Origin of the sequence: Synechococcus sp. UW69, from assembly GCF_900474185.1 — a bacterium.
Taxonomy (GTDB): domain Bacteria; phylum Cyanobacteriota; class Cyanobacteriia; order PCC-6307; family Cyanobiaceae; genus Parasynechococcus.
In genome coordinates, this window is record NZ_UCNW01000009.1 from 567,781 (window position 1) to 621,024 (window position 53,244).

Sequence of the window (53,244 nt, forward strand, 5' to 3'; positions counted from 1 at the left end):
CTCTCTGGGGCAAGCGATCGGGACCGCTGATTTGGTGATTCCGGATGGGGCTGGAGTGGTCTGGGCTCTTGCGCGTCAGCGGATCCGTGTCGTCAAAACAGCAGGGATCGAGCTTGCCTGGACCTTGCTGAATTACGCAGCAGCCCATCAATGGCGAGTTGCTTTGGTGGGTGCTTCACCTGAAGTGATGGAGACGCTGCGGGCGGACTTGCCCCAGCGGATTAGCGGGCTCAATCTTGCCCTCACTGTGGATGGCTATCAATCACCGCAGGCCTGGCCCGGCATTGAGGCTCAGCTCAAGACATTGAAGCCGGATCTCGTTTTGGTGGCCCTGGGCGTGCCACGTCAGGAAACCTGGTCTGAGCGGGTTGCGTCCGGTCAGCCAGGGCTTTGGATGGGTGTTGGCGGCAGTTTTGATATCTGGGCCGGCACCAAAAAACGTGCCCCCGGATGGATGTGCCGGATGCAGCTGGAGTGGTTGTATCGACTCATCCAGGAACCCTCCCGTTGGCGACGCATGCTTTCGCTGCCGGCCTTCGTTATGGATGTGATTCGGATGGGTTGAGGTTTCAGCGGAAGCCCACAGAGGCTTGCCAGACAAAGGCAAGCAGCAGGAAGAAGACCGGGATCAACGGGAGGATGTCGATCAGCGGAGAGAAGGCCTGATAGGCCTCGGGCAGCTGTGCCAGCAGGTCGAGGGTAAAGGCGGCCATCCCTTGCATCAAAAAGGCGTTGGGCTGGACGCTACCACGTGTGATGGGCTGGTGAGTCCGGCTCCCAGGGAGCGAAATCCTCTGAAAAACAGCCGTCGCGAATGGCTTGTGCCATGGCGGACGTGAAACGCACCAATTGCGTGATGTTGTGAATGCTCAGCAAGGTGAGGCCCAGAAGTTCCTCGCTGCGAATCAGATGATGCAGATAGGCCCGGGTGTGTCCAGTGCAGGCCACGCAGGAACAGCTCGGATCCAGGGGAGTGTGGTCGTGGCGGAAGCGGGCATTGCGCAGATTCCAGCGTTCGCCACCCACCAGTGCTGTTCCATGGCGACCCAGTCGGGTGGGCAAGACACAGTCGAAGAGGTCGATGCCGTTGGCCACGGCGATGGCCATCTCGCGCAGGGTGCCGATGCCCATCAGATATCGCGGTTTGTTCGTTGGGAGTAAAGGCGTGACATCCCGCACGATTCGGTGCATCTCCTCCGCGGGCTCACCGACGCTGACGCCACCGACGGCGATTCCCGGTAGATCAAAGGAGGCGACGGCACGGGCACTCTCCCGCCGTAGATGCGGGAAACAGCCGCCCTGAACGATGCCGAACAGGGCCTGGTCCACGCGTGTGTGGGCTGTGACGCAGCGCTCGAGCCAGGCATGGGTGCGGCGACAGGCATCGATGACGTCGTTCTCCGTCGCCGGATAGGGCGGGCACTGGTCGAAGGCCATGGCCACATCCGCCCCGAGGGCCATCTGAATGCGGGTGGCATGTTCCGGTGTCATGTCGATGGTGCGTCCATCGCGGGGGTTCCGGAACACCACGCCGCGGTCATCGATTTTGTTGAGGTCCCCCAGGCTGAACACCTGAAAGCCCCCGGAGTCGGTGAGCATCGGCCCGTCCCAGCCCATGAAACGGTGCAGGCCACCTGCAGCCGCCACGATCTCTTCGCCGGGCTGCAAATGCAGGTGGTAGGTGTTGGAGAGCACCATCTGGGCACCCGTGTGGCTCAGTTGCTCGGTGCTGATGCCCTTAACGGTCGCCAGGGTGCCCACCGGCATGAAGCGTGGTGTTTGAACCGGCCCATGAGGGGTCGTAAACGTGCCGCACCGGGCCGCTGTGTTGGCGCAATGCGCGTTGATCTCAAAGCCGAACAAGGCCGATCTGCCCCTGCAATGAACCTACGGTGAGGGCTGATTGCACCCGTCACGCCATTCCCCGGAGCGCTCCGTCCTGGCTATCTGATCTGGCGGGAGCCTGGATCTTCTACACGGTGCTGCCCGCATGGCCCTGGCCGCAGCCCTCGTTTCAGCGCATTGCTCGCTTTGCTCCCTGGATGGGGCTGATGATCGGAGCGCTGCAGGGGCTGCTCTGGAGTTGTCTTTCGGGGTTGGGTTGGCCTCCTGCAGCCTGTGCCCCCTGCGTGGTGGCTCTCGGAATCCAACTCAGTGGTGGGTTGCACCACGACGGCTTGATCGACACGGCGGATGGCCTCGGGGCGCCTGTGGAACGGAGGCTGGAGGCTATGGAAGACAGCCGGGTGGGTGCCAGTGGCGTGCTGGCTCTCGTGATGGTGCTGCTGCTGCAAGTCGCGGCGCTGATCCAACTGGGGCCCCAGGCCCCAATGGTGCTCTGTCTGGCTGCGTTCTGGGCACGGGTGTCACCGCTATGGGCCATGGTGCGGTTCGACTATCTGCGTGTCGATGGAACCGCTGCTTTTCATCGCGACAACGCCAGGCCGCTCTGGGATGCACTGCCCACGTTGCTGGCTGTGGCGCTGCTAGCTGCGCTTGTGGCGCCCCTCCCTCTTCTCTTTGGGGGTGTTGTGGCGATCCTTGTTGCCCAGGGCCTCGGGCGACGTCTGGGGGGGCATACCGGCGACAGCTATGGAGCGGTTCTCGTTCTGACCGAGATGATCACTCTGCTCGGCCTGGCGTTGTTTCTGCTGGCCAATTGAGGATGAACGCATTGCCCTCAGCGGGCAGATCCGGAGCGATCGTGGTTGGCTCCACGCAGAGGCTGAGGTTGCGGCCCTGCCGTTCCGCTAAGGACCGTGCGAGGGCGAGCCCCAGGCCGGTGCCGGAACGGTCTTGGCCCGTTGATCCCCGCGCTCCCCTCTCGAAAATCATCTCCCTCTCCTCGATGGGGATTGGCGGTCCGTCGTCCCAGACGCAGAGCCCGTCGGGCAACAGACACAGGCCCACGCTGCAACCCGCTGGGCTGTAGCGGAACGCATTTTCCAGGAGGTTGGCGACGATTTCTGCGATGGTGCCGTCTTGGGACGGCTGATCAATCCACTGGGGCCACTCTTGCGGCCCCTCCCAGGGGCGTCCCTGCAGGCTTGCTGTCGCTTCCGCTCGCTCCAGCAGAGGCATCAGCAGGCTCCGCATCGTTGCCTCGCCTTCAGCGGGCCCGGGGGGTAAGAGGGTCGGGCCCAGGGTCTCCTGCTGTGGCAGGCGCTGTTGTCCAAGGTCATCCAGAACGTCGATGTACTGGCCCAGTTGCCTTTGCTCCGAAAGCATGCCCTCCACGAGTGGACGGTGGGAGCTGTCAGCTTCGAGGCGCCGCATTAGCAGCTGGGCGTAGGTGCGCAGGGCCGCCAACGGATTGCGCAATTGGTGAACGAGGGTGCGCAGTTGATCGTTTTGTTGGCTCAGTTCCTGGCGGAGTTGCAGGCATTCCAGGTCTCGTCCAAGAGCGTGGCTGATGGCAGCAGCACTGCGCCGCATTCGCTGGTCCAAGCTCAGATTCCAGCTCCGTTGAGGATCCAGATCGGCTCGCAGTGCTCCCAGGATCAATCCGGCATCCTGTAGGGGGTACCAACGCCGGCTCTGATGCGGCAGGCGCAGGTAGGGGTCGGCGTCGGCGGCGGGAAGGGACCGTTCATTGGCGGACCATTGCCGGATGAGCAGCAAGGGCGGGCCTTGTTGATTGGGTGGTGTACTGACGTAAAGCCCCAGATGCTGAATGCCTTCTTTGGCGGTTAGATCGGCCAGCTGTTGGTCTGTGAATTCAAAAAATCGATCGGTGAGTTGCATCAGATCCGGTCGATCCATTCACGTGCTTGAGCAAGCCTGCGGGAGGGGGGCTTGAAAAATCTGGGAAAAGTCTTAAGATCCTCTTATCGACCGAGGCGCTGTTCTTTGTGAACAGACGCCCACCATCTCTCACAACGGTTGCATTTGTTGTGCGACCAAAGCTACAGCAGAGGTTGAAGTGTCCTCAGCTGATTCCCGCTTGGGTGTTGGTGTTCTGCCGGCAGTTGTGGTGCGCCCGCAATTGCCTCGACGCGGTCCCTTGCGTCTGGCGTTTTTGCGCCGACGGCTATTGACGATTCCGTGGTGATGGTCATTTCGCCGAAACGGATTTCGTCTGTTCTGACGATTCACCCCGTTCTTCCTTTCGTACCGGAGCCCTTCCATGTCCAAGAAGCGCAAGCGCATCAGTCGTCGTCGTCTGGCAGGTCAGCGGGTCTTGGCGCATGTGCCAACCCATCACCTTGAAACCGGTGAGTACAAGCCCGTCACTGCCGCGCGTCGGTACATCGCTGAGGCCGGTTTGGTATCTCCAGCGCTGCTGAACGTGCGCCGGAATGAGCACACCACCGATCGCTTCTTCTGGGGTGAGAAGGGCTTGTTTAGTGCGCAATACGCCGAAGAGAATCATTTCCTCTTCCCGTCGTTGCGCACCATCGTTGATTCCATTGGCGAAGACAAGCTCTTTGAAGGCCTTGAGCTTGGCGCTGATGACTGGGAGGAAATGGAGGAGTACGAGTACGCCTTCGTTTGATCAGGCGCTCTTCAGAACACGCTCGATAAACAGCACGATTGGCTGCACCATCTCATCAGGGATGGTGTGGCCGTTTTTGAATGGCAGGGTCTGGCATCGATCTGATTGCAATTGCGAGCCGATTGCTTGCATGGCTTGGAAAGGCACCACGGGATCTTCAGAACCATGCATCAGTAAAACGGGGGGATGCTGCTCGGGTGGAGCCCAGTTGGGATGCGGGTAGCCGCTGCAGCTGATGACCCCTGCCACAGGCAGGGAGCAGCTGCAGTCCAGAGCCATGGCTCCCCCCTGGGAAAAGCCGAACACCACCGTTTGTTCCAGGCCAAGGCCTGACTTGCTCAGGTCTTGCAATTGAGCCTTCAGGCGGTCAACGGCCGTGGGCACGGCGCTCCACTGGGCGGGGAACAAGCCGTACCACTGACGTCCCCCCGGTTGGTCTGGGTGGAGTTCAGGGGCCTCCAGGCACACCACATCAAGCTCCTTGGAGGTTTCACAGGCCAGGCGATCGCCCAGAGGTTTCAGATCATCTCCATTGGCTCCCCAGCCGTGGAGGAGCACCAGCCGGCCATCCATCGGGCATCAACATCACTGCTGCGTAGGTTGGCTCACGACCCAGTCACGACCCTTCGATGGCTCCTGTCGCTCTGTTGAGTGTTTCCGATAAGTCCGGGCTGGTGCCTCTGGCGGAGGCCCTGCATCGGACCCATGGCTATCAGTTGCTCTCCAGTGGAGGCACAGCCAAGGTGCTGGAGCAGGCGGGCCTTCCGGTCACCCGTGTGGCGGATCACACCGGGGCTCCAGAAATTCTTGGCGGTCGTGTGAAAACACTGCACCCAAGGGTGCACGGCGGAATACTGGCCAAGCGGGGTGATGCAGCCCATACGGCTGATCTGGAACAGCAGAACATCGCCCCCATCGATGTGGTGGTGGTCAACCTTTACCCCTTCCGAGAAACGGTCGCCCGGCCGGATGTCAGTTGGAACCAGGCCATCGAGAACATCGATATCGGTGGCCCCGCCATGGTGCGGGCGGCTGCCAAGAACCATGCCGATGTGGCCGTCCTCACAAGCCCTGATCAATACGATCGTTTGTTGACCGCCATGGCGGAGTCCGGCGGGAGTGTGCCTTCGGATCTGCGTCGCCAATTGGCCCTTGAAGCGTTCCAGCACACAGCGTCTTACGACACTGCAATCAGCCGCTGGATGGTCGAGCAAAGCTCAGTGGAAGACAGCCCCTGGCTGGAAGCTGCCCCTCTGCGCCAGACCCTGCGGTATGGGGAAAATCCCCACCAAAAAGCGCACTGGTTCAGTCATCCCAAGCAGGGTTGGGGCGGTGCGATTCAGCTGCAGGGCAAGGAGCTGAGCACAAATAACCTTCTGGATCTGGAGGCTGCTCTCGCCACCGTGCGTGAGTTTGGCTATGGGGCCGATGGTGACGCACCGGCTTTGCAACCGGCGGCCGTCGTCGTCAAGCACACCAATCCTTGTGGTGTGGCGATCGGGTCAACGTTGCCTGCCGCATTGACCCGGGCTCTGGATGCTGACCGGGTTAGTGCTTTCGGCGGCATCATTGCCATGAATGGTGTTGTGGAAGCCACGGCGGCCCGTGAAATCACCAGTCTTTTCCTGGAATGTGTGGTGGCACCAGGATTTACGGCCGAAGCGCGGGAGGTGCTTTCGGCCAAGGCGAATCTGCGGCTTTTGGAGCTGTCTCCTCAGGCCATCGACGCAGCTGGTCCCGATCATGTGAGAAGCATTCTTGGCGGGCTCCTGGTTCAGGATTTGGATGACCAGGCGATCACGCCGGCAGATTGGACTGTGCCAAGCCAGCGTCCGCCTACACCCCAAGAAAAGCTGGATTTGGAATTTGCGTGGCGCTTGGTGCGTCACGTTCGCTCCAACGCCATCGTGGTAGCTCGGGATGGCCAGAGTCTCGGAGTGGGTGCTGGCCAGATGAATCGGGTGGGATCGGCCCGGATTGCCCTGGAGGCTGCGGGTGATCAGGCCCAGGGGGCGGTGCTGGCCAGTGATGGTTTCTTCCCCTTTGACGACACGGTGCGTCTGGCCGCCAGCCATGGCATCACCGCCGTGATCCATCCCGGCGGGAGCATGCGCGATGGCGATTCGATCAAGGCTTGTGATGAGCTCGGTCTGGCGATGCAGCTCACGGGCCGCCGTCATTTCCTTCATTAACCCTGGTGGTGGGGGGCGTCGGCCCCCTAGCCTCGCGAGACTGACGCTCCGCGCCGATGCTCGCCACCCTTCCCTTCAGCCTCAATTTCGCTCACCCACTGATGGAGTGGAGCTTGCTTGCCGTGGGTGGTTGGGCCCTTTACTTGGGGATCAAGGCCAAAAAAACGCGCACTGGTACCCCAGAGCAGCGTAAAAGTCTCGCGCCGAAAAAGTTTGCCCAGCGCCATTACCTGTGGGGGAGCATCCTGCTGGCCGCGATGACCCTCAGCACGCTGGGTGGGATGACCGTGACGTATCTGAATAACGGCAAGTTGTTCGTCGGGCCGCATCTGCTGGTTGGTCTGGCCATGACCGGCATGATTGCCGTCGCTGCATCGCTTTCACCCTTGATGCAACGTGGCAATTTGATTGCCCGCAAGGCCCATGTGGGCTTGAACATGGGCATGCTGACGCTGTTCCTCTGGCAAGCCTTTAGCGGAATGGAGATCGTTAACAAGATCTGGACCAACCGCTGAAGCCCGCTCAGAAGGCTGCTCGCTGACGTGGTGGGCAGCTCACCCGTGGGTGGCATGGAAGTCCACCTGAATGAATCAGGCTGGAGTGCACTCGATACTTCGACTATGTATCTGGGATCAAGGCTAAAAATGTCGCGCTGAAAAAGTTTCCCCAGCGCCATATCGTCGCGGACAGCATCCTGCTGGTCGAGTTGGCCTTGACAGGGATTCTTGCCATTGTTGTATCACTCCCACAGCTCATGAAGTGGGGCAATGTGATTGCGCATAAGCTTCATATTTTCCTGAACACGCTGCTGCTGTTTCTCTGATAAGCGGCTTCCGGCTTGTTCTTAAACGTAATTGTTGAAGGTAATTGCGCTGCGATCTTTCGATTAACGATGAAAGTCTTCTCTTTTGAGTGGTGTTTTACGGTCGTTATTTTTGATGTAAAAGAATGCAGTTGCCGCAACAACTGCCAGCGGGATTGCCGTAAAAAGAAGCAGCGCGATTGCGGTGTAATCTTGATGCATATGTAAAAAATTTTTTATACCTTACTTCCCTGTTCCGAGAGTGATGTGCCAAACTTGACTTTTGGATTGTTCAAAAAGATCTTCCGCTCTGTCTCTAATTGATTGTGAGTTAATTGGATAAACTATTGCCGATAGCATTGCTGGCTTAGGCGAATATAGTTATTTAATTAGCTTTCTGCAGATCATGCATGAAAGGTTTTGCATGAATTTTTGATCAGCAGTAATTTCGTGGTGCTGATTGATGATGGCTTTAGTCGTGGCATGAACCACAACTTCTGGCATTAAATTGCGATCATTTTTGAATTTCCTCGTTTGTTTGATTGGTTCTAAATCCTTGCTGAAAAGCTTCTAAATCTTGTCGTGCTTGAAGCCAAATGATAAGACGCTCACTGCTTTGGTATTCCATCCAATTAGCTTCTGAGGCAACAACCTTCGTGTGAAGAGCACGTTCAGTTTTGGTTTCAAAGCGGATAACACCTTGACTCAGAGGTGCATGGACAAAATAATCCCAATTAGGCTCAACCATCATCAATAATATATCCTCATCAACTTAGCTTTTGTTCCGATTGAATCCATCCATAATTGACCATACGCTGTAAGCTAATTTATTAAATTACGTTAAATCTGAGTGCTGCAAAATGATTGAATTGCTCGAAGCATAATACTTGCATCAACGCCTTCTTGCCTCATTTGTTTCGATCATAGTGGCACCTTGAGATGTAAAAAGTAAATCAAGCATCTTGGCTTTTGGCTTAAAATTCAGCTTGTTCCCCATTCAGTAATCCTTCTCGACTTTTTGGCATAGGCGTAAGAGTCAAGGGGGCTAATTTAGGGAACTTTTAATGATGTTTATCATTGTAAGTGAAGCGAATGGATTCGATGAAAGGCTTGCTAAAACCAGGATTTTTCTTGGCTATATATGTTTTAATGTGTTTTGGTGTTCTGGTTTTAGCTATTCACGAGTCAACCGCTCAGCCGATCGGATTGCTGGTCGTTGCCATGGTGATGACGCCAATAATTGTTTCGATATGCGGTGGATTACCCGTTGATTTTATGAAATCTAAAGCTAAATAGAGTATAGGGAATTTTAACTCATTGGTGCGCTAATAAATCATCATTTTACCTTGGCTGAATATGCTAATGCGTTCAACTTTTTCTCAAGATTATCGTGAGGTGACCTCTTGAATAATTGCTTTTGACCAGGCTTGCAGGCGATCATCGGTTTTTTCTGATTCATTGTCTTCGTCGATGGGGAGTCCACAGAACATCCCGTCGATAACACTTTTTGACTCATCAAAAATATATTGCTCAATCGATACATGGCCAATCATTCGACCTCCTGCGGATTCAAAGGATCTGTATAGTTCTTCCATGGCATCGCAGAAGTATTTGCTGAAAGCCGCAGAATCGCCTAAGCCTACAATGCCAATGGGTTTATTTTTAAGTTTTAAGTGAGGAATATTGTCAATGTGGTCGTCCCAAGTTGTGCCAGATCTTTTGACATCAGAGCCGGTATTCCAGGTGGGTGTGCAGCAAATTAATGCCTCAGATTCCTCTAATTCTTTTGTAAAATCAATTCTATCAAGATCTTTTAATTCTGAACCTGGTAGCAATATATTCAACCTTTCTGCGATGTCTTCTGTGTGGCCAGTTGCTGATGCGTAAACGATAGTGAAACGCATGAGCCATTACTTATGATTTATTATCATAAGTGCTTTTAGGTCCAGCCAAAGTACTTTTTTGACGCGATGATGTTGTGCAATCTACGAATGAATCTGCTTTTCAGTCGATGTCCTGCTTAAGAAGCCAATACGTGTTCGTTACTGGGATATCAGTGATCTATTTAAAGCAACTGGTCAGGCGGTGCCAAGTCCGTTGAACAGCTCTTTATGAACAACAAATGTATGGTAGAGAGCTGTGCCTGATTCGGGTTCGAGTCGTTCTCCGTCAGCGTTGAAGCCGATGCTGCACACCAGATTGCCTCTCCAGCTGATCTGATCCGGGCTCTGACTGGCAGACCAGTCCATCATTTTCTGAGCCTGTTCTGGTAGCTGGGCAGCAATTTTTTCACAGGCTTTGTTCAGCTTGTAAAGAGCTGGAGGCTTGGCAGGCAGTGCAAGGGATTTCCTCAATGAAAGCTCATCGAAGATGCCGATGTAGCGGATGTGTTCAATGATCTCAAGCTCGCATGGATCCAGGCCAGCATCGTTGAGTGCAAGCTCGAAAAACTCAACATCCAGGAGGGGACGCTTGATCATGCAGGTTTGATGCCCAAGGTTGAAACCGCCTCGGAAGTGACGAGTTCAATAATATACAAATGCTATAGCTCTCTAGAGGCCCGTGTCCATCCTGTCAAATGGCAGAGCCAATACCAAAGTGGAGCCAGGTTGATCATGCATGCTCGGTTTGCTGATTTAGTTAAAACTATTGCTTTCTATGTTCACATCACAAAAAATTGTCTCATTGTGCTGGCTTTGTATCCATGTTGTCTGAGTGATTCCCGTTTAGATGCATCTTCCCGTCGCTGTCTTGGGCGTTGCTCGGGCGCTGGATCAGTTGCTGATTTTATCTAAAAAATCTGGCTTGCGGCGCATTTTTTCCTGGATGTCGCCAAGCATTGAGCTGTAATTTGTGTGCACAACAACCTCCATGGTCTTAACCACCTTGTGGATTTTCCAGAGGCCGATTTGTATCTCAGAGCGTGCATAAGTCACCTGCCATGAGTCTGGATTGGGGCGACCGACTTGCTTCACCGTGATCTGGGTCCAGAAGGAGCTGCGGCGATGGGCGGCTTCGTAGCAGTGGCTCACGCTGCCATCGGCCTTCTTTGTCTTTTCGAAGCCGATGCTCTGCAGTTGCTCGCTCCAGTTGGACATTCTCAGGACGTGAATGGACGAATTTAAACCGTTGCCTGATGCTGGCAGATTCTCTTGTTTCCCTGATCAGGATTGTGCAATGGGGCCTGGGTAAATTATTCCTAATCTCAAAAATTTGTTGCCAAGATGAGTAGTTATTTGTGCCGTATAGCCGATCAAATCGAACGGATGCATTGGTTGAAGATTGCTACTGGCATCGATCTTCCGTTGCCATGGAGTGTTGTTCTTTCAAGTTCGCAAGAGCGAGAACGGGTGGAGATCCATGATTTCATGGCCAACTTGAAGAATTATTTGATGCTTGATTCGTCGCCGGTCGATCAATGATGGAAAGCTCGGGGAGCTGCTGATCGGAGCTGACGATTGGAGGCAGTGATTCGGCTGGAGGTGCCGCTCATCAGGTGGACCTCAAAACCTTTCAGCGCTTCGATCTCCATGCTGCGTCTGTGATCACGTGTGTCACGGCTCAAAATAGTCTTGTTGTCACGCATGTTGAACCCTTCAGTTGTTCTTCGGTTGGTCAGCAGAATGAGGCTGTTTTTTCGGATCTCGTTATCCCTGTCTTGAAATTTGGGATGTTGCACTCATCGGCGATTGTGGATGCTGGTGAAGGTCCTGGCATCTAGCGATCGCAGCTTGCAATGACGCCACCCACTCCCACAAGTGGACGGGATGCACTCTCGGTACTGCAGTCATGGCTGCTCTCGTCCTCGGCCTACCACTCGCAGATGCCGTGATCCAGGCCAAGGTCTATGTAAGGCAAGCATTGCTCCAAGCGGTTGCCTGTGGGCAGGGACTTGGATGTGTGGGGTGCAGGAGCGAACTTGTGAGCAAGTGAGCTAGGCCCAAGTCCTGCTGCTTTAGAAGGCTGCTCGTTGACGGGGTGGGCAGCTCAGACCATGGCTGGCATGGAAATCTTCTTGGACCTTCCATGTCAGCCGACGCGAAATCTGTCGAACGATCTGTTTCAGCAGATGGTCACCGCTGCTCTGGACCAACTGATCCGGCAACATCGAAATCACTTTGGGTAGCCGGATCCAGACCTTGAGATCAAGGTCCCACTGCACTGAGGTCTGCTCCTGTTCAGGGATCAGTCGCATCCCAGCGCGGAAGTCGACGTCATAGTGATTTCGCAGTGCGAGGGTCTGCGGCACCGTGCGCAGTGTTTCGATCCGGTACATCCCTTCCTGTTGCGGCAGCAGTCTCAGAGCAATCGTTGGCTCCACTTCGAAGCCGAAGTTTCCGAACCGCCCCAGGGTCAGGCTGTAGGACTGCAGGTCGATGGCCTCGATCTGCATTGGACTGGCGCAACGCTCAAACCAGCTTTGGTGGTCATCCAGGTAGCGCGCCAAGACTGCTTGGGGAGCCAGCATCTGCATCGAATCCTCGAAGTGGCTGCTGTAGCAGCGCACCTGGGGGTCGGCACCATGAAGCTGATTGTCGGTTTCAGTGGGCGACAAGACAGTCACGGATAGGGAGCTGCCGACGATGGGCGGATTAAAGATGAACCAATGTAAAGCTCCTTGCGATTCAGTTTTCGCTCAATTGCATCAGTTTTTCGATCACCTCTTCCACAGCCCGGTCTGGGGTTGAGGCACCGGAGGTGATTCCCACCTTGACGGGTCCTTCAGGAAGGAAATCGCCTTCACGACAGAGCTCGGCGGAAAGGGGTTTGTGCTCAATTGAATTGCTGCCGACGTCAATGCGCTCGGGCGTGTCGATGTGGAAGGAGCGGATGCCGCGGCTGATGGCGATTTCCTGCAGGTGGGTGGTATTCGACGAGTTGAAGCCACCGATTACCACCATCAGGTCCAACGGTTCATCCACCAGGGAGAACATGGCGTCCTGACGCTCCTGGGTTGCGTCGCAGATGGTGTTGAAGGCCAGGAAGTGATCGTTGAGCTGGGTGGGGCCGTATTTGCTCAACATCGTTCGCTCGAACAGGCGTCCGATTTCCTCCGTTTCGCTCTTGAGCATTGTGGTCTGGTTGGCCACACCCAGGCGTTCGAGGTCTCTGTCGGGATCGAAACCAGGGGAGCACGCTTTGGCAAAGCGTTCGATGAAGGCATCGCGGTTTCCGTTGCCGAGGATGTAATTGGCGACGTACTGGGCTTCTTCCAGATCCAGCACCACCAGATAGGTACCGGCAAATGAGCTCGTGGCGAGTGTCTCCTCGTGCTTCACCTTGCCGTGAATGATCGAGGTGAAGGTGTGCTTTTTGTGTTTCTCCACGGTGTTCCACACCTTGGAGACCCAGGGACAGGTGGTATCAACGATGTGACAGCCCCGCTCATTCAGCAACTGCATTTCCTGAACGGTGGCGCCAAAGGCCGGAAGGATCACCACATCACCGGAGGTGACACCGGAGAAATCCTTCACCCCTTGTTCAACGGGAATGAATTGGACATTCATCTCTCTCAGATGATCGTTCACAGAGGGGTTGTGAATGATCTCGTTCGTGATCCAGAGACGCTCGCTTGGGTAGTGCCTGCGGGTCTCGTAGGCCATTGCCACGGCACGTTCGACGCCCCAGCAGAAACCGAATGCTTCGGCCAGTCGAACGTCGAGCCGACCGTGTTCAAGCCGATAGCCGTTGTCCCGAATCGTGCCGATCAGACCGCTCTGGTAGGCCTGTTCGAGGCTTTCTGCCACTTCCTCGGCACGCCCGAAGCCTCGCCGGTTGTAACGCTCGGAATGATGGAGGGAGCGCTTGAAGGCGTGGGTGTCCATGGGGTGCGCCGGTGTGGGGTAACTCTATGTGGCCTGAAGCTGCGATTCAGGCAGCAAAAAAGCCCGGCCGATCGGCCGGGCTTGAGATCAATAACTGTGCCTGAAAGGAATCAGTTGTTGATGGTGGAGAAACCGGCGTAGGCCTCCATGCCGTGTTCGCCGATGTCCAGGCCTTCGGTCTCCTCCTGTTCGGTGACGCGGATACCACCGAAGAGGGCGCCGATGATCTGCCAAGCGATGTAGCAGGTGACAACAGTCCAGATGGCGTAGGCAGCGGTACCCAGAGCCTGGATGCCGAGCTGCTCAACACCACCGCCAACAAGCAGGCCGAGAGGTGAGCCGTCGCCCTGGATGTCATAGCCCCAGAGGCCAATCACGAGCGTGCCCCACACACCGCACACACCGTGCACGGAGAAGGCTCCCACGGGATCGTCAATGCCTGCGGCATCGAGTGCAGCGACGGAGAAGACGACGATGATGCCTCCCACCAGACCTGCTACCCATGAGCCTGCCAGGGTCAGGTTGCCGCAACCAGCGGTCACGCTCACCAGGCCGGCCAAGATGCCGTTGATGATCATGGTCAGGTCAGGCTTTTTAGAGGTGATCGTGGAGATCACCGTGGCACCGATGGCACCGCCGGCAGCGCCGAGGGTGGTCGTGACGGCCACATAGGGAACCCACTGGTCCATGGCCAGCTGGGAACCGGGGTTGAAGCCATACCAGCCGATCCAGAGGATCAGAGCGCCGAGGGTGGCGATGGACATGTTGTGGCCAGGGATGGCCTGCACCTTTCCATCGACGTATTTGCCGATGCGGGGTCCAAGTAGCAGGGCGCCGACCAGGCCGGCCCAGGCACCAACGGAGTGCACAATCGAGGAGCCAGCGAAGTCAATGAATTCGACATTGCCCACGCTGTTGAGCCAGCCACCGTTCCACTCCCAGCTGCCAGCAACCGGATAAATGAAGGCAGTGAGGACGAGCGCGAAGATCACGAACTCACCAAACTTGATGCGCTCCGCCACAAGGCCGGAAACGATCGTTGCAGCTGTTCCGGCGAAGGCTGCCTGGAACAGGAAATCAACGGTGGGGACCAGGCCGGCATCGCTGATGGTCTCAGCGGTGACGGTCGGATCGAAGAAGAATCCTGCGAAGTACAGCCAGCCGTCGATCGCGGCATCGCCATACATAAAGGAGTAGCCCACGAACCAGTAGGCGGTCACCGCGAGGGCGAACACGAACAGGTTCTTGGCAAGGATATTGACGGCATTCTTTTGCCGACACATGCCTGCTTCAACCATGGCGAAGCCGGCGTTCATGAAGATCACCAGGATGGTGGCGACCAGAAGCCAGAGGTTGTTGGCCAGAAAAGCTGCGGAGAGTTCAGGTAGCTCTTCGGCTTTGGCAGACAGCGTGAAGATGCCCAGACCCATAAGCGCCAAGGGCGCACAGGCGAGCCAGGTCATGGCGCGGTTGGAGCTGAAGCCACGGATGCTCTTGAGAAGCAGCATCGGGCCTTCCAGGAGGCTTGCCTCTTGGAGTGTTTTGCGCCGCCGTTCTGGAGGCGCGTGGAATGCAGTTGTCATGAACGAGGGTGCAGAGCTGCGAGACACGTCTGGAATGTTCCCAGACGAACCAAACCAAGCTGCCTGGGGGAAGCCCCCTTCCATGTTCGATCTGCTACCAAAAATCAAACTGGTCTAACTGGTCGCACTCCCTGCCAATGCACCGCGTCGGCGGCAAAGCTGAAACAGCACGGCACAACTTCCACGCCGCTGGCGGTGGATTGGCGAAACAGTTCTCCGTAGCGCGGATCAGCACTGTCGCCGGGAGCAAAGTCGTTCACATCTGGCCGGCTGAGGCAGGGCACGAGCACCGCGCGAGCTTCCGGAAGCACACCCATGAGCTCGATCAGATGCTTTTGGCCCCGCTCGGTCACCGTGTCAGGGAATAGTGCGGTTCTGCCGTCGGTCCAGGTTGTGTTCTTCACCTCTAAGTAGATCAGTCGTTGATCGGGGTTCTGTTCTGCCGGGGTCAGCAGGAGGTCAATCCGGCTGCGCTTGTTTGTTCCGTAGGCCACCTCTCCGCGGATTCCCGCAATCGCACCGAGTTGAGTGTCCAGACACCCCGCTTCGATCGTGGCCCGAATCAAGCGGTTGGGGAGGGCGGTATTAATGCCGACCCAGCAGGGTTTTCCCTCTGCACCTGGAACTTCGGCTTGTTCCCAGGTCCAGGCCAGCTTGCGTTTTGGAGAGGGTGCGTGGCGGAGACGCACCCGTTGGCCAGGGATCAAGACCCCCGTCATTGGACCGGTGTTGGCGCAATGGGCCGTGACGGTCTCACCACTGCTCAGTTCCACATCGGCGAGAAAGCGTTTGTAGCGCTTCAGCAGCACGCCCTCCGTCAGGGGTTCAAAACGCAGCAGGGCATCGCCCGGAGAGGGAAGGCCAGTCATGGCAGCAGCCGAGATCTGCCCATGGTCTCGTGCGATGCATTCACAATGCGCCCAGTGCTGGGGGCGGAATGGCGCGTTCACTCAAGGGGATCGCATTGGTGGTGACCCTTGGCACCCTGCTGAGCAAGGTGGGTGGCCTCATCCGGCAGCTGGTGATCGCAGCGGCCTTTGGGGTTGGTGCTGCCTATGACGCCTACAACTACGCCTATGTGCTGCCTGGATTTCTTCTGATCCTCCTCGGGGGGATCAACGGCCCTTTTCACAGCGCCATGGTGAGTGTTCTCAGCCGGCGCCCCCGGGCTGAAGGGGCTCACATCCTTGCTGCTCTCAACACCAGCGTCAGCGCTCTGCTTTTGCTGGTCACGATCGTTCTGGTGCTGGCGGCGGATCCCCTGATCACCCTGGTGGGGCCGGGTCTGGCACCCGATCTTCACGCCATCGCCAGGGTTCAGCTGCAGGTCATGGCACCGATGGCGCTGTTGGCCGGACTGATTGGGCTCGGCTTCGGTTCCCTCAACGCCGCAGATGAATTCTGGATTCCGGCGATCTCACCGCTGATGTCCAGCGGGGCCTTGATCTTGGGTGTGGGACTTCTGTGGTGGCAGCTCGGTGCTGACATTGCCTTGCCGTCCGCCGCCATGACCGGGGGTGTGGTGTTGGCATTCGCCACGTTGCTGGGGGCTTTATTGCAGTGGTTGATCCAGCTGCCGGCTTTGATCCAGCAGGGGTTGGCTCGGTTCCAATTGGTCTGGGACTGGCGGCATCCCGGCGTGCGAGAGGTCTGGCGTGTGATGGGGCCCGCGACGCTGTCGTCCGGAATGCTTCAGATCAATGTGTTCACGGATCTGTTTTTCGCCTCTGGAATCGTCGGTGCGGCTGCGGGTCTGGGGTACGCCAATTTGCTGGTGCAAACGCCGCTGGGCCTGATCTCGAATGCACTCCTGGTGCCCTTGCTGCCCACCTTCGCCAGGCTCACGGCGCCGGCCGATCGACCGCAGCTGATCGAACGGATCCGGCAGGGGCTCATGCTTTCCACTGCATCGATGATCCCTCTCGGCGGTCTGTTCATCGCCTTGGGTGGTCCCATCGTCGCCCTGGTCTACGAGCGTGGAGCCTTCGATGCGACAGCGGCTCAGCTGGTGACGGGTTTGCTGATGGCCTACGGCCTTGGCATGCCGGCCTACCTCGGTCGGGATGTGCTGGTGCGTGTCTTTTATGCCCTCGGCGATGGGACGACGCCCTTTCGGCTCTCGCTGGCGGGGATCGGTCTGAACGTGGTTTTTGATTGGCTGTTGGTGGGTGGCCCGACCCCTTGGGGGAATCAGTCGCCGTTCAATTTCGGAGCGCCCGGGTTAGTGCTTGCCACGGTCGCCATCAACCTGCTCACCTGTCTTGCCTTGTTGTTTGCTTTGCAGCAACGAATCTCAGGCCTCCCATTGCGGCGCTGGGGGCTTGATCTTTTGCGGCTGGCCATCGCTGGTGTGCTGGCCGCAGGCGCCGCCGGGATTCTGTTGGCCGTGGTGAGCTGGCCTTCAGGAGTCGTGGGCCTGCTCCTGAAGGTGTCTGCACCTGGCCTGCTGGGTCTGCTGTTGTTTGCCTTGATCGGTGCTCAATTCAAGGTGGCGGAGGTGCGGGAGATCACGCAGCTTTTGGTGGGTCGATTCAGGTCTCGCTGAGACGAATATCACGCTCTTCACGCACCTGGATGGGAAGTTCCAACTGTTCGCGACCCACGAGCTGTGGTCCTTGAACAGAAACGATCCGGGCTTCGATCCCGAACTCTTTGAAGGCGGTTTCCAGTTCCTGAATCAGGGCCTTTTCGACCTGGGCCTCTGCATCGACCACCCGTCCAATCAGCCGTTCACCCAGTCGGCCGATGCGCTGGCGAACGACGTCTCTCGAGTTGGTGACTTCAATGATCAGCACACCAACCGCGGCGGATGGACTGCAACCTTATCCGCAGTAAGGCTCAAGGATCTCTTCGAGATCACGGAGCTGGCTGGGGGGAATGAGTTTGGCGAGGGGGAGCTGACTAGCGCCTCCTGCCAGCGGAACCTTCACGGCGTCAAGCGCCTGCCGAGCAGCAACTTCAGCTCCTTGATTGACACGAGCACTGCATTCGATTGCGAGGGCGGAGGCCAGCTCGGCATCGCCGAGGTAAAGATGCCAGCCGCTGATTTGAACGTAAAGGCGATCAGCTAAAGCGCTTTGAAGGTCCTGCAGATCGCTGGCGGAAAGGGACATCAGCCCAGGAGGAGCGAGGGGGATGCCTCCATGCTGGCTTTATTCCTCTGGCTTTGGTCGCTGAAGAATTACCCATATCAACTGGCCCAGCCACAAGGTTGCCCAGAGTCCGGTGACCCAGGTCAAGCTTCCCGGAGGAAAGGGATGGCGCATCTCCTGCAGGAACCAACTGCCGCTGTTCACCGCGGCGAAGATGCCTCCGTGAAGGCATAGGTTCACGATGCGCTCGAAATGCCGATAAGTCGGATCCTCAGGGTTAGCGGGGCCATACCAGCGGATCGGCATTGCTCGGGCACAGAAACACCTGAATCCTGGCGCGGCCGGGGCCCGGTTGACGAGCGGACCCTCGATGGGGTCTGATGGTTCCACGCCAGCGCTTGTAGCTCAGCGGATTAGAGCATCTGACTACGGATCAGAGGGTCGGGAGTTCGAATCTCTCCAGGCGCGTTTCAACTGCCCCCATGGGCAGTTTTTTTTTGGTTGATCGCTCAGCCTGATCGCTGTGGTTTCTTACGATTGGTCGAAGCTTTACTGACATTTCATGGGCCAGGCTTCTGGACGCGCCATCGACGCTGATCTGGCTCAATCGGATCCGGATATTGCTGCGTTCATCAACCAGGAACAGCAGCGTCAGGAAACCCACCTTGAGCTGATCGCATCAGAGAACTTCGCGTCCCGCGCGGTGATGCAGGCTCAGGGTTCTGTTCTGACCAACAAGTACGCCGAGGGTCTGCCCAGCAAGCGGTATTACGGCGGTTGTGAGCACGTTGATGCCATTGAGGAGTTGGCCATCGAGCGGGCCAAGCAGTTGTTCGGGGCTGCATGGGCCAATGTGCAGCCCCACAGCGGTGCCCAAGCCAACTTCGCCGTTTTTCTGGCCCTGCTGCAGCCCGGGGACACGATCATGGGGCTCGACCTGTCCCATGGCGGTCATCTGACCCATGGCTCTCCGGTCAACGTCAGTGGCAAGTGGTTCAACGTCGTTCAATACGGCGTCGATAAGGAGACCCAACGCCTGGATATGGAGGCGATTCGGCAGCTTGCTCTGGAGCACAAGCCCAAGCTGATTGTTTGTGGCTATTCCGCCTATCCGCGAACGATTGACTTCGCTGCGTTCCGTGCCATCGCGGATGAAGTGGGTGCCTATCTGCTGGCCGATATGGCCCACATCGCCGGCCTCGTGGCTGCTGGCGTCCACCCCAGTCCGGTGCCTCACTGCGATGTGGTGACCACCACCACCCACAAAACCCTTCGCGGCCCCCGTGGTGGTTTGATTTTGTGCCGCGATGCTGATTTCGCCAAAAAATTCGACAAGGCCGTTTTCCCCGGCAGTCAGGGCGGCCCTTTAGAGCACGTGATCGCGGCCAAGGCTGTGGCTTTTGGTGAAGCGTTGCAGCCTTCGTTCAAGGCTTACAGCCAGCAGGTGGTCGCCAATGCGGCGGCCCTCGCCGAACAGCTGATTGCCCGCGGCGTCGATGTCGTCAGTGGTGGCACCGATAATCATGTGGTGCTGCTTGATCTGCGGTGCATTTCGATGACAGGAAAAGTGGCTGATCTGCTGGTGAGTGATGTGCACATCACGGCCAACAAGAACACGGTTCCCTTTGACCCCGAATCACCCTTCGTCACCAGTGGCCTGCGGCTGGGAACTGCTGCACTGACCACGCGCGGTTTTGATGTTCAAGCCTTCCGCGAGGTCGCTGATGTGATTGCCGACCGTCTTCTGAATCCCGAGGATGACGCGATTCGGCAGCGTTGCCTGGACCGTGTGGCTGCTCTCTGTGAGCGCTTCCCCCTCTACGCCGACAGCAAGCAGCCTGTTCTGGCGTGAGGTTCGGCCCTTCCACTCGAAGCAGCTTGGGTGGGTTTTGCTGTGCGGGTTGCAAGCTCTTTAGGATTGGGATTACTCCTTCTGACCGGGGGACCGTCTCTTTCCCGGAGCTTTTGTGAATCTCTTGGCCAGCCCTATTGCGGTTGCCTCGGTCAGTTTTCTTCTGGCCGCGGTGATCACCACGGTGCTGGTACCCCGGGTGCGACGGCTGGGTCTTCGCTTCGGGTGGACCGATCAGCCCGATGAGCGCAAGCAGCACATCACCCCCATGGTGAGACTTGGGGGGGTTGCCATGGTGCTGGGTTTTTGTCTGGCCTTGGCGGCGGTTTGGTCGATGGGGGGCTTCGGACTGCTGGCTCCGGCAAGGGATCAACTGATTTGGAGCACCCTGGCCGGTTCACTCTGCTTTTTTCTGATCGGCTTGGCGGATGACCTCTTCGCCCTTTCCCCGTGGCCTCGGCTGGCTGGGCAGGTCGCCGTGGCTTGTGCGGTTTGGAGCCAGGGCGTTCGGATTGGAGCAATCGATCTCCCCTGGCTCACCGCTTCCGCAGGTCCGATTGCCTTGCCGGACGGCCTCAGCCTTTTGGCAACCGTTGTTTGGCTGGTAGGGATTACCAATGCCATCAACTGGTTGGATGGCCTTGATGGCCTCGCCGCTGGGGTTGCTGGCATTGCCGCTGTCGGACTGGTGTCCGTCAGCTTTTCGCTTCATCAGGTGGCCGCTGGATTCCTGGCCGCTGCACTGGCTGGCTGCTGCCTTGGTTTCTTGCGACATAACTTCAACCCAGCCCGGATTTTCATGGGCGATGGGGGTTCCTACTTCCTCGGGTTCACCCTCGCTGCCGTCAGCATCGTGGGACCCGCCAAGGGGCTCACAACCGTCAGCTTGCTGCTGCCGCTCCTGATTCTCTCGCTGCCGCTGGCCGACATGTCGGCCGTGATCATGGGCCGGCTGCGGGAAGGCCGCTCTCCCTTCTATCCCGACCGCCGTCACCTCCATCACCGTTTGCTTCGCGCCGGGTTCAGTCATCGGCGCACGGTTCTGTTGATCTACGTCTTCACCCAGTGGCTCGCAGCCCTTGCCCTGGTAGTTGCCAACGCTGAGATGCGCTTCCTCTGGCTGGCTCTTGCTACAGCCATCCTGGTGGCCACGGTCGTGATTAGTCGGCGTCAGCTGCAACACGAGCGGGCCCTGATGAGCACCACGCCGCGTGCCACACCCGTAGACCCTGCTGCCCTTGGCAAGCCGCGTGGCTGAATCGGGCGTTGAAGTTCTGTGTGTGGGCACGGAGTTGCTGTTGGGCGACATCCTTAATGGCAATGCCCGATGGATCGCTGAACAGTTGGCTGCTTTGGGGTTGCCGCATTACCGCCAAACGGTCGTCGGCGACAACAAAGACCGCTTGGTCGCCGCCGTGCGTGAGGCGTCGCAGCGTTGCAGGGTTCTGGTGACGACAGGCGGTTTGGGCCCCACGCCGGATGACCTCACCACAGATGCCCTGGCTGCTGCCTTCGAGACTCCTCTGGAGGAACGTCCAGAGCTCTGGCTGGAGATCCAGCGGAAGTTATCAGCGGGAGGCCGGCCGGTGGCTCCCAGCAATCGCAGCCAGGCTTTTCTCCCCCGCGGGGCTGAGGTTCTTCCCAATCCAAAGGGCTCGGCTCCCGGGATGATCTGGTCGCCGCGACCGGATTTCACCATCCTCACCTTTCCGGGGGTGCCCTCGGAGATGCAGGCAATGTGGACGGAGACGGCCGTCCCGTGGCTCCAAGCGCATGGTGGTGCCACCGGGATATTTGTTAGCCGTCAACTTCGCTTCAGCGGTATTGGTGAATCCGATCTGGCCGAGCGCGTTGCTGATCTGTTGGCCTCCACCAATCCAACGGTGGCGCCCTACGCCTCCCTCGGAGACGTGAAATTACGGCTCACAGCCTGTGCCTCGAGTGCCGATGCTGCAGCTCAGATGCTGGTGCCGCTTGAAGCGGAGCTGCGGCGCCGCACAGGGGACCACTGCTACGGCGTGGATGAGGACAGCCTGGCGTCGGTGGTGATCAGCCTGCTCAAGCAACAGGATCAGTCTCTGGCGGTGGCTGAATCCTGCACCGGAGGCGCACTGGCGGCGGCTCTCACGGCTGTTGCAGGCTCCTCATCGGTTTTTCAGGGTGGCGTTATCGCTTACAGCAATGCGGTGAAACAGGGCCTGCTTGGGGTGTCGACGGATCTGCTGATGACCCACGGTGCTGTCTCGCAGCCAGTGGTCGAAGCGATGGCCCGGGGAGCCAGAGAGCGCCTGAATTGTGACTGGGCGATTGCGGTGAGTGGAATTGCCGGGCCTGGAGGTGGAAGCGCCGAGAAGCCTGTGGGCTTGGTGCACCTTGCCTTGGCCGGCCCCCATGGTTGTGAGGCTTGGGTGCACCGCTTCGGTGAGCGCCGTGGCCGGGCGGCTATTCAGAGGTTGAGCGTGATCCGCGGCTTAGACCGTCTTCGTCTGCGCTTGCTCGCTCAGGTTTAGGGTCGACGGTTCCTGCGGCTGAACAGTTGAGTTCCGGCACCCTCTACGACAAGGTGTGGGATCTGCATCGGGTGGCGGAGCTTCCCGGCGGATCCACCCAATTGTTTGTCGGTCTTCATCTCATCCATGAGGTCACCAGTCCCCAGGCGTTCTCGGCTCTGAAGGACAAGGGACTGACGGTGCGTTGTCCCGAGCGCACGGTGGCCACGGTGGATCACATTGTGCCGACTACCTCCCAGCAACGTCCGTTCGCCGACCCGTTGGCGGAGGAGATGCTCAGCACCTTGGAGCGGAACTGTCAGGAGTACGGCATTCCTCTCAACAACATCGGCAGCGGAAGGCAGGGCATCGTTCATGTGATTGCCCCGGAGCTCGGTCTGACCCAGCCGGGGATGACGGTGGCTTGCGGTGACTCCCACACCTCCACCCATGGCGCCTTCGGGGCGATCGCCTTCGGAATCGGGACCAGTCAGGTCCGCGATGTGCTTGCCAGCCAGAGCCTGGCCATGAACAAGCTCAAGGTGCGCCGAATTCAGGTGAATGGCCACCTGTCGGAGGGGGTGTCTGCCAAGGATCTGATCCTTCATGTGATTCGCCGCCTTGGTGTGAAAGGCGGCGTTGGTTACGCCTATGAGTTCGCAGGGCCTGCGATCGAGGCGCTGTCCATGGAAGAGCGGATGACCCTCTGCAACATGGCGATCGAGGGTGGAGCCCGTTGCGGTTACGTCAATCCTGACCAGATCACCTTTGACTATCTGAAAGGTCGTCCCCATGCCCCGGAGGGTGATGCCTGGACCCGCGCTGTCTCCTGGTGGAGCTCCCTGTCCACCGACCCCGATGCAACGGTCGACGATGAGGTGGTCTTCGATGCGGCTGCGATTCCACCCACGGTGACCTGGGGCATCACTCCCGGCCAGGGATTGGGGATCGATGAAACGGTTCCCAGCCTCGATCAGCTGGATTCAGGGGAGCGTCCGATCGCGGAGGAGGCCTACCGCTATATGGATCTCCAGCCAGGAACGGCCATTGCTGGAGTCCCTGTGGATGTCTGTTTCATCGGCAGCTGCACCAATGGTCGTCTCAGCGATCTCCGTGCCGCTGCCGATGTGGCCCGTGGGCGCCAGGTGGCTGAGGGCATCAAGGCGTTTGTGGTTCCCGGCTCGGAGCAGGTGGCAAAAGCCGCTGAAGCGGAAGGGCTGGATGCGGTGTTCCGTGCCGCAGGCTTCGAGTGGCGGGAACCTGGTTGTTCGATGTGTCTGGCCATGAATCCTGACCGGTTGGAGGGACGCCAAATCAGCGCCAGCTCCAGCAATCGAAATTTCAAGGGTCGGCAGGGATCGGCCAGTGGGCGGACTTTGTTGATGAGTCCAGCGATGGTGGCCGCTGCTGCCGTGAATGGTCGTGTGACTGATGTCCGTACTTTGATTTCTCCGTCAGCATCGTGATGGCTCTCTTCCCGACTGGTCCTGTTCAGCATGTGAGTGGAACGGCCATTGCCGTGCCAGGCGAAGACATCGATACGGATCGGATTATTCCGGCACGGTTTCTTAAATGCGTCAGTTTCGAGGCGCTGGGCGACCAGGTGTTTGCTGATGACCGTCTGGAACTCTCCGGCGAGCATCCCTTTGATCAGGTCCGTTATCAGGGTGCCTCGATCCTGGTGGTGAATGGCAATTTCGGCTGCGGTTCCAGCCGTGAGCATGCACCCCAGGCGTTGATGCGCTGGGGAATCCGTGCAGTGGTCGGTGTCAGTTTTGCTGAGATTTTCTATGGCAACTGCCTCGCTCTGGGCATTCCCTGTGCAACGGCTGCGCCGGATGAGATCAAGGCGATTCAGGCGCAGGTGTCTCGTGAACCAGGTGGCTCGTGGCAGCTGGACCTTGCTGGTTTGCAATTGACGTCGGCGGAGTCCAGCTGGCCTGTGTCGATCGATGCCGGCCCATTGGACATGCTGCGCAGCGGTCGCTGGGATGCCACGTCCCAGCTTCTGGACCATGGCCCTCAGGTCGCAGCGTTGATGCAATCACTGCCGTACATCAACCAATTCGCCGCCAATTGACGGTCAAGCGCGACTCCTGTGTCTATGAAAGAGACAGGAGGTTGCGTGTTGATGGCTCATTCGTTGTCGCGGTTGTTGTTGCCGTTGTTGGTTCTTGTCGGTGTCGGTCCCGCAGGTGCCATGCCGCTTCAGGTCCAGCCCCACGATCCCTTGGATCGCAGTTGTCCTGGTTGTGACCTGCGCCATGCGGATTTCCGTCAGGCTCACCTCATCGGCGCTGATTTTCGGGGCAGCGATTTGCGCGGAGCCGATCTCAGGGAGGCGAATCTTGAAGGTGCTGATCTGACGGGGGCCCTGCTGCAAGGAGCTGACCTGCGGGGAGCCAATCTCAGCAATGCAGAGCTGTCTGGTGTGGATCTGCGCAATGCCGATCTGCGGGACGCTCAGGTGATCAATGCCTATGCGCCGAACGTTCGGACCACCGGCATGCGTTACGCCGGTGCTTCACTTCTCGGAAGTGATCTGATCATCGGCGGCGGTGACTGATCAGAAGGGTCGATCCGAGTTGTTCGTCTCCATCCAGTTCGTCGGGGTGTAAGGCACAAATGGCACTCCTGTGCCTTTAAAGCCAAAGTCGTTGAGACGGAATCGGACGCCACCAATACCTTCGTACGGATTGAAGTAGATCCCGACGTCGTAACTGCGACGTTGCCAGCGCAGTTCGACGTTCGAGTTGACCGTTTTGCCGTAGTACTGCGAACCGGGGTCGACGTTGTAACTGACGCCTGTACTCAGCACGACCGGCCCCACGATCTGCTGGGTGAGCCCGATCCCAAGGGTGGCGAGATCGACGTTCCGATCAAAGGCGAAGGGGCTGTTGCCGTTTTTCAGGGAGCCGCTGCCCACGATCGAGATCTGTGTGAAATCGAGGAAAGGCTTGCTGAAGGTGCCCAGGGTGATGGTGGGGCCTCCGCTGAGGCTAAGGGTCTCTTGGTGACGGCCATCGCCATAGACAGCCACCGAAGTGTTGACGTTGGTGTTCAGACTCAACCCGGGAACAATTGGAACGGGGGAATAGCGATAGGCCGCCGTTGGAATCAGCTCTGCTGTGTTCCCTTTCAACAGGGGAATCTGGCTGGTGATTGAGGCATACAAGCTGCCACGCCCAGTACGTAAGGGGCGGTTGCTGTTGAAGCGATCGGCGTCGTAGTCACCGATGGCACCTCGAATCAGATAGTTGTGGTCTATGTCCCCTGTCGACCAGCTGCCCCGGGTCTGGGCGTAGACGCCATAGGCCGCATTGATGTCGGTCTCACCCAGGGAGCCATTCCAGGTGCGATAGCGGTAAGCCCCGAACAGTTTGGTTTCCAGCACGCCCAAGCTGCCCAGGTCGATATCTCTGCCGAAGCTTCCCCAGAAGCGACTTGCGCTGAGGATGTCATCGGGATCAAAGCTGCTCATGTCGGCGTCGGCGCTCAGCCTGTAATCCCCGTACCGGCCGCGAAGTTTGGCGTCCAAGCCAAACAAATCACCGGCACTGTTGAAATCGCCGTCCATGGCGCGCTGGAGCATGAACTGCGGCTGAAGGGATAGCTCCGTGCTGGTACCGATGGTTAGAGGCTTGAGGTTGCGTCCCACAAAAAGGCCACCGCGGTCTTTGTTGTCGATGCCAACAACCAGACGGTTCTCAACTTCCTCCTCCTTCTGGATGAGCTGTCGACGTGTCACAGGGATGGGCAGTCGCTCTTCGACGATCAGGCGGTTGCGACGCGCCGAGATCAGCACATCACCATTGGCTTGTTCCCTGGCAATCACATCCTCTGCATCGATCCTGGTTTGAGCAGGGGTGAACGGATCGTTGCTGAATCCCATGCGGTCGGCTTGCCAGCCATCCGCCGTGATCAAGACCTTCGAAGCCTGGATTCTCCAGCGGCTGATCGTGCCATTGAGGAGATTTGTGCTTCCCAGACTCTTGAGTTGAGGAACTTTGACCACACCGAAGCGGTTTTCATCCCTGATTGAGGAATTCAGGCGTTGAACGGGGATGCCGCTGCGTCGTTCGATGCTGAAGCTGCCCTGGAAGTCGATGTCCGAGACGCGCTGGTCGATCTTGGCAATTGCCTCCGTCCGCATGGCTTGCTGCTGGGCCGGGGGAATCGCTTCCTGTTCGGTTTTGCCATCACTGGAGACATGGCGCTGGGGGTCACCGCCGTCACCGAGGGCAATGGAGTCGAGGCGGTCAGAGAGGGAGGAAGGCTTGACGCGATGGTCGCGATCCGGATCTGCACACTCCGGCAGGGGAGGCATCATGGCGCTCTCCGGCTGGGGTGTGTCCCGTCCCCAGCGGTAGCGCAGGCCGAGCAAGTAGGCATTGCTGCCTTCGCTGACCCCTCCATAGGCACCGAACGCACCGGAGCGGTGGTGAATTCGGCCGACGAGTGACAGGTCGGAGGAGACAGCGGCCTCGACCTCGAAGCCGAGATAGTTCAGCAGTTGGGTGTAGTTCTCGCGGAACGTTTTCTCGTAAAGGCTGACGTCAGCGTTGTAACTGATGCCTTCCACGAAGCTGAGGCTCAGCCACGGCTGAACCCAGACGCGTGCTCCGATCCCCAGGACCCCTTCGCCGAAGCCTTGTGGGGGTAGATCGGAATAGGGGTTGCTCTGGTTGAATTCGCCCCCCTGTTGCTGCTTGGCCATGTGGCTGAACAGGTCAGCCTCAAGTTCGATGGCCAGTGGCCCAGCGCGCATGATTCGCCTTTGCACGCCCAAGCCCAGCACGGCTTCCGGTCGCATCCGACCGTTAAACATGAAGGTGTCGCCGAAGGCGGCGTCAATCATTTGGCCTCCCCAGGCTGTGACCGCCCAGGGTTGTGGATGCCAGTCGGGTACCGGAGGGAGGAGAGGAGGACAGGCCACCGGAGGCATGTCCTCGTTGCTCTCTGGGGTGTCTTCTATGGAAGAAATCTTTGACGGCGACTCAGATGGTGTCTCAGGCCGTTTCTCAGTCGCTGGGGATGTTGTGCGAGAGGTTGTAAACGGATTGGTGAGGGGCTCCTCTAGGTCGATGACCCCATAGACATCATTGAGTTGACCTTCGTTTTGGACGAGGTTGTAGCGGAAGCTTGACGCTTGAAAATATTGCTTGCCGCGTCTTAAACGCACGGCACCGCGGGCATAGAGCGTGCGGAAGCCAGCATCGAATTCAATCCGATCGGCGCGCAGTTCAGCGTTTCCGAGCTGAATGCTGACGTTGCCTTCGGCGATTGTGGCCTTGGTGTTGCGATCGCTGTACTGACGATCTGCCTTGATTTTCAGATGCGCAGGTGCTGGTGCCACAGCGGAAATCTGTTCAGCCGATGAGGCTGAAACTGGCAATGCCGAGACCGATCCCGTAATCAGGGTTCCAGTCAGTGCGAAGAGAAGGCGATGAGCCCCCAAGGCAATCCTGCTGCGGGCCACGATCCTGCCAGCTCAGCCCCAGGATCCAGCCTTGTTCAGACCAGTGCGTTGCGCGGTCTGTTCGAGAGGGTCACTCAATCTTCGAGGTCTTTACGGCTGGGAGTGCGGCTTGGATCGCTCGCAAGGAACCCGAACACGAAAATGCCGATGAAAAAGAAGACGACCGAATAGACGGAGATCTTGAGGGCGAGCATGGAGACCGACCGGCGTCTGTGACAAGGGCATCATCTTATGGGGCATAACAGCGTTAGCTGGGGAATGAACCCTGAACAGGTCGCTCGATCGGAGTGGATTGAAACGTTTCGCAGTCGGTCGCGTCGTGATCTGCGTGCGGATTGGCGTCGGTCAGGGTCTGCCAAGGCCGGTGTTTTTCTTGATGAAACTTGGGGATCGACCCATCGCCCGGACTGGGCCAAACGTGGTCTGCTGATTTGGCCAAGGGGGCGTCAATGGCTGCGTCTTGAACAGCGGTTGTTCTGGCCAGATGGCTGGTGCAATAAGGAGTCTTGCCGTGCACGGCTGGTGCTGAGCTGGTGGGCTGAGCACATGCGGCTATGGGTTGACGACGTGCTGGTGCATGAGGGGGATCTGTTTGATACCGCCTGTCGCTGGCCTCTTCCCGAGCGATGCCGCCAGGGGTCTGCGCTGAATCTTTTGCTGGAGCTTCGCAGCCCACTGCATGACGATGGAGCTCTGATCAGCAGCCATCTGGACCTGGAGCCGCAATCAGCGGGCAGGGATCCAGAGGGCACGCTGCTCCCCTCGGCCTTGGAACTGCATCTGGCAGCGGATGGTGATCTGCCGCAGCATTGGGCGGATCTGGACCCCAGCGGCGCTGAGGCTCAGGTCGCTGTCGCGACGCACCTTCACCAGGCGGCAAGCCCTGGAGGTTCAATGCATTGGCTCGGTCATGCTCATTTGGATCTGGCCTGGCTCTGGCCGGTTGCCGATACATGGCAGGCCGCTGAACGCACCTTTCGATCGGCATTGGCTCTGATGCGGCGCTGGCCAAAGCTGCGCTTTGCCCATTCCACGCCGGCGCTTTACGCCTGGATGGAGCAGCATCGCCCTGCTCTGTTTGCTGAGATCCAGGAGGCCAGCCGCGACGGCCGCTGGGAGCCGATTAATGGTCCCTGGGTGGAGACGGACTGCGTTCTGGTCAGCACGGCGTCGTTGTGGAATCAATTCGCTCTTGGTCAGGACGACAGCCGTCGCCGCTTCCCGGAATGGGTCCATGAATTGGCCTGGCTGCCAGACAGCTTTGGTTTCGCGGCAGGATTGCCTGCGGTGGCTGTCGCCACCGGTGTGCGCTGGTTCTGTACGCACAAGTTGGCCTGGAATGCCGAGAACCCCTTTCCGCACCGTGTGTTCCGTTGGCGTGGACGGGGACGATCCGAACTGCGGAGCCTGATGTTGCCGCCGATCGGGCGTCGTGCTGACCCCGTGGAGATGTTGGTGGAGCAGCGTGCATGGCATGAGGCCACGGGGCTAGAAAAGGCGCTCTGGATCCCTGGTGTTGGAGATCACGGTGGTGGTCCCACCGACGAATTGCTGGAGCAGATCGAGCTCTGGGAGGGGCAAACGAATGCGTTGCCTACCCAAGCCGGCACGGTGCGTGAGTTCCTGACGGAGCTGGAGCGGGGTGATCAGGCCTGGCCGGTGTGGCGCGATGAGCTGTTTCTGGAGTTGCACCGCGGCTGCGCCAGCAGCCGCCCAGATCAGAAGCGTCACAACCGCACGCTGGAGCGGCTTTTGCGGGAAGCCGACGCTGCTTCGGCCCTGTTGACACTCGCTGGTCAGGACAGCGGCAGCAGCGATTGGCGTCCGCTGTTGTTTCAGCAGTTTCACGACATCCTTCCGGGAACTTCTATCCCGGAGGTGTTTGAGCAGGCGGAACCGGTCTGGTGCACGGCTCGGCGCCAGGCCCGCCAGGAACGCGACCGGAGACTGGCAAGGCTGCCCCGTGCGAATGACTCCGCGGTGGACTGGAGTTGGTGGGGTCTGCAACCTTTGGCCTCTTGGTCACCACTGGTTCGGCTTCCAGCTGGATCGTGGTCGGTCGATGCCGTTTCACTGCCCCAGCAGGCTGCTGCGGTTGGTGGAACTTGGGTGCAGTTGCCACGTCAGCAAGGCAGTTGCTCTGTGCCCCTCAGGCTTGAACCAGGGTTGAAGCACTGTCCTTCTGAACCCCGTCATCCCGTGGTCATCGCGTCGCTGGGGTCAGGAGCCTGGCGTCTGGGTAATGATTTGGTTGAACTTGAGGTCTCCGCAGCCGGACTCCTTGCTTTCAAGGGGCGTGATGGAAGAGAGCAGTTGTCGGCGCCGCTGCAGCTCGAGCGCTACCGAGACCGTGGAGAATTTTGGGATGCCTGGGATCTGGCTGCTGGTTACCGCTCCAATCCCCTGGGTGTTGACTCCACGGGATCGTTGCAATGGCTCGACAAGGGCCCCCTGGTCGCCCATTTGGTGCTGAGGCGCAAAATTGGTGCCAGTTCCATGCGCCTGGACCTGCGGCTGAAGGCCGATACGCCTTGGCTGGAGCTGATCTGCAGCATCGACTGGTGCCAGACCCACGAGTTGTTGCGCCTGGAGCTGCCGCTGGCGACTCGCGCCGTTCGGATCGGTGCCGACACCAGTGGAGGGGTGATTGAACGCCCTGCTGAGCCGATGACACCCCGGGAAAAAGCCCGTTGGGAAGTCCCTGTGATCTCCTGGTTCGCTTCACAGTCGGCGGCTCCTGGAGGTGGGTTGGCTGTGTTGCTGGATGGTCCTCAGGGGGTTGATTGGTCTCCATCACGACTGGGCATTTCGCTGCTGCGCGGTCCAACCTGGCCTGATCCCAGTGCTGATCAGGGCTGGCATCGCCAGCGTCTTGCCCTCATGCCGTTGTCAGGCTCCTGGAGCGATGCCGGTGTACCCCAGGCTGCGATTGCATTTCGCGAGCCGGGTTGTTGTGCACCTCTGCCCGCTGAGCTGCGTCAGTGGGTCCCATCGCTCCCGAATCAGCTCACGCCGGTTGCTCTGCAGCGGAATGGCGGTGACTGCTTGCTGAAGCTGATGAACGCGGGATCTGCTCGCTGTAGATGGGCCCCCGGTTCAGGCTGGCGCGTTCGCTTTCAGGCCGACTCAACTGCAACAGATCAAGTGGTGATCGCTCCCGGAGACCTCGTGTCTCTAGTGCTGTCTCAGTCCTCGTGATCGTCAAACGGGTCATCGAGAGCTTTTGATGGCGGGCCAAAGGCCTGGTACACACCAAAACCGGTGAGTCCGAACAAAACGGCGAGCACACCGATGGCAACGGACAGGGCTGGGGACGACGTTTCCATCACATCTCTCGACAGGATCGACCCCTAACCGGAGTCGGCCCCTACAGTATCGGGACTTCAAACCACCCGAGACCCAGCGTCGTCATGGCCCAACGCACCCGTCTGGGAGACCTTCTCCGCCCACTGAACTCCGAGTACGGCAAGGTGGTTCCCGGATGGGGCACCACTCCCGTGATGGGCATCTTCATGGTGCTTTTCTTGGTGTTCCTGTTGGTGATCCTTCAGCTCTACAACAAGTCCCTGATCCTTGAGGGCATCAACGTGAACTGGAACGGCCTCGGCTGATCTGAACCCATGAATATCTTTGGCGTCGGTCTCCCCGAAATGGCGGTTATCGGCGCCGTTGCGCTACTGGTTTTCGGTCCGAAGCGCTTGCCAGAGCTTGGTCGCACGTTGGGAAAGACCCTGAAGGGATTCCAATCCGCGTCCAAGGAATTTGAGCGCGAGATCAACAAAGCCATGGCAGATCCGGAGGTGCCAGCGGACGCTGCCAAACCGGTCGAAGAACTTCCCCCCGGCGACTGAGTCGCCACAACTGAGTCGCCGCAGTGGTATGACCACCGATCTCAAGCTTGTCGTGGGACTGGGGAACCCCGGCACGAAATACACGGGCACGCGCCACAACATCGGCTTCATGGCTTTGGAGCTTTTTTCGGAGCGTTCCGGATTCAGTTTTCGGCAGCAAGCCAAATTGCATGGCTTGGCGGCCGACACAGGAGTGGGTGATCAGCGTTTGCGCCTCCTCATGCCGCAGACCTACATGAACGACAGCGGTCGTGCCATTCGTGCTGCGCTCGATTGGTTTGGCCTCGAGCCCCATCAACTGCTGGTGTTGGTGGATGACATGGATCTCCCCCTTGGCCGTTTGAGGCTGCGTGCTCAGGGGAGTGCTGGTGGTCACAACGGACTGCGTAGCACCATTCAGCATCTCGGCACCCAGGCGTTCCCCAGGCTGCGGATCGGGATTGGTGCTCCGGCTGAGAACCCTGCCGAGCGTCGTGCCCGAACGGTTTCTCACGTGCTTGGACCCTTCAGCAAGCTGGAGCAGCCCTGTGTGGGGGCTGTCCTGGACGCTGTCCTGGAAGGGATTCATCGTCTTCAACGTCAGAGCTTTGAGCGCGCCGGGACCTGGATCAACGGGTTTCGCTACGACCTGGAGTCCGAAGACTGATGCCGGCTCTTCCGGCGACAACAGCCCATCTACGGGTGCTTCGCCAATGTTTTCAGGCGAAACGTGTTGAGGGTGAGGTCTCTGCCGGAGGCTTTGAGTGGCAGTTTTCCTGGGCGTTTGACCGCGGCGAGCTGATGGTGGAGCCGTCCTTAGGACGTGCCCTGATCGAGGATGCCTTGCGGCGGTTCCTGGTGCGTTCTGATTACAAGCTCGAACCAGGAGGTGACTACACCTTCATGGTCAGGGCCAGGTTTTGAGCACGAATGTGGGTGCAGGCTCTGGCCATTGCAGGTGGCACCCCAGGTGCTCTTCCAGCATGACTAAGGCGGCAACAGCATCCAGGTCCACCGGTGGAATGCGCAGCCCTTTCGGTAGAACTCGGCGCCAACCCCGAGCCGGCCACAGCGTCCAGTAACGCTGTCTTGCCCGCAGGGTGGTCCCCTGCTCCGGAATCACGGTGAGGCTGCCCAGGCCTTCCAGCCGCTTGATCCACGCTTGGCTTCCTGTTCCGTCGCCAATCAGGATGCGATCTAGAGCTTGGTCTTGATTCCACTGCTCGAGCCAGGGTTCCACGGCCTCTGGGGTCAGAACATGGCCCTCGCTGACAAGACCATGCTGAAGATCGGCCAGCACAAGGCCACATTTGCAGCGGCCTGGGTCGAGCACGGCCACCCGTTTCATGGGGATGCCTCAACCGTGACGACTACAGCATCGGAGCTGTAGCTAATCCCTGCGGCAATCACCTTCAAGACCACGCTTTTGCTGGGTCCCTCCATCAATGCCTGGGCCAGTTGGGAGAGTGCTGATCCATCGAATTGCAGTCCTTCCGTCAGGGATCCTCGCCGTTGCACCTCGGCATAGGCCGAGGCCAAGAGAAGGTTCAGCCGCGTTCGAATGCCCTCCGGTGTGCGTTCATCCGTTCGCAGTGTGGTGGTCGCTAGCACGTCACCGCTTTGCGCCACCGGGCGGTTGGGACGCACTTCGGGGAAGGCGTACACCGCCGTTTCACCACGCAGCACATTGGTGGCGGAGCGCAGCGAGATCACCCAGGTGTCCGGCTTGCGGATGATGTTCTGCAAGCGTTCCACGTCGCTGCGGGGAACGCGGATCAACTGTCGTTCGGGTGCTTCACCCGGCCTCACCTTGCCGTAGGCGTTGGCATTGGCCTCTTGAAGCAGCCTGTCGACAGCCTGTTTCGCTTGATCAGGAGCATCGAGACGAACCGTTGCTCTCGCCAAGGTTTGTCCGCTACTGATCACCACCGATCCACGCCTCAGGGCGACCAGGTTGAATTCGAGTTCCTTGAGTTCCTGCTCGCCAGCTCGGATTCGGCTCCGCACGCTTTTCAATTCGGCCTCCGTGCGCTGGATGTCGGCATCGCGGGAGGCGATGTCCCGGCTCAGACGCTCACGTTCTGCTTCGAGTTGGGCGCGTTCGTTCTGCAGGGGAGCCAGTTCACGGCGCAGGGTGTCAGCCCGTTGCTGTGACTGCTTGAGTTCAGCGGCGATCCGGTTGGCTTCTGTTCGGGTCTCTTCCCGTTCCCGTTCGGCTGCATCGAGCTGCCGCCGGCTGTCCTGGAGCCGGTCTTGCAGAGCATCCAGTTCAAACAGGCCCACCCGCAGCTGGCGGCTCACCAGCAGCAGCAGGCCGAGCGACAGTGCGCTGATCAGGCTGCCGGTCAGCACCGTAATCAGAACGGCGGTCCGTCGCGGGCGCATCTTGAACAGACTCAGGCGGGCCTTGCCGACACGACTTCCCAGCCGGTCACCCAGGGTCGACAGAACGCCCCCGAGCACCAGCAGAACCAGGATCAGTGCCCAGCCACTCATGGCCGCACCTGTGGGTTGACGTGCTGCCTAGCTGAATCGTTTGGCCAGAGCGATTGGATCCAGAACGGTGATTTTTTTGCGGTCAATCTGAACCAGACCGGATTGACGCAAGTCTCCCAGCAGACGCGTGATTGTCACGCGCGTTGAGCCAATCGCTTCGGCGATGGCCTGATGGGACAGGCGCAGGTCGATGGTGATTCCCAGTTCATCCGCTACGCCGAAATCCCTGCACAGCACCAACAGAAAGCTCACCAGTCGGGATGACATGTCCCTGTGGGTCAGCGTTTCGATCATCGTTTCGGTCTGAAGAATCCGACTGGAAAGGCCCTGCAGCAAGCGCAGGCCAACGCTGGTATCCGCTTCGATCGCCGCCTTCACGGATGTCGCAGGCGCCGTCACCATCTCGACTCTGGTGAAGGCTACGGCGTGGTAGAAGCGATCAGACCGTTGACCGGTCAGCAACGACAGCACCCCAAAGAGGCTGTTCTCGCGGAGCAAGGCCACTGTGATCTCTTCCCCTGACTCGTAGACGCGGGAGAGACGGACCGCTCCGCGGCGGATCAGATAGACACGTTCAGCAGGATCTCCAGGGAAAAAGATGGTCTTGTTGCGGTCCACCAGTTCACTGCTGGCGCCGTCCAGATCCCGGATGATTTCCAGGAGGGAGCGGTTGGCCGGTTCTGTGCTGGGGGTTGGAGCCACCATCTGCGGGGCGTATCGGCTGAAACCTCGGCTACTGGTCATGACAACCCCCTGGTGAGGCGAAGCTACGGAGCCAACGGTGGCCGCCGTGTAGCGGTTATTACGTAACTCTGCTGTGCTCGTTCATCGCTTGGCGTTGCGCCTGCATCAGGGATGTCAATCCAGGCTCAGCCAGATCCAGTAATTCATTGAGCTGGCTGCGGCTGAAGGGCGCTCCCTCCGCAGTTCCCTGGATCTCCAACAGGCGACCATCGCCAGCCTGCACAACATTCAGGTCCACCTCAGCTCTGCTGTCTTCGCTGTAGTCCAGATCCAGCAAGGCCTGGCCACCCACTAGGCCGACGGACACGGCCGCTACCTGGTCGATCAGTGGCGATTGCTCCAGAATCCCCTTTTCCACGAGTGAAAGGCAGGCTTGCTCAAGGCCGAGCCAAGCTCCCGTGATGGATGCAGTCCGTGTTCCGGCGTCGGCTTGGATCACATCGCAGTCGATCAGCAAGGTGCGCTCGCCCAGACGCTTCATGTCGATCACAGCGCGAAGGCTTCGGCCGATCAACCGTTGAATCTCCTGCGTGCGGCCCGACAATTTCATGAGCTCCCGTGATTGCCTCTGCGGCGTGGATCCCGGCAGCAGCCGGTATTCGGCGCTGACCCATCCCAACCCTTCCCCCTTCCGCCAGCGGGGAACCTTGTCCTCCAGGCAGACGCTGCACAGAACAGCGGTTCGGCCGGTGTGAACCACAAGGGAGCTCAAGGCAAAACCCATGGGATTCCAGGTCACCGAGAACGGCCGTAATTGCTCAGGGCGACGGCCATCGGTTCGGCTTCCAGCGGTTTGGCTCATCGGTGGTGTGCAGTTCTTCAAGCCTCGCAGCCGGTTGGTTCTCGCCCGTCCAAACACCATGGGTGGTGTCAATGCACTTGTGGAATGTCATCTCGCCGCTACATTCAAGGTCTTGCCGGGATTGCCCGGACGGATGTTGCCGTGATGACCACAAGCCTTGCCGACCCCCAAGCGTTCCAGAACTCTCTGGATCGGGATCAGCAGGCTTTGCAACGGGCAGGACTCAGGCCCCTGCCACCTGTTGCAGATCCTCCACCCCTATATCTGGTGGCGCCCGAAGGGCAGCTCCAGGTGCACACAGCGCCCTATCGCGGCAGTTTCGCCAGTGTTCTCAGTCAGGCGATGCGTTCCGCTGGCCTGGGCAGTCGTGTTCTGATCAGTCAGTTCCTCAAAGGGGGCGTGCAGCAGGGGCCCGCAGGTCGCGTCCAACTTTGTGGAGGCCTGGTTTGGCTGCGTCCTGAGGTGCCTCTCTGCCTCTCCTCTCCGAATCACCCCGGCGGTGCGGAGGCGGTGGCTGCCGTTTGGTCCATCTGCCGTCAGCATTTGATTCAGGGGGATCTCGACCAGTTGGTTCTGGATGAAATCGGCCTGGCTGTGGCCTTCGGTTACCTCAATGAATCGGACGTGATTTCAGCTCTCGAGCAGCGGCCCGCCTCGATGGATGTGATCATCACAGGACCTGCGATCCCCGCTGGCGTGGTGGAGATGGCAGATCAAGTCACGGAGTTGCGCCGAGGTTTCTGATGCTCAAGTGCGATCGCTGGATCACTGAACAGGCTGGGCAGGGAATGATCGAGCCATTCCAGAGCGGCCTCGTCCGTCATCTGGATCCGGAGCAGAAGCTGCGTCCGGTGCTGAGCTTTGGTTGCTCCTCCTACGGCTACGACCTACGCCTGTCTCCTCAGGAATTTTTGATCTTCCGGCACGTTCCCGGCACGGTGATGAATCCCAAGCGGTTCAATCCGGCCAATCTCGAGCCAACTCCTCTCCATGAAGATGAGGACGGTCGATATTTCATTCTTCCGGCCCACTCCTATGGCCTTGGCGTGGCGCTTGAAAAGCTTCGAGTTCCTCCCAACATCACTGTGATCTGTTTGGGTAAGAGTACTTATGCCCGCCTTGGAATCATTGTGAACACCACCCCAGCGGAAGCCAGCTGGGAGGGTCACCTCACCCTTGAATTCAGCAACAGCTCCGGTGCTGACTGCCGGATCTATGCCGATGAAGGCATTTGTCAGCTGTTGTTTTTTGAGGGTGATCCCTGTGCGACCACCTACAGCGATCGGCAGGGCAAATACCAGCACCAGCCCGAACGTGTGACGCTCGCCAAGGTTTAGATCTCCCCGCTTTAAGGGGCCAGTCGTGCTCGATGCAGCCTGCTTTTTTCGTACCAGGCGGCGAACTCAGGAGCCCAATCCACCATGTGGGGCCACATCAGATCGCAGAGCTGGCGGATCTCCAGCTGAGCATCGAGTTTGGCCCGTAGATCCATGAAGTGGAGAAACGCGCGCAAACTGAAGCTCACCACAAAGTGCTGGCGGTAGTCGAACGGAAGGATGCCGCGGGCGTGCTCCTCGGAGAAGCCGGCTTTGAGAAGATCCCTGTATCGCTCGGCAGCGCTTCGGCATAGATCAAGATCTTGGTTGCGCAGCTCTTCCGTGTAGGCATATTTCTTGCCCTGCCTGTCGCTGTAGTCGCCGACGGGCCGCAAATAAAACACCTCTTCAAGCTCTAGGGCCCCATCCGCTGCTCTGCAGATGCGATCGCCCGTGTAGCGCATCGATTGCACATCGAAGCTCACGCCGACCCGATGGGTGCGGGCCTGCTGCATCACCGAATGAGGGAACCAGCCCACGTTCAGCACGATCTGTGCATGTTCCATGGGGCCGTAATGGCCGCGCTCTCCGGATAGCAAACGTTTAACGCAGATCTCCCCAGCCCTTTGTTCATCAGGCCAACTGGCACGATCTCCGGCCACAAAACCTTCGCTGTAGTCCTGATGCATGGCCGCATAGATGCATTGCTGCGGGTTCGGCGTGGCAGCGATCAGATCGACCCGAAAGCGGTCCATGGGAGCGTCAGAGTGACGAGTTGTGGTGATCATGGCGAGGTGTGTCAACCATGGCTGCGAGGTCCAGCCGTTGGTTGGATCGACGTTCCCGCTAATGCGCTATCTGCGGAGGAGGGACCAGGCAGACGGCTGATGCTGCCGACTCCAGGCAAGGCTGGCAATGGCTGATTCTCAAGCAGTGCAGCACTCAAGAGTTGCAGTTCTTCCGAGCTGCGCAGGCCGAGGGATCGGCCCCTTGGCTCCCCCTCGGCGTTGAACAGGTTCAACTGAGGAATGCCATTCACGTCGTAGCGATCAACCAGATCTTGCCAACGGGGATTGTCGACGTTCACCAGAACAACATCGAGTTGCTCTCGGGAACTCTGCTCCAGTTCCAGCATTGAGGGAGCCATTTCTCTGCAGACCTGACACCAGTCGGCGTAGAACTCGATCAGTGTGGGCCGTCCGTTGTTCAAAGCAGTCTGCGGGTCGAGGGATCGTCTCGCCAGCTGCTCCATCGGACTTTCGCTCTGAATACCGCCTCGCAACATCACCAGACCGAGGGCGAGAGCAACCGCGACCAGCACCAGCACCCATCGCTGTGTCGTGCCAAGGGGAGAAGACTCTGGGGAACGTGTCATCGCGCCTCAACCGCTGCCATCACTTTGGCAGCTCCTCAGGAAGCTCGCGGCTAGCTTGCACCCATGCCAATTCTGCGACTGCTGAGCCTTCCGGTTCGGGCGCCGTTGCTGACGGTGCTGTTTCTCGTTGCGGTTGTGCTCGGAAACCATTGGCAGGTTGTTCAGCCCGCATTCACCTCTCTCTTCGGGGTGAGTTCGGCCTGGTTCTGGTGCCTCGTGCTGCTGCAGGCCGAGGTGGTTGTCGTGTTCTGCACAATGCCGGATCTGCTGCTGCGGCAGGTGTCGATGCTCATGGCGTCCAGCCGGGTGATGACGTTGGTCGTCACGTTGCTGTTGGTGATTACCGGTGGCATTTACCTGCTCAAGCTCAATGTTCTTACCGACGTTCTGATCCTGGCTTCAGCCTTGCTGTTGGCGCGTCTCGATCTCATTCGCATTGGCGTCCTGCCCGGTGCCAGGACGTGCCTATTCCTGATGAGTGCCGTCGTGATCGGCGGCATCGTCGCTGGCACGCTTCTGCCTAACCCCACGGCCAACCTCTTCGCAGGAGGGTTGATCACCACCTGAGTAGCCGATCAGGTTGTCGAGCACTTTCTTGGTGTAGAAGCGTGTTTCCGGGTACGGAATGCGTTCTACCCAGAGCGCAGCATCGTCCCCATTGGTGGGCTGAGGCCATGAGGCCACGGCGCCGGGCCCGGCGTTGTAGCTCGCAATACTGCGAAAGGGGTCGTTCTCCCATCGCTCTAATAATTGGTTGAGGTATCGCGCTCCCAGTTGGATGTTGTCGGCGGGATCCTGCAGCATCAGCGTGCTGGTTGGCTCGCCAGCCATCTCCGTGGCTGTGGATGGAAGCAGTTGCATCACGCCAACGGCCCCTGCGGGGGAGACGACCCCAGGTGCAAAGCGTGACTCCTGCTTGGCGATCGCTCGCAGCAGATTGGCGTCAAGATCTTCCTCCTGCGCTGCTGCTTTCATCTCAGCCTGGAAGAGGCGGGGGAACTGGCTGCGGTGGAGGAGGTGCCGTTGCTGGCAGCTGGGATCACGCCAGCGAAGGCTGAGCCACCAGAGCTGATCCAGTCCCATCCAGGTGTCTCCGACGGCAAGGCGCAGTCTGCCTTCGGCGAGACGTTCTTCGGGTGGGAGCGTGATCACAGGATCACGCTGTGCCTGCCAGATCTCCCAGGCTGCATGCACCTGCCCGAGCCGCCAAAGGGTGTTCACTAAGGCGTCTTGGCTATTGAGGGGTTGCCAGGTCTGTGGATCCTTCTGCGGGTGTTGTTTGCGTAGATCCAGAGGTCCTGAGATCCCTAGGCGATCCATGGCGCGCCATCGGTAGTAGCCCGCTGGGAAGGACCTGATCAGGCTGCGCCAGGTGCGCTCAGCCTTTTCCGTTTCACCAAGTTCCTGGTGGCTGAGCCCAAGCCAGAACAGCCTGCGTGCCTCCAACGGTGGTGGCAGAGGGCCCTGCTCGCTGCGGCGGTCCAACAGGTTGCGGGTGCGCTCCCAATTCCCGGCAAGGAAAGCATCGCGGGCGAGGTCCCATTGGAGTTGCCAGATGTCGGGATCGTTGGGCCACCGGTTCAGGGCGGCTTCCGCTTCATTGCCGTCGGCCAGTCGCACGCGAGCCGCGGCAACGGCGGCTGAGCGCTTCTCAACGCCTGCCGGCAGGGCATCCAGGACCCCAGGATCGGGATAAAGCGGCTCGCTCAAAATCCTTGCCGCTTCAAGGCTTGCGGCATGGCCTGGGTGGGTTTGCGCCAGGGTCAGCAGCTGTGCTGTTCCCTCATCAGGGTCACCATGCAGCAGCAGGGATCGACCAATGGCCAGTTGGGTTTCCGGGGCGGCATCGACGTCCTGGAGACAGGCCAGCGCTGTTTCCGCATGGCCTCGTTTCGCCATTGCTTGCGCCAAGTTTTGGCGCTGGGCGGGCTCTGGTGCCTGTGCCCCCGTGGCCTGGCAGGCGTCACGCATCTGTTCTAAGGCCCCCGGCCAACGCACATTCCAGCGGGCCAGGTGCAGGGCCCCTTGATGGTTCTGCAGCGGTTCGGGCCCACCCCCCGCTGCCAACGTCAGCGCTGCTGGGTGGGCGGGTTGCTGCTGAAGCAGCTGCTGGTGATAAAGGGGTTTGTTCTGGCCAAGAGCCAAGCGAGCCCAGGCGGAGCCGGGCTCTTCGGGAAAGCGATCAAGAAGGCGCTGCCAGGTTTGTTCGGCCACCGCTGTCTTGCCCTGGGCGGCGGCGGTGAGTGCTGCCCGTTCGAGGACCACAGCAGCGACCGGATCGTGTCCCCAGCCTTGGCCATTGAGGAGTTGATTCGATTCATCTCTGGCCACCATCAATAAGGCGGCTTCTCGACGTGTCTGTGGATCGATAGACCAGCGGTAGTGCTGCCAGAGCTGTGCTTGCGAGAGCTCAGGTGTTAAGGGGTGATGCTGCCTCTTGAGCAGGTGCTGCCCACCCCATGCAGCAAAGCCGCTGAGACTGGCAACCGAGAGGAGCAGCAGCGTTCCGATTCGCGGCCCTGCCAGCACACCCAACCTGGATCAGAACTCATTCTGATGATCTTGACGGGAATGGCGACCGTTTCATCGACTGAGGGCAGATGAGGGCAGAGCTGCACCTGTCACGTTCCTGGGAAGCAGCGTTAGAAGCGCTTCGTATGGTGCTGTCCACGATTGAGACCCATGGTTCATACGGCGTGTTCCCCGATTGGCCCGGCTCTCGGTGACGCTGCGCCGGGGTTTGGAACCGATGGGATCCGTGGGCTTGCTGGCACCGTTCTGACGCCGGCCTTGTGCCTTCAGGTCGGCTACTGGGTTGGTCGGGTTCTGCAGGCGGAAGGCCCTGTTCTGATCGGGATGGATTCCCGGACGAGCGGCAGCATGGTGGTGTCTGCCCTGACAGCCGGTTTGACGGCGGCCGGCCGCGATGTGTGGACTTTGGGCCTTTGTCCGACACCGGCGGTTCCTCTGCTGATTCGCCAGCTCGGTGCCGCCGGTGGCTTGATGGTGTCCGCAAGCCACAACCCCCCTGCGGACAACGGAATCAAAGTCTTTGGAGCTGATGGCGCCAAGCTCAGCGCCCAGCGTCAGGCTCAAGTGGAAGCAGGTCTGAAGGGGCAACTCCCGATGGCCGAGGGTGCTTTTCGCTGCGGCGTTGCGCGATCAAGCGCCGACCTTCTGGATGGGTACCGCGAGGTCTTGCAGCAATCGGTGGCTGAACGCCGTCTCGACGGCGTTCCCATCGTTCTTGACCTTTGCTGGGGCTCCGCGACAGCCTGCGGCGAGGATGCGTTTCGTGCCTTGGGGGCTGATCTCACCGTGCTTCACGGTGAACCCGATGGCTCCCGCATCAACGTTGGCTGTGGATCCACCCATTTGGAACCTCTGCAGCGGGCTGTGATCGAGCGCGGTGCGGCGATGGGATTTGCTTTTGACGGTGATGCCGATCGGATGCTGGCAGTTGATGGCCGCGGATCCATCATCGATGGAGACCACGTGCTTTTCCTCTGGGGGTCAGTGCTGCAGGACCAGCAGGCGCTGCCCGATCAGCGATTGGTGGCGACCGTGATGTCGAACCTCGGCTTCGAGCGGGCCTGGCAGCAGCGGGGCGGCACTTTGGACCGCACTCCGGTGGGCGATCAGCATGTGCATGCAGCGATGGTGGCCAGTGGCGCTGCCCTCGGTGGCGAGCAATCCGGTCACATTCTTTCGGCCTCCCACGGGCTATGTGGCGATGGTGTTCTGACCGCTGTGCAGCTGGCCACCCTGTGTCATGCCCAGGGCATCACCCTCAGCGATTGGTTGGACCGCAGTTTTCAGGCCTACCCCCAGAAATTGGTCAATGTGCGGGTGATGGATCGTGCGCGACGCAAGAACTGGAGCGAGTGCACGGCTCTCACCGACGCCATTGCCACGGCGGAGCAGTCGATGGGAGAGAGCGGTCGCATTCTGGTGCGAGCTAGCGGTACGGAGCCGGTGCTGCGGGTGATGGTGGAAGCCGAGCAGTCAGAAGCTGTTGAGCAATGGACAGGGCATCTTGCTGCTGTTGCCGAAGACCATCTCAACGTGGCCTGACGGTCAAGTCCTGCGCCATCAGCAGAGCGCCATCGCAGGCATCACCCTTGGCCTCACCCCAGCGGGCAACGGGTATCGACTGACGCATGGTCTGCTGCACGGCTGTGCGGAAACCCATGAGATGGGTGATGGCTCCCCCCTGGCAGACCACCAGGGGGGAGCACAGCGAAAGCTGCTGCGCCACGGTGCTGATGCAGTTTGAGAGGGCTGCTGCTGATCGCTGCACGATCTCCTCCGCGCCCGAGCAGCCCTGGGATGCCGCCTCTACTACCAGCGGAGCCAAGGCCGCGAAGTCCGCCGTGCCGAAGTCGTTCTGTACCACCCGGGCTTTCACCGCTGCGTGGCTGTCGCATCCCATCTGATTCCAGATCTGCAGGCGCAGTGGATGGTCGGGCAGGCGCCCATCGGCCATGCGCAGGGTCAGTTGCAATCCCTGGTGGCCGAGGTCAAAGGCTGAGCCGGCTCCATCGAGCAGCCATCCCCAGCCGCCACAGCGGTGTTCATGGCCGTCCTCGCCTCTGCCCAGCACGATCATTCCCGTGCCGCTGATCGCCAGGATTCCTGCACCTTCAGGAATTGCACCTCGCAACGCCGTGCGTTCGTCTCCGGTGACCAGCACCTTGCCCAGTCTTGAGCCATCACTGATGGCCAGGGCATGACCCACCAATGCTTCGGCGCGCTGCTGCAACCTTGTGCCTTGTTCGATGCCGCTGGCTCCGACAACGGCTGCCTGGATCACGCCAGTGGGGTGATCTTTGAGGGCGTGCTGTGCACTTGTGCGGATCGCTTCGAGAAAACGTTGCTCACCCAGAGGGGCATCCAAATGACTGACGCCGGGCCCCTCGCCCTCACCAACAGGCTGAAGCAAGCCGTCCTTAACGAGGCTGAGGCGGCAGCGTGTGTGGGTCTGTCCGGCATCGAATCCTGCGAGCAGCGTCATGATTTTCCGGGTCGACTCACCAGGGTGGCCAGGGCAAACCAGCCGATCAGTTGCACTTCGGGGCGGAAGAAGATCGTGTCGGTGCTGCCCTGCATCAGCAGGCCAGCGATGGCAGCAAGGCTGGCGATGGCCGCCAACGCGCTTGGCCCGTCTGTTTTGAGCTGCTTCAGGCCCTGCCTCAGGCTGCTGACGAGCAATCCCAGGCAGGCCAATAGCCCAGGGATGCCGGTTTCCACCAGGATTTCCAAAGGAACGGAGTAGGCACTGAGGGCGTTGAACTTTGGCTGTTGATAAAGGGGGTAGATGCTGTTGAAGGCTGCATTGCCAGGGCCGATGCCAAGCCAGGGACGGTCTTGCACCATCTGGATGGCCGCCATCCAGACGTTGATGCGGAAATTGTTGGAACTATCGCCTCGTCCTGCCAGCAGGCTTGAGATGCGCGTGCGGATGGGATCGATCTGGGTGGCCGCCACCACAAGACAAGCGGCCCCAACAACCAAGACTGCTAGGGGGACGAGACGTCTCCAGAACGGAGGCCAGTGGCGGGTCCAGCGCAGCAGCAACAACAGCAGCAGCACGGCGACGGCAGCCACCATTCCCAGCCAGCCCCCTCGGCTGTAGGTGAACAGCGTGGCTGTTCCTGCGAGCACCAATGTGGTGCCAGCAAACAGCTGGGCTCCTACTCCACGCCACCGCACCAGAGCGATCGCCGCGAAGGGGATCAGTGGCAGCAGATACCCCGCCAGGAGATTGGGGTTTCCCAGGGGGCCATAGATCCGAATGGTGCCGGCGCTGACCGAATTTGGATCCGCCCAGCCCGCCAGTTCCTCGCTTGAGACATAGAGCTGACGCAAGGCGAGAACACTGCTGAGCAGGCCGCCACTCAGCAGTCCGGCGACCAGCCGGTCCCACCATCGTTCATTGCTCAGCAGCAGTTTGCAGAGCAAGGCATAGACGCCCAGGTAGCTGAGCAGTTTGATCAGGCCTTTGCTGGCAGCGATCGGAACAGGCGAAAAACCCGTCGCCACAATCGCGATGGCGAGAAAGAGCATCAGCCAAAGCGAGATGGCCCCGATGCGGCGTGGCGGGCTGCAAAGGCACCAGAGCAGCCATAGGGCGCCGCAGGCTGCAATCACCAGGGCCAATCCCGTGCGTGTAAACACGGGAAGACCACTGAGCAGCACCAGCAGCAGCAGCCCCGCCAGTCCTTCTAGGCGTTTCAGCACCGCCTGATCCGGTGATATCAGCCCCTGCCAGCGCGCCAACAGCGGACCACCGCTCGCCGCCTGGGTTGCATCCGCAGAGGCCATCGTGGGGGTCAGGTGGTGAGTGCTTACGCCGGATTATCGATCTCCTGCCAACGCTGTTCCAGATCTGACACGGAAGGAAGCGGACTCTGGTTCCTGCGGTACAGCACCCGGTAGACGGGGAGGCTCTGTTCGAGCACGTAGCGCTCCCGTTCCGTGGGAACAGGAAGTGGGTTCTCGCTTCGCCAGGGACGCTGATCCTCGGCCGGCCGGTCAAAGCAGGCGCTGAGTTCCGTGAGAGCCACCATCGGCTCAATGACTTCCAGAACATCGCTCTGAAGAAACAGTTCACGGCCGGGCTGGAGGGCCGTCGCGATGGCGAGGAGCAGCGCCGGTTGCAAGACCCGTCGCTTGCGGTGCCGCCTTTTGAACCAGGGATCGGGAAACTGGATCGAGACCCGTTGCAGCCGGTCCTGCTCCAGGGCCTTCATCCAGCCTTCCAGACTGATGTTGGCGTTGCAGAACAGGATCCGGACATTGCCGTGCTCCGAGGCAAGCGCATCACAATCGGCGGAAGTCACCAGGGGTCGGCGGATTTCAACGCCGAGATGGTTCCAGTGGGGATCACGTTCGGCCAGACCCAGCAGGCATCTCCCACGGGCGCAACCGATGTCGAGGTGGATCGGTTGATCAGGAACCCGGAATAGCTCCTCAGGTTGTGGAAGTTGCAGCGGCAGCTGAAAGAAGCGACTGAGGGGATTGACGTGCTGACGCAAGGTTTCGAGGCGGTGCGATCTCGCTCAACTGAGATTGTCAGAGCCACTGCCAGAGGAGCTGTCGGGGTCCTGACGCAGCAAGCCCCAGCAGGCGGTGTAGCCGTGCAGATGCGTCGTTCCGCCAATGGGCCCAATCTCACCGTTGCAGAACGCTCCTGCCACGGGAAGCTCCGGCATGAGTTGGCGCGCCAGGCTGATGTCGCCATCGGCACGACCGAACAGTCCCTTGCCTCGTCCCAAGCAGGCCATCAGCAGCCCGAAGTGGACCGTGTCGCCTGGATCAGCCGTGGCTGTCTTCAGCAACCCAAGGGCCTCGTCCTGAGATGCGGTGGCTTCACGGAGATGGAATTGCACGTTTTGGCCGGCGCGCACTCGCTCTGCAACGGCCACGGCGCCGTTGCTGGGATCCACACCAATCAGGTTGCGCATGAGGAATGCACTTGCTTCTGAAGTTGCTCCGTCGGAATTCAGTCGCAGGTTGCTGCGTTCCACGCCGAGGAATAGTGAGTGACGCACTAGCTCGCGCTCCTGTTCGCTGAGGTCGGCTAGGACCCGCTGCAGGCAGGCGATGGGGCTGGCTTTGTTGCCGCCATCATTCAGTTCCAACAGCACGTTGCGCTGCACCTGCTCGATCGAGAACACCGGGCCAATGGGACGACAGCCTTGCGCCACCACTGTTTCGAGTCGCCAGCGACCCCCGATCGAACAGACCACTGCGCCTGTGAGGATGCGGTCATCCAGCAGCAGTGATCCGTGCGGACTGTTATGGGGCGCTGCGATCCCGCCAATCTTCTCGGCATCCGGGTAGGCATAGTCCAGCCCGCTGATCAGATCGTTGATGCCACTGCTGGTGGGGTCGATCAGGAGGATCTGGCTCCGGGAATCCTCCGGTGTGATGTCGACCCAGTCCTGCCATCGTTGGGCCGCTCCATCAAGATCAGGCAGTTTTTCTGTGCTGAGGTGGCGGGTTGTGATGGATGCCCCCGGCAGGGAGAGCAATGTCACGCTCAAGGCCGGTGTCTGCTCCAGTTCCGAGGCACTACCGTCGCCGCGGGTGCCCACCACGCCTCCACCTGTGCATCCGATCCAATGCTTCGCGCTGATTTGGGCGCGAAGCATCGGCAGTAACCGAGGTAAGTCGGTGGCATAACCGGTTGAGGTGAAGACGAGTGCGAGATCGGCTTCGCCCCTGGGTCGACCCAGTTGCGCGACCACGTCCCGCACCGCTTCGTCCAGAGACGCTTTGGCAGAAAGCCCTGATCGGCAACTGACTTCAGTGCCCCCGGATCGGAACCAGCTGAACGGTGCAAACGGTGCCATGAAGCGGACCCTATCAACCCTGGAGCTCAGCTCGGGACGTTGATAATGGCGAGACTGTGACAGTCCTCAGTGAACGAGCTCACGTACCGCGCTCTGGTGTGGCTGACCTATCGCTTGGCCGCCACCTTTGCTGTTGGTGTGCCTTTGGTCTTGTTGATGTGGTCGGCATGGCGTCGCGAGCCGATGGTGCTTCGGCTTCTGGGCATCTACTGGAAGGTGGCCAGCCTGATGGCGATCAGCCTGCTGCTTCTCATGGATCAACGACCCCTGGGCTACGCCACTGCTGCTGTCGCTCCGGTCTTGATGGTGATCAGCCTGTGGTTCTGGGTTGACATCAATGAGGAGTTGGCCGATCAACCGTCCTGGCGTCCCCTGCCGTTGGCTGTGAAGGTTTGGCGTTGGGCGTTCAGTGGTTTTGGACTCCTCAGCCTGGTGATGAGCATCACAGGCTTGCGTTGCATGCAGCAGCTGGCGTTGCCCTCCTGCTTGACGTGGCTTGAGGCTCCCCAGGGCATCCATGGCCTGGCGGCCACGGTGTTCAATTTTTTATTCGGTGGTCAGTGGACTGAGGCCGTTGCCGCCTTTGTGGGATATGTCGCCCTGGTGGCCTACCTGGCCGGGCTGCTGCAGTGGTTGTTGGTACGCCTGCCCCGCTTCGGGCGTGTGGCGGGCGATTTCTGATGACGGATCAAGCGGTGGTTCAGGCTTTCGAGGAACGAACGCGTCTTGAGTCCCAGAGGGTCGTCCGACTTCGGGGGCAGGTGGGGGATGTGCCTTTTGAATTGCTGATTTTTCGTGGATTCAGCAGCAGCACAACCCATCCAACCGCCTTTGACCCTGATGCCCCTGTTCTCCCTGAGGGAACAAGCCTGGATCAGGCCGAGTTGCTTCAGGGGCCCTTATCGCCCACCCAGGAGGTTGTGCTGGCTGGACCGATGCCGCCGAACGACCTCTTGGTTCAGGCCAATTGGTGAGTTCGGCGTTCCAGGACGCCGACACAGCGTCCGCAGATGTGGGGGTGGTCTGGATGTTGACCCACATCCCCTTCGTAGTGCCAGCAGCGTTCGCATTTGATGCCCCGCGCTCGGCTCACCTCGATCAACGCGAGGTCGTCGTCTTGGCTGGCCAGCAGTTCGGCCCAGGGCTCGCCACCGATCTGCAGTTGTGAGACCAGCAGCCAGTCCCGCAGGCCGTCCACCTCTGCATCTCCCTCCTCATTGAGCCAGGAGAGAGCGGCCTGGAGCTCCGGGCGGCGGGCATCAATCCGCACGGATGCCTCAAGCGATGCGCCGAGTTCCTGACGGCCGCGGCAGTCTTCCAACACTTTGTTCACGGCAGCGCGCAGCTCCCGTAGCTGTTGAACCGGAGCGCTGAGGGCGCTATCGCGCCAGTCCGCTGGAACCGTGGGCCAGCCGCGGCGGAAGACCGAGGTCTCTTCGACTGGGTAGGGCAGGTTTTGCCAGATGTCTTCGGCCATATGGCACAGCACCGGAGCGATCAGCCCGGCCAGGCGTTCGATGATCAGGGCCATCACGGTCTGGCAGCTGCGCCGGCGCCGGTCCTGGGGGGCACTCACATAGAGCCTGTCCTTGGCGATGTCGAGGTAGAAGTTCGACAGATCGGTGACGCAGAAGTTCTGCAGCAGCTGGAAGAAACGGAAGAATTCGAAGTTTTCGAAGGCTTCTGTGATGTCATCCATCACCTCGGCTGTGCGCTGCAGCATCCAGCGGTCAAGCAACGGCAGTTCGGCCACGGGGATGGCGTCGGTTGCCGGATGGAAGTCGTGCAGGTTGCCGAGCAGGTAACGGCTGGTGTTGCGCACTTTGCGGTACACATCCGCCAGCTGGCGCAAAATCCCGGCTCCGATCGGCACATCGGCGGAGTAATCCACCGAGCTCACCCACAGCCGCAGAACATCGGCTCCATAGGGCGGTTCCTGCTTCTGGTTCTTCCCTCCCTCGATGATCACCATCGGGTCGACCACATTGCCGAGGGATTTGCTCATCTTGCGGCCCTTCTCATCAAGGGCGAAGCCATGGGTGAGCACCCGCTTGTAGGGCGCATGGCCATTGACGGCGACCGAGGTGAGCAGTGAGCTCTGGAACCAGCCCCTGTGTTGGTCGGATCCTTCCAGGTAGAGGTCGGCGGGATAGCTGAGGTTGTCGCGCTGACTGGCGACAGCGGCCCAGCTCGAGCCGGAGTCAAACCACACATCCATGGTGTCGGTGCCCTTCCGCCACTGATCGGCCTGGTCGGCATAGGAGGCCGGCAGCAAATCAGCTTCGTCTTTTTCCCACCAGACGTCGGCACCGTGTTCGGCGATCAGTCCTTCGATGTGAGCCAGGGTGTCGGCATTCAGCAGCACGTCACCGTTGCTGCGGTGATAGAAGACGGGAATCGGTACGCCCCAGGTGCGCTGCCGTGAGATGCACCAGTCGCCCCGCTCTTTCACCATCGATTCGATGCGGTTGCGACCTGAGGCGGGAGTCCACTCCACCTCAGCGATCGCATCGAGTGCCTGTTGACGGAACCCTTCCACGGAGGCGAACCACTGCTCAGTGGCCCGGAAGATCGTGGGTTTCTTGGTGCGCCAGTCGTAGGGGTAGCGGTGGCCATAGGCCTCCTGCTTGAGCAGGGCGCCTGCGGCATCAAGCGCCTCGATGATCGCGGCGTTGGCATCCTTGAGAACGTTCAGTCCCGCGAACGGCCCGGCCTCCTCGGTGAGGTTGCCGGCTTCGTCCACGGGGCAGAGCACCGGTAGGCCGTTCTTCTGGCCGGTGTGGAAGTCATCGACGCCATGACCAGGAGCGGTGTGCACGAGGCCCGTGCCCGATTCAGTGGTGATGTAGTCGCCGCCGATGACCACCGGACTGCTGCGATCAAGAAGAGGGTGGCGGTAGGTCAAACCAGCGAGCAGGGCGCCTTTGACCGTGGCGCGCCGGGTCAGCGGGCGTTCCAGGGTTGAGCTCAGCGAGGCAATCAAATCAGTCGCCACCAGCAACAGGCGGCCTGCGCCGTCGTCTGCAAGGGCGTAGTCGAGTCGTTCGTTCACGGACACCGCCAGGTTCGCCGGCAATGTCCAGGGCGTGGTGGTCCAGATGGCGACCTGCAGGGCTTTGCCCAGACCTTCTGTATCGGTTGGCAGCTCGATGCCATCAGCCCTGAGCGCATCCCGAAGGGACGCTGGCAGCTCCACCGCAGGGAAGGCGGCGTAGACGCTGGGGCTGGTGTGGCCGTCGGGGTACTCCAGTTCGGCCTCGGCCAACGCTGTGCGGGAGCTCGGACTCCAGTGCACCGGCTTCAGCCCTCGATAGATGTGCCCTTTGAGCACCATTTCGCCAAACACCCGGATCTGGGCGGATTCGTATTCCTTCTGCAGAGTCAGATAAGGCTGGTCCCAGTCGGCCCAGATTCCCCAGCGCTGGAAGCCTTTCATCTGGCCATCCACTTGCTTGCGGGCGTAGGCGGCTGCCTTTTTGCGCAGCTTGATCGGTGTCAGCGCCTTTCGCTGCTCCTGATCCATCGACTGCAGCACCTTGAGCTCGATCGGGAGACCGTGGCAGTCCCAGCCAGGGACGTAACGCACCCGCCGCCCGTTCAACACCTGATATTTGTTGATGACGTCCTTCAGCACCTTGTTGAGGGCATGGCCCATATGAAGAGCGCCGTTGGCGTAGGGCGGGCCATCGTGGAGAGTGAACGTTGGACCGCTGTTCTTGAGGCCCAGCTCGCCGTCGATTCCTTGGTTCTTCCAGAAGGACTGCAGTTCCGGTTCGCGTTGGACGGCATTGGCGCGCATGCCGAAACCCGTCTGCAGCAGGTTGAGCGTGTCTTTGTAGGAGGGACGTCCCTCGGCGGCGGCGTCGCGCTTCTCCTTGCTCACGGGGTCCCTGCTCTGGCCTCGGGATTATCAGTCCTCGCCCTCTGGGGATGTGGCATCCGCGGGGGGGACAGGCTCGGTGCTGGTCATTTCTGAACCAGCGTCATCGCTAGCGGCAGCGTTTTCAGGGGACTCGGGACGTACCCATTTTTTCTCGGTGACCCCTGATTTCCCAGTCGGCTTGAGTTGTTTGGCGATGCCGCTGATGCCTTCCCCAACGCGGCCTGTGGTGATGAGGAGCTGCCGAACGCTGGTGCGCCAGTGGTCGAGCGATTGAAAACGCTGCTGCTCTGTTTCGCTGAGAGTGTTCCACCGGGCTTGTCCGACCTCAGTGCCCAAGCGAGCGATCAATAAACCGGCGCAGAGAACGGCGAGCATCGGGGCTCCCCTCAGCCGGTCACTGCTGGTAACCAGCACGAGACCCAGTAGCAACACCACCGCTCCCCACACACCATCGCGCGGGCGACTGAGTTCAACGGCCAACAGGGGAAGCAGCAGGAGTGCAAGGCCAAGCAGGAGGCAGAAATCGCCGCTTAGGGTCGCAAGCATCCGTGTTGATGCGGACTGCTCCCATTCTGGGGCGATCTCTAAAGTTGGCGCATTGCCCACCTGGCGGAATTGGTAGACGCGCTGGTTTTAGGTACCAGTGGCTTCGGTCGTGGGGGTTCAAGTCCCCCGGTGGGCATTCCTTTCCCTACGGTGGTTCGGGAACGTTCCAGACTTGTTGCCTGTCCTCCGGATGCATCAGAGCACTGCTCAACAACAGCAGCCTCGTCCGGTTGGAGTGGCTTACCGCTCGGTACCCCGCGAATTTGTTGACCCGCCTGCCTTTTGGAATCCCACCGTTGGGTTGTTCCTCGGGGGGTATGCGCTGGCCGCTTTAACCGTCTGGGGTTGGTTTGTGGCGGCTTGGCCCTTGCAGGTGCTTCTTTGCACCGGGTTTCTCGCGCTGCACCTGGAAGGAACGGTGATACATGACGCCTGCCATAACGCGGCCCACCCCAATCGATGGGTGAATCAAGCCATGGGTCATGGCTCAGCGCTGCTACTCGGGTTCAGTTTCCCCGTCTTCACTCGGGTGCACCTGGAGCATCACGCCCATGTCAATGATCCGAAGAACGATCCCGATCACATCGTCAGTACGTTTGGACCGCTCTGGCTGATCGCACCAAGATTTTTTTACCACGAGTGGTTTTTCTTTCAGCGACGCCTCTGGCGGCGCTGGGAGTTGATGCAGTGGGGGTTGGAACGCAGCATTTTTGTGGTGATAGTCCTTGCTGCAGCGCGCTTTGACTTTCTGCCATTCATCTTCAACTGCTGGTTCGCGCCTGCCTTGATGGTCGGGGTGACCCTGGGTCTTTTCTTCGACTACCTCCCGCATCGGCCGTTCACGTCTCGCAACCGCTGGACGAATGCTCGGATCTACCCCGGCAGGCTGATGAACTGGCTGATCATGGGCCAGAACTACCACTTGGTTCATCACCTCTGGCCCTCAATTCCCTGGTTTGAGTACAAACCGGCCTATGAGGCCACCAAGCCTCTGCTCGATTCAAAAGGATCTCCCCAGCGGTTGGGCATTTTTGAGACCCGCAGGGATGGCTACAACTTCCTGTACGACATCCTCGTGGGTGTCCGAAGTCACAAGCGTCGCAGCGGAAAAATGAGGCGTGCTGCCCGGTTTATGCCCGGACGGGGGCTGCGACGTCACTGGCTTGGCTTTGTTGATCGCATTGCGATCAAAACGGAAGCCAAACGCTGGGTGTCCCGATAAGTCTGATTCAGTCGGCGAGGATCTTTGGAACCCTGAAGAAGTCCCCCTCCCTCTGGGGCGCCTGACTGAGAATCTCCTCCCGCACGGGTGTTGGCTGTACTCCATCCGCCCGGGTGACATTGGTCACTTCAACGGCTCTTGTGGTTTCCGGAACGCCGTTGGTGTCCACCTCTTGGAGCTGACCGACGTACTCGAGGATCGATTCGAGCTGATCGGTGTAGGTCGCAATTTTCTCCTCGGGCAGATCAAGGCGGGCCAGATGGGCCACCTTGCGGACGTCGTCGCTGGAAATCTGGCTCATGACTCGCCGAGGAACGTGCGCAGATCCTCGCTCAGCGCGGTGGCGGCTGTCTCCAGCAAGGCATCACCCTGCTGGGCAGTGGCCAAGGAGGGATGAGACCCCATGCGTCCATCGGGGTGACGGCGCCGGAAATCATCTGGTCCGTGAATCGGACCTGCCGGGGCGGGGTCGGGCAGTGGACGCTGCTTGCTCTGCAAACTGGGCTCCACAGCGAGGGTGACAGCGATTTCGCTCGGTGTGGCGTGATGCCCTTCTTTGTCGCCATAGAGATCGCGGGCCTGGCGCATCACGGGTCCGGCCATGAACCAGTTGGCCAGACGACAACGCAGTTGGGGGGCGACCGGAAGATTTCGGGTTGTGGCAGTGCCGTGGGCCTGGGCAAAAGCTGCTTTGGCTGTTGCAATGTTGCCGCCGTGGCCATTAATCACAAACACCCTTTCAAAGCCATGTCGCCCCAGGGACAACACCAGGTCATGCAGAACGGCCAGAAGTGTGGCTGGTTGCAAGCTCATCGTTCCAGCGAAGCCAAGGTGGTGTTCTGCCATGCCGAAGGCCTGGGCTGG

At 59.7% G+C, this 53,244-nt stretch carries 61 protein-coding genes and 2 tRNA genes (2 of these 63 cut by a window edge); 30 read left to right on the plus strand and 33 right to left on the minus strand.

Translation table 11 applies throughout. The features are described 5' to 3' along the window. Positions 1–565 carry the 3' portion of a WecB/TagA/CpsF family glycosyltransferase gene (locus tag DXY29_RS10410; protein WP_115024927.1) on the plus strand. 170 nt of this gene lie to the left of the window's left edge, so 565 of the gene's 735 nt are visible here — the last part of the coding sequence; its start codon lies beyond the left edge, outside the window; its stop codon occupies positions 563–565. A 4-nt stretch (positions 566–569) separates the two neighbouring features. Here DXY29_RS10410 and DXY29_RS10415 read toward each other — a convergent pair whose 3' ends face one another. Further along, a complete protein-coding gene (locus DXY29_RS10415; RefSeq protein ID WP_025362038.1) occupies positions 570–713 on the minus strand; it encodes a photosystem II reaction center protein K in 144 nt (47 codons plus the stop codon). 31 nt (positions 714–744) lie between these two features. Next, on the minus strand, positions 745–1,863 hold the full coding sequence (gene tgt, locus DXY29_RS10420; protein ID WP_115024928.1) for a tRNA guanosine(34) transglycosylase Tgt: 1,119 nt from the start codon (positions 1,861–1,863) through the stop codon (positions 745–747). 29 nt (positions 1,864–1,892) lie between these two features. On the opposite strand from tgt, the gene cobS reads away from it, so the two are divergent. After that, on the plus strand, positions 1,893–2,663 hold the full coding sequence (cobS, locus tag DXY29_RS10425; RefSeq protein WP_115024929.1) for an adenosylcobinamide-GDP ribazoletransferase: 771 nt from the start codon (positions 1,893–1,895) through the stop codon (positions 2,661–2,663). Here the strand turns inward: cobS and DXY29_RS10430 are convergent. After that, the gene (locus tag DXY29_RS10430; RefSeq protein ID WP_115025055.1) at positions 2,623–3,744 is read right to left on the minus strand and encodes a sensor histidine kinase KdpD; all 1,122 of its coding nucleotides are present in this window, start codon (positions 3,742–3,744) and stop codon (positions 2,623–2,625) included. The two genes, cobS and DXY29_RS10430, sit on opposite strands and share 41 nt — an antisense overlap. A gap of 382 nt (positions 3,745–4,126) precedes the next feature. On the opposite strand from DXY29_RS10430, the gene DXY29_RS10435 reads away from it, so the two are divergent. Then, positions 4,127–4,495, plus strand: a complete 369-nt coding sequence (locus DXY29_RS10435; protein ID WP_115024930.1) for a DUF3155 domain-containing protein — start codon at positions 4,127–4,129, stop codon at positions 4,493–4,495. On the opposite strand, the gene DXY29_RS10440 is transcribed toward DXY29_RS10435, so the two are convergent. Next, positions 4,496–5,068, minus strand: a complete 573-nt coding sequence (locus DXY29_RS10440; RefSeq protein ID WP_115024931.1) for an alpha/beta hydrolase — start codon at positions 5,066–5,068, stop codon at positions 4,496–4,498. 56 nt (positions 5,069–5,124) lie between these two features. On the opposite strand from DXY29_RS10440, the gene purH reads away from it, so the two are divergent. Both purH and DXY29_RS10450 read left to right on the plus strand, forming a co-directional pair. Further along, positions 5,125–6,687, plus strand: coding sequence for a bifunctional phosphoribosylaminoimidazolecarboxamide formyltransferase/IMP cyclohydrolase (purH, locus tag DXY29_RS10445; RefSeq protein ID WP_115024932.1), 1,563 nt, complete (start codon positions 5,125–5,127; stop codon positions 6,685–6,687). A 56-nt stretch (positions 6,688–6,743) separates the two neighbouring features. Next, entirely contained in the window at positions 6,744–7,202 is a 459-nt protein-coding gene (locus DXY29_RS10450; RefSeq protein WP_115024933.1) for a DUF4079 domain-containing protein, read from the plus strand. An 801-nt stretch (positions 7,203–8,003) separates the two neighbouring features. Here DXY29_RS10450 and DXY29_RS13095 read toward each other — a convergent pair. Next, positions 8,004–8,240: a hypothetical protein gene (locus DXY29_RS13095; RefSeq protein ID WP_170952193.1), complete on the minus strand. Its 237-nt coding sequence runs from the start codon at positions 8,238–8,240 to the stop codon at positions 8,004–8,006. Positions 8,241–8,581: 341 nt separating this feature from the next. Here DXY29_RS13095 and DXY29_RS13100 point away from each other — a divergent pair, with 341 nt between their 5' ends. Further along, positions 8,582–8,785, plus strand: coding sequence for a hypothetical protein (locus tag DXY29_RS13100; RefSeq protein WP_170952194.1), 204 nt, complete (start codon positions 8,582–8,584; stop codon positions 8,783–8,785). An 89-nt stretch (positions 8,786–8,874) separates the two neighbouring features. On the opposite strand, the gene fldA is transcribed toward DXY29_RS13100, so the two are convergent. From fldA to DXY29_RS10465, 3 genes are all read right to left on the minus strand, one after another. Continuing rightward, positions 8,875–9,393 (minus strand): flavodoxin FldA, encoded by a 519-nt coding sequence (gene fldA, locus DXY29_RS10455; RefSeq protein WP_115024934.1) that lies wholly within the window; start codon positions 9,391–9,393, stop codon positions 8,875–8,877. Positions 9,394–9,567: 174 nt separating this feature from the next. Continuing rightward, on the minus strand, positions 9,568–9,969 hold the full coding sequence (locus DXY29_RS10460) for a hypothetical protein (RefSeq protein WP_115024935.1): 402 nt from the start codon (positions 9,967–9,969) through the stop codon (positions 9,568–9,570). Positions 9,970–10,263: 294 nt separating this feature from the next. Continuing rightward, positions 10,264–10,587, minus strand: coding sequence for a hypothetical protein (locus DXY29_RS10465; RefSeq protein ID WP_115024936.1), 324 nt, complete (start codon positions 10,585–10,587; stop codon positions 10,264–10,266). A 168-nt stretch (positions 10,588–10,755) separates the two neighbouring features. Between DXY29_RS10465 and DXY29_RS13555 the strand changes: the two genes are divergently transcribed. The 3 genes from DXY29_RS13555 (at position 10,756) to DXY29_RS13935 (ending at position 11,422) form a co-directional block, all read left to right on the plus strand. Continuing rightward, positions 10,756–10,911, plus strand: a complete 156-nt coding sequence (locus DXY29_RS13555) for a hypothetical protein (protein ID WP_170952195.1) — start codon at positions 10,756–10,758, stop codon at positions 10,909–10,911. Positions 10,912–10,985: 74 nt separating this feature from the next. Then, entirely contained in the window at positions 10,986–11,210 is a 225-nt protein-coding gene (locus tag DXY29_RS13930) for a bifunctional hydroxymethylpyrimidine kinase/phosphomethylpyrimidine kinase (RefSeq protein WP_170952196.1), read from the plus strand. Between the two features lie 2 nt (positions 11,211–11,212). Next, on the plus strand, positions 11,213–11,422 hold the full coding sequence (locus DXY29_RS13935) for a bifunctional hydroxymethylpyrimidine kinase/phosphomethylpyrimidine kinase (protein ID WP_371411084.1): 210 nt from the start codon (positions 11,213–11,215) through the stop codon (positions 11,420–11,422). A gap of 22 nt (positions 11,423–11,444) precedes the next feature. Here the strand turns inward: DXY29_RS13935 and DXY29_RS10480 are convergent, their stop codons facing one another. The 4 genes from DXY29_RS10480 to sfsA form a co-directional block, all read right to left on the minus strand. Further along, entirely contained in the window at positions 11,445–12,053 is a 609-nt protein-coding gene (locus DXY29_RS10480) for a DUF1997 domain-containing protein (RefSeq protein ID WP_115024939.1), read from the minus strand. A gap of 61 nt (positions 12,054–12,114) precedes the next feature. Next, a complete protein-coding gene (locus DXY29_RS10485; protein ID WP_115024940.1) occupies positions 12,115–13,314 on the minus strand; it encodes a 4-hydroxy-3-methylbut-2-enyl diphosphate reductase in 1,200 nt (399 codons plus the stop codon). A 110-nt stretch (positions 13,315–13,424) separates the two neighbouring features. Continuing rightward, a complete protein-coding gene (locus tag DXY29_RS10490) occupies positions 13,425–14,897 on the minus strand; it encodes an ammonium transporter (protein ID WP_115025056.1) in 1,473 nt (490 codons plus the stop codon). A gap of 104 nt (positions 14,898–15,001) precedes the next feature. Then, entirely contained in the window at positions 15,002–15,766 is a 765-nt protein-coding gene (gene sfsA, locus DXY29_RS10495) for a DNA/RNA nuclease SfsA (RefSeq protein WP_115024941.1), read from the minus strand. Between the two features lie 68 nt (positions 15,767–15,834). Here sfsA and murJ point away from each other — a divergent pair, with 68 nt between their 5' ends. Further along, entirely contained in the window at positions 15,835–17,442 is a 1,608-nt protein-coding gene (murJ, locus tag DXY29_RS10500) for a murein biosynthesis integral membrane protein MurJ (protein WP_115024942.1), read from the plus strand. On the opposite strand, the gene DXY29_RS10505 is transcribed toward murJ, so the two are convergent. The 3 genes from DXY29_RS10505 to DXY29_RS10515 are packed head-to-tail and all read right to left on the minus strand — an operon-like array spanning position 17,429 to position 18,295. Next, positions 17,429–17,692, minus strand: coding sequence for a cytochrome-c oxidase (locus DXY29_RS10505; protein WP_115024943.1), 264 nt, complete (start codon positions 17,690–17,692; stop codon positions 17,429–17,431). The genes murJ and DXY29_RS10505 overlap by 14 nt on opposite strands. A gap of 27 nt (positions 17,693–17,719) precedes the next feature. Continuing rightward, positions 17,720–18,010, minus strand: coding sequence for a DUF3181 family protein (locus DXY29_RS10510; RefSeq protein WP_115024944.1), 291 nt, complete (start codon positions 18,008–18,010; stop codon positions 17,720–17,722). A gap of 39 nt (positions 18,011–18,049) precedes the next feature. Next, entirely contained in the window at positions 18,050–18,295 is a 246-nt protein-coding gene (locus DXY29_RS10515; protein WP_115024945.1) for a hypothetical protein, read from the minus strand. 88 nt (positions 18,296–18,383) lie between these two features. Between DXY29_RS10515 and DXY29_RS10520 the strand changes: the two genes are divergently transcribed. From DXY29_RS10520 to DXY29_RS10550, 7 genes are all read left to right on the plus strand, one after another. Next, positions 18,384–18,457: transfer RNA gene (locus DXY29_RS10520), tRNA-Arg, on the plus strand. 94 nt (positions 18,458–18,551) lie between these two features. Beyond that, complete coding sequence (gene glyA / locus DXY29_RS10525) at positions 18,552–19,841, plus strand: serine hydroxymethyltransferase (protein ID WP_115024946.1); 1,290 nt, start codon at positions 18,552–18,554, stop codon at positions 19,839–19,841. Positions 19,842–19,956: 115 nt separating this feature from the next. After that, positions 19,957–21,099, plus strand: coding sequence for a glycosyltransferase family 4 protein (locus DXY29_RS10530; RefSeq protein WP_115024947.1), 1,143 nt, complete (start codon positions 19,957–19,959; stop codon positions 21,097–21,099). Beyond that, positions 21,092–22,351 (plus strand): competence/damage-inducible protein A, encoded by a 1,260-nt coding sequence (locus DXY29_RS10535; protein WP_115024948.1) that lies wholly within the window; start codon positions 21,092–21,094, stop codon positions 22,349–22,351. Before DXY29_RS10530 ends, DXY29_RS10535 begins: the two co-directional genes overlap by 8 nt. Before the next feature lie 26 nt (positions 22,352–22,377). Then, a complete protein-coding gene (gene leuC / locus DXY29_RS10540) occupies positions 22,378–23,796 on the plus strand; it encodes a 3-isopropylmalate dehydratase large subunit (RefSeq protein ID WP_115024949.1) in 1,419 nt (472 codons plus the stop codon). Then, positions 23,796–24,410: a 3-isopropylmalate dehydratase small subunit 2 gene (locus DXY29_RS10545; protein ID WP_115024950.1), complete on the plus strand. Its 615-nt coding sequence runs from the start codon at positions 23,796–23,798 to the stop codon at positions 24,408–24,410. The genes leuC and DXY29_RS10545 overlap by 1 nt, the downstream gene beginning before the upstream one ends. Positions 24,411–24,461: 51 nt before the next feature. Then, positions 24,462–24,896, plus strand: coding sequence for a pentapeptide repeat-containing protein (locus DXY29_RS10550; protein WP_115025057.1), 435 nt, complete (start codon positions 24,462–24,464; stop codon positions 24,894–24,896). On the opposite strand, the gene DXY29_RS10555 is transcribed toward DXY29_RS10550, so the two are convergent. Beyond that, positions 24,897–27,809: a DUF3769 domain-containing protein gene (locus DXY29_RS10555; RefSeq protein ID WP_244279372.1), complete on the minus strand. Its 2,913-nt coding sequence runs from the start codon at positions 27,807–27,809 to the stop codon at positions 24,897–24,899. It abuts the gene before it with no gap. A gap of 74 nt (positions 27,810–27,883) precedes the next feature. Next, entirely contained in the window at positions 27,884–28,003 is a 120-nt protein-coding gene (locus DXY29_RS10560) for a photosystem II reaction center protein I (protein ID WP_006172424.1), read from the minus strand. 64 nt (positions 28,004–28,067) lie between these two features. On the opposite strand from DXY29_RS10560, the gene DXY29_RS10565 reads away from it, so the two are divergent. Further along, on the plus strand, positions 28,068–31,007 hold the full coding sequence (locus tag DXY29_RS10565) for a glycoside hydrolase family 38 C-terminal domain-containing protein (RefSeq protein WP_115024951.1): 2,940 nt from the start codon (positions 28,068–28,070) through the stop codon (positions 31,005–31,007). Here the strand turns inward: DXY29_RS10565 and psbN are convergent. After that, complete coding sequence (gene psbN / locus DXY29_RS10570; RefSeq protein WP_011363291.1) at positions 30,995–31,135, minus strand: photosystem II reaction center protein PsbN; 141 nt, start codon at positions 31,133–31,135, stop codon at positions 30,995–30,997. The two genes, DXY29_RS10565 and psbN, sit on opposite strands and share 13 nt — an antisense overlap. Before the next feature lie 84 nt (positions 31,136–31,219). Here psbN and psbH point away from each other — a divergent pair, with 84 nt between their 5' ends. Genes psbH through DXY29_RS10590 form a run of 4 tightly spaced genes read left to right on the plus strand, consistent with a single transcriptional unit; the run spans position 31,220 to position 32,563 of the window. Then, positions 31,220–31,420, plus strand: coding sequence for a photosystem II reaction center phosphoprotein PsbH (gene psbH / locus DXY29_RS10575; RefSeq protein WP_006849996.1), 201 nt, complete (start codon positions 31,220–31,222; stop codon positions 31,418–31,420). Between the two features lie 9 nt (positions 31,421–31,429). Then, positions 31,430–31,660 carry a TatA/E family twin arginine-targeting protein translocase gene (locus DXY29_RS10580; protein WP_115024952.1) on the plus strand — a complete coding sequence of 77 codons (231 nt, stop codon included), beginning with the start codon at positions 31,430–31,432 and terminating at the stop codon, positions 31,658–31,660. 28 nt (positions 31,661–31,688) lie between these two features. Then, positions 31,689–32,306 (plus strand): aminoacyl-tRNA hydrolase, encoded by a 618-nt coding sequence (pth, locus tag DXY29_RS10585; RefSeq protein ID WP_115024953.1) that lies wholly within the window; start codon positions 31,689–31,691, stop codon positions 32,304–32,306. Next, positions 32,306–32,563, plus strand: coding sequence for a DUF3146 family protein (locus tag DXY29_RS10590; RefSeq protein WP_115024954.1), 258 nt, complete (start codon positions 32,306–32,308; stop codon positions 32,561–32,563). The genes pth and DXY29_RS10590 overlap by 1 nt, the downstream gene beginning before the upstream one ends. On the opposite strand, the gene DXY29_RS10595 is transcribed toward DXY29_RS10590, so the two are convergent. The 4 genes from DXY29_RS10595 to rph are packed head-to-tail and all read right to left on the minus strand — an operon-like array spanning position 32,547 to position 35,681. Next, a complete protein-coding gene (locus DXY29_RS10595) occupies positions 32,547–32,987 on the minus strand; it encodes a resolvase (RefSeq protein WP_115024955.1) in 441 nt (146 codons plus the stop codon). The two genes, DXY29_RS10590 and DXY29_RS10595, sit on opposite strands and share 17 nt — an antisense overlap. Further along, a complete protein-coding gene (locus DXY29_RS10600; protein ID WP_115024956.1) occupies positions 32,984–34,135 on the minus strand; it encodes a DUF3084 domain-containing protein in 1,152 nt (383 codons plus the stop codon). Before DXY29_RS10600 ends, DXY29_RS10595 begins: the two co-directional genes overlap by 4 nt. 27 nt (positions 34,136–34,162) lie before the next feature. Beyond that, on the minus strand, positions 34,163–34,879 hold the full coding sequence (gene ntcA / locus DXY29_RS10605) for a global nitrogen regulator NtcA (protein WP_115024957.1): 717 nt from the start codon (positions 34,877–34,879) through the stop codon (positions 34,163–34,165). Between the two features lie 58 nt (positions 34,880–34,937). Then, positions 34,938–35,681, minus strand: a complete 744-nt coding sequence (gene rph, locus DXY29_RS10610) for a ribonuclease PH (protein ID WP_115024958.1) — start codon at positions 35,679–35,681, stop codon at positions 34,938–34,940. Positions 35,682–35,825: 144 nt separating this feature from the next. Between rph and DXY29_RS10615 the strand changes: the two genes are divergently transcribed. Further along, positions 35,826–36,425, plus strand: coding sequence for a cob(I)yrinic acid a,c-diamide adenosyltransferase (locus DXY29_RS10615; RefSeq protein ID WP_115025059.1), 600 nt, complete (start codon positions 35,826–35,828; stop codon positions 36,423–36,425). Further along, complete coding sequence (gene dcd / locus DXY29_RS10620; protein ID WP_115024959.1) at positions 36,425–37,018, plus strand: dCTP deaminase; 594 nt, start codon at positions 36,425–36,427, stop codon at positions 37,016–37,018. Before DXY29_RS10615 ends, dcd begins: the two co-directional genes overlap by 1 nt. An 11-nt stretch (positions 37,019–37,029) precedes the next feature. On the opposite strand, the gene thyX is transcribed toward dcd, so the two are convergent. Both thyX and DXY29_RS10630 read right to left on the minus strand, forming a co-directional pair. Continuing rightward, entirely contained in the window at positions 37,030–37,752 is a 723-nt protein-coding gene (gene thyX, locus DXY29_RS10625; protein ID WP_115024960.1) for an FAD-dependent thymidylate synthase, read from the minus strand. Positions 37,753–37,796: 44 nt separating this feature from the next. Continuing rightward, entirely contained in the window at positions 37,797–38,372 is a 576-nt protein-coding gene (locus DXY29_RS10630; RefSeq protein ID WP_115024961.1) for a thioredoxin domain-containing protein, read from the minus strand. A gap of 63 nt (positions 38,373–38,435) precedes the next feature. Here DXY29_RS10630 and DXY29_RS10635 point away from each other — a divergent pair, with 63 nt between their 5' ends. Then, on the plus strand, positions 38,436–38,939 hold the full coding sequence (locus DXY29_RS10635; protein ID WP_115024962.1) for a hypothetical protein: 504 nt from the start codon (positions 38,436–38,438) through the stop codon (positions 38,937–38,939). Here DXY29_RS10635 and DXY29_RS10640 read toward each other — a convergent pair. Next, positions 38,838–40,901 carry a lytic transglycosylase domain-containing protein gene (locus DXY29_RS10640; protein ID WP_115025060.1) on the minus strand — a complete coding sequence of 688 codons (2,064 nt, stop codon included), beginning with the start codon at positions 40,899–40,901 and terminating at the stop codon, positions 38,838–38,840. The two genes, DXY29_RS10635 and DXY29_RS10640, sit on opposite strands and share 102 nt — an antisense overlap. A 153-nt stretch (positions 40,902–41,054) precedes the next feature. Between DXY29_RS10640 and glmM the strand changes: the two genes are divergently transcribed. Continuing rightward, positions 41,055–42,446 carry a phosphoglucosamine mutase gene (glmM, locus tag DXY29_RS10645; protein WP_115024963.1) on the plus strand — a complete coding sequence of 464 codons (1,392 nt, stop codon included), beginning with the start codon at positions 41,055–41,057 and terminating at the stop codon, positions 42,444–42,446. Here the strand turns inward: glmM and DXY29_RS10650 are convergent. The 4 genes from DXY29_RS10650 to DXY29_RS10665 are packed head-to-tail and all read right to left on the minus strand — an operon-like array spanning position 42,433 to position 46,729. Beyond that, positions 42,433–43,386 (minus strand): BadF/BadG/BcrA/BcrD ATPase family protein, encoded by a 954-nt coding sequence (locus DXY29_RS10650; RefSeq protein ID WP_115024964.1) that lies wholly within the window; start codon positions 43,384–43,386, stop codon positions 42,433–42,435. The two genes, glmM and DXY29_RS10650, sit on opposite strands and share 14 nt — an antisense overlap. Next, the gene (locus DXY29_RS10655) at positions 43,383–44,696 is read right to left on the minus strand and encodes an IctB family putative bicarbonate transporter (RefSeq protein WP_115024965.1); all 1,314 of its coding nucleotides are present in this window, start codon (positions 44,694–44,696) and stop codon (positions 43,383–43,385) included. The genes DXY29_RS10650 and DXY29_RS10655 overlap by 4 nt, the downstream gene beginning before the upstream one ends. 23 nt (positions 44,697–44,719) lie before the next feature. Further along, positions 44,720–45,409, minus strand: a complete 690-nt coding sequence (trmB, locus tag DXY29_RS10660; protein WP_115024966.1) for a tRNA (guanosine(46)-N7)-methyltransferase TrmB — start codon at positions 45,407–45,409, stop codon at positions 44,720–44,722. Positions 45,410–45,433: 24 nt separating this feature from the next. Further along, on the minus strand, positions 45,434–46,729 hold the full coding sequence (locus DXY29_RS10665; protein ID WP_115024967.1) for an FIST N-terminal domain-containing protein: 1,296 nt from the start codon (positions 46,727–46,729) through the stop codon (positions 45,434–45,436). 69 nt (positions 46,730–46,798) lie between these two features. On the opposite strand from DXY29_RS10665, the gene DXY29_RS10670 reads away from it, so the two are divergent. Together DXY29_RS10670 and DXY29_RS10675 are read left to right on the plus strand one after the other, a co-directional pair. After that, positions 46,799–47,410 (plus strand): DUF3177 family protein, encoded by a 612-nt coding sequence (locus DXY29_RS10670; RefSeq protein ID WP_115024968.1) that lies wholly within the window; start codon positions 46,799–46,801, stop codon positions 47,408–47,410. Then, positions 47,410–47,703 carry a hypothetical protein gene (locus DXY29_RS10675; protein WP_115024969.1) on the plus strand — a complete coding sequence of 98 codons (294 nt, stop codon included), beginning with the start codon at positions 47,410–47,412 and terminating at the stop codon, positions 47,701–47,703. The genes DXY29_RS10670 and DXY29_RS10675 overlap by 1 nt, the downstream gene beginning before the upstream one ends. Here the strand turns inward: DXY29_RS10675 and ileS are convergent. Both ileS and DXY29_RS10685 read right to left on the minus strand, forming a co-directional pair. Then, a complete protein-coding gene (gene ileS / locus DXY29_RS10680; RefSeq protein ID WP_115024970.1) occupies positions 47,688–50,612 on the minus strand; it encodes an isoleucine--tRNA ligase in 2,925 nt (974 codons plus the stop codon). The two genes, DXY29_RS10675 and ileS, sit on opposite strands and share 16 nt — an antisense overlap. Positions 50,613–50,639: 27 nt before the next feature. Further along, positions 50,640–51,158 (minus strand): Ycf66 family protein, encoded by a 519-nt coding sequence (locus tag DXY29_RS10685; protein WP_115024971.1) that lies wholly within the window; start codon positions 51,156–51,158, stop codon positions 50,640–50,642. A 54-nt stretch (positions 51,159–51,212) separates the two neighbouring features. Here DXY29_RS10685 and DXY29_RS10690 point away from each other — a divergent pair. Next, positions 51,213–51,294: transfer RNA gene (locus DXY29_RS10690), tRNA-Leu, on the plus strand. Between the two features lie 54 nt (positions 51,295–51,348). Continuing rightward, positions 51,349–52,380 (plus strand): beta-carotene hydroxylase, encoded by a 1,032-nt coding sequence (gene crtR / locus DXY29_RS10695; RefSeq protein WP_115024972.1) that lies wholly within the window; start codon positions 51,349–51,351, stop codon positions 52,378–52,380. A gap of 7 nt (positions 52,381–52,387) precedes the next feature. Here crtR and gatC read toward each other — a convergent pair whose 3' ends face one another. Then, positions 52,388–52,681 (minus strand): Asp-tRNA(Asn)/Glu-tRNA(Gln) amidotransferase subunit GatC, encoded by a 294-nt coding sequence (gene gatC, locus DXY29_RS10700; protein WP_115024973.1) that lies wholly within the window; start codon positions 52,679–52,681, stop codon positions 52,388–52,390. Next, positions 52,678–53,244, minus strand: the 3' portion of a protein-coding gene (locus tag DXY29_RS10705) for a creatininase family protein (RefSeq protein ID WP_115024974.1). The gene runs 222 nt beyond the window's last position; 567 of the gene's 789 nt are visible here — the last part of the coding sequence; its start codon lies off the right edge, out of view; it ends in the stop codon at positions 52,678–52,680. The genes gatC and DXY29_RS10705 overlap by 4 nt, the downstream gene beginning before the upstream one ends.

What these genes read in the sequence shown, in the direction of transcription:
- DXY29_RS10415 (WP_025362038.1), bottom strand. Translation starts at nt 713, where the DNA reads ATGGCCGCCTTTACCCTCGACCTGCTGGCACAGCTGCCCGAGGCCTAT.
- DXY29_RS10430 (WP_115025055.1), bottom strand. Translation starts at nt 3,744, where the DNA reads ATGCAACTCACCGATCGATTTTTTGAATTCACAGACCAACAGCTGGCC.
- DXY29_RS10435 (WP_115024930.1), top strand. Translation starts at nt 4,127, where the DNA reads ATGTCCAAGAAGCGCAAGCGCATCAGTCGTCGTCGTCTGGCAGGTCAG.
- DXY29_RS10440 (WP_115024931.1), bottom strand. Translation starts at nt 5,068, where the DNA reads ATGGATGGCCGGCTGGTGCTCCTCCACGGCTGGGGAGCCAATGGAGAT.
- purH (WP_115024932.1), top strand. Translation starts at nt 5,125, where the DNA reads ATGGCTCCTGTCGCTCTGTTGAGTGTTTCCGATAAGTCCGGGCTGGTG.
- DXY29_RS10450 (WP_115024933.1), top strand. Translation starts at nt 6,744, where the DNA reads ATGCTCGCCACCCTTCCCTTCAGCCTCAATTTCGCTCACCCACTGATG.
- DXY29_RS13095 (WP_170952193.1), bottom strand. Translation starts at nt 8,240, where the DNA reads ATGATGGTTGAGCCTAATTGGGATTATTTTGTCCATGCACCTCTGAGT.
- DXY29_RS13100 (WP_170952194.1), top strand. Translation starts at nt 8,582, where the DNA reads ATGGATTCGATGAAAGGCTTGCTAAAACCAGGATTTTTCTTGGCTATA.
- fldA (WP_115024934.1), bottom strand. Translation starts at nt 9,393, where the DNA reads ATGCGTTTCACTATCGTTTACGCATCAGCAACTGGCCACACAGAAGAC.
- DXY29_RS10460 (WP_115024935.1), bottom strand. Translation starts at nt 9,969, where the DNA reads ATGATCAAGCGTCCCCTCCTGGATGTTGAGTTTTTCGAGCTTGCACTC.
- DXY29_RS10465 (WP_115024936.1), bottom strand. Translation starts at nt 10,587, where the DNA reads ATGTCCAACTGGAGCGAGCAACTGCAGAGCATCGGCTTCGAAAAGACA.
- DXY29_RS13555 (WP_170952195.1), top strand. Translation starts at nt 10,756, where the DNA reads ATGCATTGGTTGAAGATTGCTACTGGCATCGATCTTCCGTTGCCATGG.
- DXY29_RS10485 (WP_115024940.1), bottom strand. Translation starts at nt 13,314, where the DNA reads ATGGACACCCACGCCTTCAAGCGCTCCCTCCATCATTCCGAGCGTTAC.
- DXY29_RS10490 (WP_115025056.1), bottom strand. Translation starts at nt 14,897, where the DNA reads ATGACAACTGCATTCCACGCGCCTCCAGAACGGCGGCGCAAAACACTC.
- sfsA (WP_115024941.1), bottom strand. Translation starts at nt 15,766, where the DNA reads ATGACTGGCCTTCCCTCTCCGGGCGATGCCCTGCTGCGTTTTGAACCC.
- murJ (WP_115024942.1), top strand. Translation starts at nt 15,835, where the DNA reads ATGGCGCGTTCACTCAAGGGGATCGCATTGGTGGTGACCCTTGGCACC.
- DXY29_RS10510 (WP_115024944.1), bottom strand. Translation starts at nt 18,010, where the DNA reads ATGTCCCTTTCCGCCAGCGATCTGCAGGACCTTCAAAGCGCTTTAGCT.
- DXY29_RS10515 (WP_115024945.1), bottom strand. Translation starts at nt 18,295, where the DNA reads ATGCCGATCCGCTGGTATGGCCCCGCTAACCCTGAGGATCCGACTTAT.
- glyA (WP_115024946.1), top strand. Translation starts at nt 18,552, where the DNA reads ATGGGCCAGGCTTCTGGACGCGCCATCGACGCTGATCTGGCTCAATCG.
- DXY29_RS10545 (WP_115024950.1), top strand. Translation starts at nt 23,796, where the DNA reads ATGGCTCTCTTCCCGACTGGTCCTGTTCAGCATGTGAGTGGAACGGCC.
- DXY29_RS10550 (WP_115025057.1), top strand. Translation starts at nt 24,462, where the DNA reads ATGGCTCATTCGTTGTCGCGGTTGTTGTTGCCGTTGTTGGTTCTTGTC.
- DXY29_RS10560 (WP_006172424.1), bottom strand. Translation starts at nt 28,003, where the DNA reads ATGCTCGCCCTCAAGATCTCCGTCTATTCGGTCGTCTTCTTTTTCATC.
- DXY29_RS10565 (WP_115024951.1), top strand. Translation starts at nt 28,068, where the DNA reads ATGAACCCTGAACAGGTCGCTCGATCGGAGTGGATTGAAACGTTTCGC.
- psbN (WP_011363291.1), bottom strand. Translation starts at nt 31,135, where the DNA reads ATGGAAACGTCGTCCCCAGCCCTGTCCGTTGCCATCGGTGTGCTCGCC.
- psbH (WP_006849996.1), top strand. Translation starts at nt 31,220, where the DNA reads ATGGCCCAACGCACCCGTCTGGGAGACCTTCTCCGCCCACTGAACTCC.
- DXY29_RS10580 (WP_115024952.1), top strand. Translation starts at nt 31,430, where the DNA reads ATGAATATCTTTGGCGTCGGTCTCCCCGAAATGGCGGTTATCGGCGCC.
- pth (WP_115024953.1), top strand. Translation starts at nt 31,689, where the DNA reads ATGACCACCGATCTCAAGCTTGTCGTGGGACTGGGGAACCCCGGCACG.
- DXY29_RS10590 (WP_115024954.1), top strand. Translation starts at nt 32,306, where the DNA reads ATGCCGGCTCTTCCGGCGACAACAGCCCATCTACGGGTGCTTCGCCAA.
- DXY29_RS10595 (WP_115024955.1), bottom strand. Translation starts at nt 32,987, where the DNA reads ATGAAACGGGTGGCCGTGCTCGACCCAGGCCGCTGCAAATGTGGCCTT.
- DXY29_RS10600 (WP_115024956.1), bottom strand. Translation starts at nt 34,135, where the DNA reads ATGAGTGGCTGGGCACTGATCCTGGTTCTGCTGGTGCTCGGGGGCGTT.
- ntcA (WP_115024957.1), bottom strand. Translation starts at nt 34,879, where the DNA reads ATGACCAGTAGCCGAGGTTTCAGCCGATACGCCCCGCAGATGGTGGCT.
- rph (WP_115024958.1), bottom strand. Translation starts at nt 35,681, where the DNA reads ATGAGCCAAACCGCTGGAAGCCGAACCGATGGCCGTCGCCCTGAGCAA.
- DXY29_RS10615 (WP_115025059.1), top strand. Translation starts at nt 35,826, where the DNA reads ATGACCACAAGCCTTGCCGACCCCCAAGCGTTCCAGAACTCTCTGGAT.
- dcd (WP_115024959.1), top strand. Translation starts at nt 36,425, where the DNA reads ATGCTCAAGTGCGATCGCTGGATCACTGAACAGGCTGGGCAGGGAATG.
- thyX (WP_115024960.1), bottom strand. Translation starts at nt 37,752, where the DNA reads ATGGACCGCTTTCGGGTCGATCTGATCGCTGCCACGCCGAACCCGCAG.
- DXY29_RS10630 (WP_115024961.1), bottom strand. Translation starts at nt 38,372, where the DNA reads ATGACACGTTCCCCAGAGTCTTCTCCCCTTGGCACGACACAGCGATGG.
- DXY29_RS10635 (WP_115024962.1), top strand. Translation starts at nt 38,436, where the DNA reads ATGCCAATTCTGCGACTGCTGAGCCTTCCGGTTCGGGCGCCGTTGCTG.
- glmM (WP_115024963.1), top strand. Translation starts at nt 41,055, where the DNA reads ATGGTTCATACGGCGTGTTCCCCGATTGGCCCGGCTCTCGGTGACGCT.
- DXY29_RS10650 (WP_115024964.1), bottom strand. Translation starts at nt 43,386, where the DNA reads ATGACGCTGCTCGCAGGATTCGATGCCGGACAGACCCACACACGCTGC.
- DXY29_RS10655 (WP_115024965.1), bottom strand. Translation starts at nt 44,696, where the DNA reads ATGGCCTCTGCGGATGCAACCCAGGCGGCGAGCGGTGGTCCGCTGTTG.
- DXY29_RS10665 (WP_115024967.1), bottom strand. Translation starts at nt 46,729, where the DNA reads ATGGCACCGTTTGCACCGTTCAGCTGGTTCCGATCCGGGGGCACTGAA.
- DXY29_RS10675 (WP_115024969.1), top strand. Translation starts at nt 47,410, where the DNA reads ATGACGGATCAAGCGGTGGTTCAGGCTTTCGAGGAACGAACGCGTCTT.
- DXY29_RS10685 (WP_115024971.1), bottom strand. Translation starts at nt 51,158, where the DNA reads ATGCTTGCGACCCTAAGCGGCGATTTCTGCCTCCTGCTTGGCCTTGCA.
- crtR (WP_115024972.1), top strand. Translation starts at nt 51,349, where the DNA reads ATGCATCAGAGCACTGCTCAACAACAGCAGCCTCGTCCGGTTGGAGTG.
- gatC (WP_115024973.1), bottom strand. Translation starts at nt 52,681, where the DNA reads ATGAGCCAGATTTCCAGCGACGACGTCCGCAAGGTGGCCCATCTGGCC.